General features: G+C 39.4%; 72 protein-coding genes and 2 other annotated features (1 of these 74 running past the window's edge). Of the genes, 71 read left to right on the forward strand and 1 reads right to left on the reverse strand.

Going from position 1 to position 56702, the window contains the following annotated elements; translation table 11 throughout:
• Positions 1–442: 442 nt before the first annotated feature.
• The 71 genes from ACJ2A9_RS20265 to ACJ2A9_RS20615 all read left to right on the forward strand — a co-directional run bounded on the left by ACJ2A9_RS20265 (position 443) and on the right by ACJ2A9_RS20615 (position 56461).
• On the forward strand, positions 443–907 hold the full coding sequence (locus tag ACJ2A9_RS20265; RefSeq protein ID WP_441423515.1) for a CtsR family transcriptional regulator: 465 nt from the start codon (positions 443–445) through the stop codon (positions 905–907).
• A gap of 53 nt (positions 908–960) precedes the next feature.
• A complete protein-coding gene (locus tag ACJ2A9_RS20270; RefSeq protein ID WP_441423516.1) occupies positions 961–1491 on the forward strand; it encodes a UvrB/UvrC motif-containing protein in 531 nt (176 codons plus the stop codon).
• 4 nt (positions 1492–1495) lie between these two features.
• A complete protein-coding gene (locus tag ACJ2A9_RS20275; protein WP_441423517.1) occupies positions 1496–2566 on the forward strand; it encodes a protein arginine kinase in 1071 nt (356 codons plus the stop codon).
• Positions 2567–2590: 24 nt separating this feature from the next.
• Positions 2591–5035 carry an ATP-dependent protease ATP-binding subunit ClpC gene (gene clpC / locus ACJ2A9_RS20280; RefSeq protein WP_441423518.1) on the forward strand — a complete coding sequence of 815 codons (2445 nt, stop codon included), beginning with the start codon at positions 2591–2593 and terminating at the stop codon, positions 5033–5035.
• Positions 5036–5192: 157 nt separating this feature from the next.
• Positions 5193–6575, forward strand: coding sequence for a DNA repair protein RadA (radA, locus tag ACJ2A9_RS20285; RefSeq protein ID WP_441423519.1), 1383 nt, complete (start codon positions 5193–5195; stop codon positions 6573–6575).
• A gap of 3 nt (positions 6576–6578) precedes the next feature.
• The gene (gene disA / locus ACJ2A9_RS20290; RefSeq protein ID WP_441423520.1) at positions 6579–7652 is read left to right on the forward strand and encodes a DNA integrity scanning diadenylate cyclase DisA; all 1074 of its coding nucleotides are present in this window, start codon (positions 6579–6581) and stop codon (positions 7650–7652) included.
• A 262-nt stretch (positions 7653–7914) separates the two neighbouring features.
• Complete coding sequence (locus tag ACJ2A9_RS20295; RefSeq protein ID WP_441423521.1) at positions 7915–9012, forward strand: PIN/TRAM domain-containing protein; 1098 nt, start codon at positions 7915–7917, stop codon at positions 9010–9012.
• 47 nt (positions 9013–9059) lie between these two features.
• Positions 9060–9749 carry a 2-C-methyl-D-erythritol 4-phosphate cytidylyltransferase gene (gene ispD, locus ACJ2A9_RS20300; protein WP_441423522.1) on the forward strand — a complete coding sequence of 230 codons (690 nt, stop codon included), beginning with the start codon at positions 9060–9062 and terminating at the stop codon, positions 9747–9749.
• Positions 9746–10222, forward strand: coding sequence for a 2-C-methyl-D-erythritol 2,4-cyclodiphosphate synthase (gene ispF / locus ACJ2A9_RS20305; RefSeq protein ID WP_441423523.1), 477 nt, complete (start codon positions 9746–9748; stop codon positions 10220–10222). Before ispD ends, ispF begins: the two co-directional genes overlap by 4 nt.
• A gap of 162 nt (positions 10223–10384) precedes the next feature.
• Positions 10385–11845, forward strand: a complete 1461-nt coding sequence (gltX, locus tag ACJ2A9_RS20310; RefSeq protein WP_441423524.1) for a glutamate--tRNA ligase — start codon at positions 10385–10387, stop codon at positions 11843–11845.
• Positions 11846–11849: 4 nt separating this feature from the next.
• Positions 11850–12075: a binding site (T-box leader), on the forward strand.
• Between the two features lie 91 nt (positions 12076–12166).
• Positions 12167–12817 (forward strand): serine O-acetyltransferase, encoded by a 651-nt coding sequence (gene cysE / locus ACJ2A9_RS20315; protein ID WP_441423525.1) that lies wholly within the window; start codon positions 12167–12169, stop codon positions 12815–12817.
• Positions 12814–14211, forward strand: coding sequence for a cysteine--tRNA ligase (cysS, locus tag ACJ2A9_RS20320; RefSeq protein WP_441423526.1), 1398 nt, complete (start codon positions 12814–12816; stop codon positions 14209–14211). The genes cysE and cysS overlap by 4 nt, the downstream gene beginning before the upstream one ends.
• A gap of 8 nt (positions 14212–14219) precedes the next feature.
• Positions 14220–14636 carry a Mini-ribonuclease 3 gene (locus tag ACJ2A9_RS20325; protein ID WP_441423584.1) on the forward strand — a complete coding sequence of 139 codons (417 nt, stop codon included), beginning with the start codon at positions 14220–14222 and terminating at the stop codon, positions 14634–14636.
• A 29-nt stretch (positions 14637–14665) separates the two neighbouring features.
• Complete coding sequence (rlmB, locus tag ACJ2A9_RS20330; RefSeq protein WP_441423585.1) at positions 14666–15397, forward strand: 23S rRNA (guanosine(2251)-2'-O)-methyltransferase RlmB; 732 nt, start codon at positions 14666–14668, stop codon at positions 15395–15397.
• A gap of 1 nt (position 15398) precedes the next feature.
• Positions 15399–15914 (forward strand): NYN domain-containing protein, encoded by a 516-nt coding sequence (locus ACJ2A9_RS20335; RefSeq protein WP_441423527.1) that lies wholly within the window; start codon positions 15399–15401, stop codon positions 15912–15914.
• 74 nt (positions 15915–15988) lie between these two features.
• The gene (gene sigH / locus ACJ2A9_RS20340; RefSeq protein WP_441423528.1) at positions 15989–16639 is read left to right on the forward strand and encodes an RNA polymerase sporulation sigma factor SigH; all 651 of its coding nucleotides are present in this window, start codon (positions 15989–15991) and stop codon (positions 16637–16639) included.
• 288 nt (positions 16640–16927) lie between these two features.
• Complete coding sequence (rpmG, locus tag ACJ2A9_RS20345; RefSeq protein ID WP_441423529.1) at positions 16928–17077, forward strand: 50S ribosomal protein L33; 150 nt, start codon at positions 16928–16930, stop codon at positions 17075–17077.
• 49 nt (positions 17078–17126) lie between these two features.
• Entirely contained in the window at positions 17127–17306 is a 180-nt protein-coding gene (gene secE / locus ACJ2A9_RS20350; protein ID WP_441423530.1) for a preprotein translocase subunit SecE, read from the forward strand.
• Between the two features lie 165 nt (positions 17307–17471).
• Entirely contained in the window at positions 17472–18005 is a 534-nt protein-coding gene (gene nusG, locus ACJ2A9_RS20355; RefSeq protein ID WP_441423531.1) for a transcription termination/antitermination protein NusG, read from the forward strand.
• 161 nt (positions 18006–18166) lie between these two features.
• Complete coding sequence (rplK, locus tag ACJ2A9_RS20360) at positions 18167–18592, forward strand: 50S ribosomal protein L11 (protein ID WP_441423532.1); 426 nt, start codon at positions 18167–18169, stop codon at positions 18590–18592.
• Positions 18593–18672: 80 nt separating this feature from the next.
• Positions 18673–19413, forward strand: coding sequence for a 50S ribosomal protein L1 (gene rplA, locus ACJ2A9_RS20365; protein ID WP_441423533.1), 741 nt, complete (start codon positions 18673–18675; stop codon positions 19411–19413).
• 50 nt (positions 19414–19463) lie between these two features.
• Positions 19464–19590, forward strand: a sequence feature (ribosomal protein L10 leader region).
• Between the two features lie 41 nt (positions 19591–19631).
• Positions 19632–20132, forward strand: coding sequence for a 50S ribosomal protein L10 (gene rplJ, locus ACJ2A9_RS20370; protein ID WP_441423534.1), 501 nt, complete (start codon positions 19632–19634; stop codon positions 20130–20132).
• 50 nt (positions 20133–20182) lie between these two features.
• Complete coding sequence (gene rplL, locus ACJ2A9_RS20375) at positions 20183–20545, forward strand: 50S ribosomal protein L7/L12 (protein WP_441423535.1); 363 nt, start codon at positions 20183–20185, stop codon at positions 20543–20545.
• 101 nt (positions 20546–20646) lie between these two features.
• The gene (locus tag ACJ2A9_RS20380; protein WP_441423536.1) at positions 20647–21252 is read left to right on the forward strand and encodes a class I SAM-dependent methyltransferase; all 606 of its coding nucleotides are present in this window, start codon (positions 20647–20649) and stop codon (positions 21250–21252) included.
• Positions 21253–21605: 353 nt separating this feature from the next.
• Complete coding sequence (gene rpoB / locus ACJ2A9_RS20385) at positions 21606–25145, forward strand: DNA-directed RNA polymerase subunit beta (RefSeq protein WP_441423537.1); 3540 nt, start codon at positions 21606–21608, stop codon at positions 25143–25145.
• 35 nt (positions 25146–25180) lie between these two features.
• Positions 25181–28810, forward strand: coding sequence for a DNA-directed RNA polymerase subunit beta' (gene rpoC, locus ACJ2A9_RS20390; RefSeq protein ID WP_441423538.1), 3630 nt, complete (start codon positions 25181–25183; stop codon positions 28808–28810).
• A gap of 84 nt (positions 28811–28894) precedes the next feature.
• A complete protein-coding gene (locus ACJ2A9_RS20395) occupies positions 28895–29143 on the forward strand; it encodes a 50S ribosomal protein L7ae-like protein (RefSeq protein WP_441423539.1) in 249 nt (82 codons plus the stop codon).
• Between the two features lie 110 nt (positions 29144–29253).
• Positions 29254–29676: a 30S ribosomal protein S12 gene (gene rpsL / locus ACJ2A9_RS20400; RefSeq protein ID WP_441423540.1), complete on the forward strand. Its 423-nt coding sequence runs from the start codon at positions 29254–29256 to the stop codon at positions 29674–29676.
• A 35-nt stretch (positions 29677–29711) separates the two neighbouring features.
• A complete protein-coding gene (gene rpsG, locus ACJ2A9_RS20405; protein WP_441423541.1) occupies positions 29712–30182 on the forward strand; it encodes a 30S ribosomal protein S7 in 471 nt (156 codons plus the stop codon).
• Positions 30183–30323: 141 nt separating this feature from the next.
• Positions 30324–32402: an elongation factor G gene (gene fusA, locus ACJ2A9_RS20410; RefSeq protein WP_441423542.1), complete on the forward strand. Its 2079-nt coding sequence runs from the start codon at positions 30324–30326 to the stop codon at positions 32400–32402.
• A gap of 120 nt (positions 32403–32522) precedes the next feature.
• Positions 32523–33713, forward strand: a complete 1191-nt coding sequence (tuf, locus tag ACJ2A9_RS20415; RefSeq protein ID WP_441423543.1) for an elongation factor Tu — start codon at positions 32523–32525, stop codon at positions 33711–33713.
• Between the two features lie 488 nt (positions 33714–34201).
• On the forward strand, positions 34202–34510 hold the full coding sequence (rpsJ, locus tag ACJ2A9_RS20420) for a 30S ribosomal protein S10 (RefSeq protein WP_441423544.1): 309 nt from the start codon (positions 34202–34204) through the stop codon (positions 34508–34510).
• Between the two features lie 59 nt (positions 34511–34569).
• Positions 34570–35199: a 50S ribosomal protein L3 gene (rplC, locus tag ACJ2A9_RS20425; RefSeq protein WP_441423545.1), complete on the forward strand. Its 630-nt coding sequence runs from the start codon at positions 34570–34572 to the stop codon at positions 35197–35199.
• A gap of 23 nt (positions 35200–35222) precedes the next feature.
• Positions 35223–35846: a 50S ribosomal protein L4 gene (rplD, locus tag ACJ2A9_RS20430; protein ID WP_441423546.1), complete on the forward strand. Its 624-nt coding sequence runs from the start codon at positions 35223–35225 to the stop codon at positions 35844–35846.
• Positions 35846–36133: a 50S ribosomal protein L23 gene (gene rplW, locus ACJ2A9_RS20435; protein ID WP_441423547.1), complete on the forward strand. Its 288-nt coding sequence runs from the start codon at positions 35846–35848 to the stop codon at positions 36131–36133. The genes rplD and rplW overlap by 1 nt, the downstream gene beginning before the upstream one ends.
• Before the next feature lie 26 nt (positions 36134–36159).
• A complete protein-coding gene (rplB, locus tag ACJ2A9_RS20440) occupies positions 36160–36990 on the forward strand; it encodes a 50S ribosomal protein L2 (RefSeq protein WP_441423548.1) in 831 nt (276 codons plus the stop codon).
• A gap of 57 nt (positions 36991–37047) precedes the next feature.
• Positions 37048–37326 (forward strand): 30S ribosomal protein S19, encoded by a 279-nt coding sequence (rpsS, locus tag ACJ2A9_RS20445; protein ID WP_441423549.1) that lies wholly within the window; start codon positions 37048–37050, stop codon positions 37324–37326.
• Positions 37327–37346: 20 nt separating this feature from the next.
• Positions 37347–37688: a 50S ribosomal protein L22 gene (gene rplV / locus ACJ2A9_RS20450; protein ID WP_441423550.1), complete on the forward strand. Its 342-nt coding sequence runs from the start codon at positions 37347–37349 to the stop codon at positions 37686–37688.
• Between the two features lie 3 nt (positions 37689–37691).
• Positions 37692–38351: a 30S ribosomal protein S3 gene (gene rpsC / locus ACJ2A9_RS20455; RefSeq protein WP_441423551.1), complete on the forward strand. Its 660-nt coding sequence runs from the start codon at positions 37692–37694 to the stop codon at positions 38349–38351.
• 2 nt (positions 38352–38353) lie between these two features.
• Positions 38354–38788, forward strand: coding sequence for a 50S ribosomal protein L16 (gene rplP / locus ACJ2A9_RS20460; RefSeq protein WP_441423552.1), 435 nt, complete (start codon positions 38354–38356; stop codon positions 38786–38788).
• Positions 38778–38981: a 50S ribosomal protein L29 gene (rpmC, locus tag ACJ2A9_RS20465; RefSeq protein ID WP_441423553.1), complete on the forward strand. Its 204-nt coding sequence runs from the start codon at positions 38778–38780 to the stop codon at positions 38979–38981. The genes rplP and rpmC overlap by 11 nt, the downstream gene beginning before the upstream one ends.
• A 19-nt stretch (positions 38982–39000) precedes the next feature.
• Positions 39001–39264 carry a 30S ribosomal protein S17 gene (rpsQ, locus tag ACJ2A9_RS20470; protein ID WP_441423554.1) on the forward strand — a complete coding sequence of 88 codons (264 nt, stop codon included), beginning with the start codon at positions 39001–39003 and terminating at the stop codon, positions 39262–39264.
• Positions 39265–39308: 44 nt separating this feature from the next.
• Complete coding sequence (gene rplN / locus ACJ2A9_RS20475; protein WP_441423555.1) at positions 39309–39677, forward strand: 50S ribosomal protein L14; 369 nt, start codon at positions 39309–39311, stop codon at positions 39675–39677.
• 54 nt (positions 39678–39731) lie between these two features.
• The gene (rplX, locus tag ACJ2A9_RS20480) at positions 39732–40043 is read left to right on the forward strand and encodes a 50S ribosomal protein L24 (protein ID WP_441423556.1); all 312 of its coding nucleotides are present in this window, start codon (positions 39732–39734) and stop codon (positions 40041–40043) included.
• Positions 40044–40069: 26 nt separating this feature from the next.
• Positions 40070–40609: a 50S ribosomal protein L5 gene (rplE, locus tag ACJ2A9_RS20485; RefSeq protein ID WP_441423557.1), complete on the forward strand. Its 540-nt coding sequence runs from the start codon at positions 40070–40072 to the stop codon at positions 40607–40609.
• A 31-nt stretch (positions 40610–40640) separates the two neighbouring features.
• Positions 40641–40826, forward strand: a complete 186-nt coding sequence (gene rpsN / locus ACJ2A9_RS20490; protein WP_011064535.1) for a 30S ribosomal protein S14 — start codon at positions 40641–40643, stop codon at positions 40824–40826.
• 29 nt (positions 40827–40855) lie between these two features.
• Complete coding sequence (gene rpsH, locus ACJ2A9_RS20495) at positions 40856–41254, forward strand: 30S ribosomal protein S8 (protein ID WP_441423558.1); 399 nt, start codon at positions 40856–40858, stop codon at positions 41252–41254.
• Positions 41255–41282: 28 nt separating this feature from the next.
• Positions 41283–41819, forward strand: coding sequence for a 50S ribosomal protein L6 (rplF, locus tag ACJ2A9_RS20500; RefSeq protein ID WP_441423559.1), 537 nt, complete (start codon positions 41283–41285; stop codon positions 41817–41819).
• 30 nt (positions 41820–41849) lie between these two features.
• Complete coding sequence (rplR, locus tag ACJ2A9_RS20505) at positions 41850–42212, forward strand: 50S ribosomal protein L18 (RefSeq protein ID WP_441423560.1); 363 nt, start codon at positions 41850–41852, stop codon at positions 42210–42212.
• An 18-nt stretch (positions 42213–42230) separates the two neighbouring features.
• On the forward strand, positions 42231–42731 hold the full coding sequence (rpsE, locus tag ACJ2A9_RS20510) for a 30S ribosomal protein S5 (protein WP_441423586.1): 501 nt from the start codon (positions 42231–42233) through the stop codon (positions 42729–42731).
• 14 nt (positions 42732–42745) lie between these two features.
• Positions 42746–42931 (forward strand): 50S ribosomal protein L30, encoded by a 186-nt coding sequence (gene rpmD, locus ACJ2A9_RS20515; RefSeq protein WP_441423561.1) that lies wholly within the window; start codon positions 42746–42748, stop codon positions 42929–42931.
• A gap of 32 nt (positions 42932–42963) precedes the next feature.
• Positions 42964–43404: a 50S ribosomal protein L15 gene (gene rplO, locus ACJ2A9_RS20520; protein WP_441423562.1), complete on the forward strand. Its 441-nt coding sequence runs from the start codon at positions 42964–42966 to the stop codon at positions 43402–43404.
• A complete protein-coding gene (gene secY, locus ACJ2A9_RS20525; RefSeq protein ID WP_441423563.1) occupies positions 43404–44696 on the forward strand; it encodes a preprotein translocase subunit SecY in 1293 nt (430 codons plus the stop codon). The genes rplO and secY overlap by 1 nt, the downstream gene beginning before the upstream one ends.
• 74 nt (positions 44697–44770) lie before the next feature.
• Positions 44771–45421, forward strand: coding sequence for an adenylate kinase (locus ACJ2A9_RS20530; protein WP_441423564.1), 651 nt, complete (start codon positions 44771–44773; stop codon positions 45419–45421).
• Positions 45421–46167 carry a type I methionyl aminopeptidase gene (gene map / locus ACJ2A9_RS20535; protein WP_441423565.1) on the forward strand — a complete coding sequence of 249 codons (747 nt, stop codon included), beginning with the start codon at positions 45421–45423 and terminating at the stop codon, positions 46165–46167. The genes ACJ2A9_RS20530 and map overlap by 1 nt, the downstream gene beginning before the upstream one ends.
• A gap of 18 nt (positions 46168–46185) precedes the next feature.
• On the forward strand, positions 46186–46488 hold the full coding sequence (locus tag ACJ2A9_RS20540; RefSeq protein WP_441423566.1) for a KOW motif-containing protein: 303 nt from the start codon (positions 46186–46188) through the stop codon (positions 46486–46488).
• A 4-nt stretch (positions 46489–46492) separates the two neighbouring features.
• Positions 46493–46711 (forward strand): translation initiation factor IF-1, encoded by a 219-nt coding sequence (infA, locus tag ACJ2A9_RS20545; RefSeq protein WP_010896341.1) that lies wholly within the window; start codon positions 46493–46495, stop codon positions 46709–46711.
• A gap of 52 nt (positions 46712–46763) precedes the next feature.
• Positions 46764–46877, forward strand: a complete 114-nt coding sequence (rpmJ, locus tag ACJ2A9_RS20550) for a 50S ribosomal protein L36 (RefSeq protein ID WP_142505991.1) — start codon at positions 46764–46766, stop codon at positions 46875–46877.
• A 20-nt stretch (positions 46878–46897) separates the two neighbouring features.
• Positions 46898–47263: a 30S ribosomal protein S13 gene (gene rpsM / locus ACJ2A9_RS20555; protein ID WP_441423567.1), complete on the forward strand. Its 366-nt coding sequence runs from the start codon at positions 46898–46900 to the stop codon at positions 47261–47263.
• Positions 47264–47281: 18 nt separating this feature from the next.
• A complete protein-coding gene (rpsK, locus tag ACJ2A9_RS20560) occupies positions 47282–47677 on the forward strand; it encodes a 30S ribosomal protein S11 (RefSeq protein ID WP_441423568.1) in 396 nt (131 codons plus the stop codon).
• Between the two features lie 203 nt (positions 47678–47880).
• Complete coding sequence (locus tag ACJ2A9_RS20565; RefSeq protein WP_441423569.1) at positions 47881–48825, forward strand: DNA-directed RNA polymerase subunit alpha; 945 nt, start codon at positions 47881–47883, stop codon at positions 48823–48825.
• A gap of 73 nt (positions 48826–48898) precedes the next feature.
• Positions 48899–49261 (forward strand): 50S ribosomal protein L17, encoded by a 363-nt coding sequence (gene rplQ / locus ACJ2A9_RS20570; RefSeq protein WP_441423570.1) that lies wholly within the window; start codon positions 48899–48901, stop codon positions 49259–49261.
• A 228-nt stretch (positions 49262–49489) separates the two neighbouring features.
• On the forward strand, positions 49490–50329 hold the full coding sequence (locus tag ACJ2A9_RS20575) for an energy-coupling factor ABC transporter ATP-binding protein (RefSeq protein ID WP_441423571.1): 840 nt from the start codon (positions 49490–49492) through the stop codon (positions 50327–50329).
• Positions 50305–51171 carry an energy-coupling factor ABC transporter ATP-binding protein gene (locus ACJ2A9_RS20580; protein WP_441423572.1) on the forward strand — a complete coding sequence of 289 codons (867 nt, stop codon included), beginning with the start codon at positions 50305–50307 and terminating at the stop codon, positions 51169–51171. The genes ACJ2A9_RS20575 and ACJ2A9_RS20580 overlap by 25 nt, the downstream gene beginning before the upstream one ends.
• Position 51172: 1 nt before the next feature.
• Positions 51173–51970 (forward strand): energy-coupling factor transporter transmembrane component T family protein, encoded by a 798-nt coding sequence (locus ACJ2A9_RS20585; protein WP_441423573.1) that lies wholly within the window; start codon positions 51173–51175, stop codon positions 51968–51970.
• A gap of 34 nt (positions 51971–52004) precedes the next feature.
• Complete coding sequence (gene truA, locus ACJ2A9_RS20590) at positions 52005–52748, forward strand: tRNA pseudouridine(38-40) synthase TruA (protein ID WP_441423574.1); 744 nt, start codon at positions 52005–52007, stop codon at positions 52746–52748.
• A gap of 150 nt (positions 52749–52898) precedes the next feature.
• Positions 52899–53336: a 50S ribosomal protein L13 gene (gene rplM / locus ACJ2A9_RS20595; protein ID WP_441423575.1), complete on the forward strand. Its 438-nt coding sequence runs from the start codon at positions 52899–52901 to the stop codon at positions 53334–53336.
• Positions 53337–53356: 20 nt separating this feature from the next.
• Positions 53357–53749, forward strand: coding sequence for a 30S ribosomal protein S9 (gene rpsI / locus ACJ2A9_RS20600; protein WP_441423576.1), 393 nt, complete (start codon positions 53357–53359; stop codon positions 53747–53749).
• A gap of 278 nt (positions 53750–54027) precedes the next feature.
• Entirely contained in the window at positions 54028–54465 is a 438-nt protein-coding gene (locus tag ACJ2A9_RS20605) for a DUF2521 family protein (protein ID WP_441423577.1), read from the forward strand.
• A 95-nt stretch (positions 54466–54560) separates the two neighbouring features.
• Complete coding sequence (gene cwlD, locus ACJ2A9_RS20610; RefSeq protein WP_441423578.1) at positions 54561–55274, forward strand: N-acetylmuramoyl-L-alanine amidase CwlD; 714 nt, start codon at positions 54561–54563, stop codon at positions 55272–55274.
• 137 nt (positions 55275–55411) lie between these two features.
• Positions 55412–56461 (forward strand): Mrp/NBP35 family ATP-binding protein, encoded by a 1050-nt coding sequence (locus ACJ2A9_RS20615; RefSeq protein ID WP_441423579.1) that lies wholly within the window; start codon positions 55412–55414, stop codon positions 56459–56461.
• 45 nt (positions 56462–56506) lie between these two features.
• Here the strand turns inward: ACJ2A9_RS20615 and gerD are convergent, their stop codons facing one another.
• Positions 56507–56702, reverse strand: the end of a protein-coding gene (gene gerD / locus ACJ2A9_RS20620; protein WP_441423580.1) for a spore germination lipoprotein GerD. 413 nt of this gene lie beyond the right edge of the window; the window shows 196 of its 609 coding nt (coding positions 414–609); its start codon lies beyond the right edge, outside the window; its stop codon occupies positions 56507–56509.

The raw sequence follows: 56702 nt of genomic DNA on the forward strand, positions 1-56702 counted from the left end.
GAAAAGAAGCACTAATCATAATGATATGATTAGTGCTTTTTTTGTCTATATAAATCTTTAACTAATTAAACTCATACTCATTCGCTTACAGTGCATATGATGTTAACGAGTAGAAATACACACTCCTATAAATTATATTAGGAACTACATAAGCCTACTTTTGACGATCCAATGACATAGAGCATTCATCTTAATGGAAAGAAGGATTTGTTGGGAAGAAGAGAGAATATAAACAAAACTAAAGCTAGAATTAGTACCCTAATTTTATATTGAAATATGACAAGCTGTTTCAAAACGGTAAGATTCAGACGAATGTTAGGGTTATTTCTTTGAGATGTGGCAATAATATTTTTGGGTAGCAAATAGTTGCAAACTCCGCTGAAAAAGATATAATATAGTTAAAGTCAAATATAGTCAAAGTCAAGAGGGGAGTTTATAAATAATGAGAAATATTTCAGATATCATTGAACATTATTTAAAAACGATCCTGACCAAAAGTGATCAAAAATCAGTAGAAATCAAACGTAGTGAATTAGCGGAACGGTTTCAATGTGTTCCCTCACAAATCAACTATGTTATTAGTACAAGGTTTACTATTGAGAAGGGCTATATAGTGGAGAGTAAACGCGGTGGTGGAGGGTACATTCGGATTATTAAAGTACAAGCAAACAACCATGCCCATTTAATTGACCAAATGTTAGAGCTCATTAGCCATCAGGTTAATCAACCAACCTCTGAGAGTTTAATTTTGAGGCTCTATGAGGAAGGAGCGATTACAAAGCGTGAAGCCAATATTATGTTAAGTGTGGTTGACCGAGCGATGTTGAATATTGCTTTGCCACATCGAGATGAGTTACGTGCTAATCTTTTAAAATCAATGCTAACCTCATTAAAATACACCAATTAAATGTATGGCAGCTCATACATGCCACTCACTTTTGAGAGGGAGGACCGACTGTTATGCAATGCCAAGAATGTAATCAAAGACAAGCAACACTGCACTTTACAAAAATTATTAATGGAAAAAAGACAGAATTTCATATATGTGACCAATGTGCTAGAGAGAAGGGTGAATATTTTCCTGGATCGAACAGCTTTTCGATTCATCAATTACTCTCTGGATTATTAAATTTTGAACAGCCAATCTCAAGTCATTCGGCGCAGTCCACTTTTCAAGAATTAATGTGTGAAAAATGCGGGATGAGTTATCGCCAATTTGCGACTGCAGGACGATTTGGCTGCTCAAATTGTTATCAGACGTTTAGTCAAAAACTAGATCCTATTTTAAAACGGGTCCATAGTGGGAATACCGTTCATTCGGGGAAAATCCCCAAACGAATCGGAGGCACGATTCAATTAAAGAAGAAAGTCGAGCAATTAAAGGAACTGATGAAACAACATATTGACCGGGAAGAATTTGAAAAAGCAGCCGAAGTACGAGATCAAATAAGATCATTAGAAACTAAAATACACGATAATAAGGAGGGATGATCTAATGTCACTCCAACGTTTTATCAGTGAGGCTATCAGTCCTTGGATGAAAAAAGAAGGCCCGGATTCAGATATTGTATTAAGCAGTCGTATTCGTTTCGCTCGAAATTTGGAAGATTACCCTTTTCCGCTTGTTTCAAATATGGATGAATCAAAAAAGGTAATTACTTATATTGATGAACAGCTTAATGGGAAAGTCTACGATCACTTTGGTCCTTTTGAATTACTTTATATTGACGAGATTAAAGCCAACCAAAAAAGAGTACTTGTCGAAAAACATCTAATTAGTCCACATTTAGCCGAACAGTCAAAACATGGAGGTGTTTTGTTAAGTGAGGACGAATCTGTAAGTATTATGGTAAATGAAGAAGACCATTTACGAATACAATGTTTATTCCCAGGTTTTCAATTAAACGAAGGTCTTGTTCTAGCTAGTGGTATAGATGATTGGATTGAAGAAAAAGTTACTTATGCCTTTGATGAGAAGAGGGGGTATTTAACTAGTTGTCCGACAAATGTTGGGACTGGTTTACGTGCTTCAGTTATGATGCATTTGCCTGCATTAGTGATCACTCAACAAATGAATCGTATCTTACCAGCAATTAATCAGTTGGGATTAGTTGTACGGGGAATATACGGTGAGGGAAGTGAAGCATTAGGTAATGTGTTTCAAATTTCAAACCAAATTACACTAGGTAAATCAGAAGAAGATATTGTTGAAGATTTGAGAGGTGTTGTGATGCAGCTCGTTCAGCAAGAACGCTCAGCAAGAGAATCTCTTCTACAAACTTCTAAGTTACAACTCGAAGATCGCGTCTATCGCTCATATGGAATATTAGCCTATAGTAGAACGATTGAATCAAAGGAAGCCACCCAACGGCTTTCCGATGTTCGCTTAGGTATCGACTTAAACCTAATCGAAGGAGTGTCAGCGAATATTCTAAATGAACTGATGATCTTAACGCAGCCTGGTTTCTTACAGCAGTTTGCAGGGGAAATATTGGCACCTGAGCAACGAGATGAAAGAAGGGCTGCACTAATTAGAGAAAGAATAAGACTAGAAAATGAAAGCTAATTAATTTTGGAGGTGGAGACTACTATGATGTTTGGAAGATTTACAGAACGCGCACAAAAAGTATTAGCTCTGGCACAAGAGGAAGCAATCCGATTAGGACACAATAATATTGGGACTGAACACGTCTTATTAGGTTTAATTCGAGAAGGGGAAGGCATTGCTGCTAAAGCATTACTTGCTCTAGGATTAGGTCCAGACAAAATCCAAAAAGAAGTAGAGACACTAATTGGAAAAGGACAAGAAGGTTCGAAAACAATTCACTATACGCCTCGAGCAAAAAAGGTGATTGAGCTTTCTATGGATGAAGCTCGTAAGTTAGGGCATTCCTATGTTGGAACTGAGCATATTTTACTTGGTTTAATTCGAGAAGGGGAAGGGGTTGCAGCCCGAGTATTAAATAACCTTGGTGTAAGCTTAAATAAAGCACGCCAACAAGTATTACAATTACTGGGCAGTAACGAAGCGACCGGTTCAAGTCAACAAAGCGGAACAGCAGCTAATGTAAATACGCCAACATTAGATAGTCTAGCACGTGACCTGACAGCCGTTGCTCGTGAAGAGACATTAGACCCTGTAATTGGTCGTTCGAAAGAAATTGAGCGAGTTATTCAAGTATTAAGCCGACGTACAAAGAATAACCCTGTACTAATTGGTGAGCCTGGTGTAGGTAAAACAGCGATAGCTGAAGGATTAGCACAGCAAATTGTAGCGAATGAAGTTCCTGAAACATTACGTGATAAGCGTGTAATGACTCTTGATATGGGTACAGTTGTTGCAGGTACGAAATACCGCGGTGAGTTTGAAGATCGTTTAAAGAAAGTTATGGACGAAATTCGACAAGCAGGAAATGTTATCCTGTTTATTGATGAATTGCATACACTCATTGGAGCAGGTGGTGCAGAAGGGGCAATCGACGCCTCAAACATCTTAAAGCCTTCTCTTGCTAGAGGTGAGTTGCAATGTATTGGAGCGACAACATTAGATGAATACCGTAAATATATTGAAAAAGATGCAGCACTTGAGCGCCGTTTCCAACCGATTAAAGTCGAAGAGCCTACTCTTGACGAATCTGTTCTTATTTTAAAAGGGTTAAGAGACCGTTATGAAGCCCACCATCGTGTAACGATTACAGACGAAGCAATTGAGGAAGCAGTAAAACTATCAGATCGCTATATTTCTGATCGTTTCCTACCGGATAAAGCGATCGATCTCATTGATGAAGCAGCTTCAAAAGTACGTCTTCGCTCATATACGGCACCGCCTAATTTAAAGGAATTAGAACAAAAACTAGAGGAAACAAGAAAAGAAAAAGACGCAGCAGTGCAAAGTCAAGAATTCGAAAAGGCTGCTTCATTACGTGATACAGAGCAGCGTTTAAGAGAAGAACTCGAATTGACTAAGAATGAATGGAAAGAACAGCAAGGTCAAGAAAACACGGAAGTAACAACCGATGATATTGCCCAAGTTGTTGCAAGCTGGACGGGTGTGCCTGTTTCAAAACTGGCTGAAGAAGAAACAGAACGACTGTTACGAATGGAAGAGATTCTACACAACCGTGTTATTGGTCAAGAAGAGGCTGTAAAGGCAATTTCCAAGGCGGTGCGTCGTGCCCGGGCAGGACTCAAAGATCCTAAGCGTCCAATTGGATCATTCATTTTCTTAGGACCTACAGGTGTAGGTAAAACAGAGCTTGCTCGTGCAGTAGCAGAGTCACTATTTGGTGATGAAGATGCGATTATTCGTATCGATATGTCTGAGTATATGGAAAAGCATGCAACGTCTCGATTAGTTGGTTCTCCTCCGGGATATGTAGGTCATGAAGATGGTGGACAGTTAACTGAAAAAGTTCGTCGTAAGCCGTATTCCGTTATTCTTCTAGATGAAATTGAGAAAGCACATCCTGAAGTGTTTAATATTCTCCTTCAAGTGTTAGAGGATGGAAGATTGACTGATTCAAAAGGTAGAACAGTTGACTTTAGAAACACAGCAGTCATTATGACATCAAATGTTGGGGCGAGCACACTTAAGAAAAACAAAACGCTTGGATTTGCTGTTGAAGGCGAAGGCCGTGAATATAAAGATATGAAAGACAAAGTAATGGGAGAACTTAAGCGTAGTTTCCGTCCGGAGTTTTTAAACCGAATTGACGAAATTATCGTCTTCCATTCGCTTGAGAAAGAGCACATTAAAGAAATTGTTACATTAATGGCTGATCAGTTGAAGAAGCGTTTAGCTGAGCAAGGAATTGAGTTTGAATTAACAGATGAAGCAAAAGGAAAAATTGCTGATGAAGGCTTCGACCCAGATTACGGTGCTAGACCGTTAAGAAGAGCATTGCAACGACAAGTAGAGGACCGTTTATCTGAGGAATTATTAAAAGGCAATATTTCTAAAGGACAAAAGGTTATTCTCGATGTGAAAGAGAATGAGTATGTTGTAGAAACGACTTCTGGCGCTGAAACAGTTTAAAAAAAGGAAAAACCGGGGGATATAAGGATGTCTTCCGGTTTTTCTGTAATAAAAGATGGTTAGATTACATATAGAACAGATAAACCGCTTTTCTTTTTGATAATAAAATAAAGGTGAAACAAATATATGTTTGTAATAGAAATGAGTGGGTACTAGTATGGCAAAACGAAAGACAAAGTTTGTTTGCCAAGAGTGCGGCTATGAGTCAATGAAATGGATGGGTAAATGTCCAGGATGTCAAAGCTGGAATTCAATGGTGGAGGAGTTTGTTGAAGCTGCTGCTTCGAAACGAAGTCGCGGCTATGTTACATCGTCATCACCTCAATCAGCAAAACCTCAAGCGATCACAGAGGTTGTAAGTGATGTTGAGGCAAGAATTAATACGACAATTAAAGAATTAAACCGCGTATTAGGTGGGGGGATTGTTCCTGGCTCTCTCGTTCTCGTAGGCGGTGACCCTGGGATAGGAAAATCAACATTGTTACTGCAAGTTTCCGCACAATTAGCAAATAATAAATATAAGGTTCTCTATATTTCAGGCGAAGAATCTGTAAAACAAACGAAATTACGTTCAGATCGATTAGGGATTTCTAGTGATCACTTATATGTCCTTGCTGAAACAGATTTGGAGTTAATCGAGAAGGCAATTGATGAATTAGCACCGACACTTGTCATTATCGATTCGATCCAAACGGTCTATCAAGCAGAAGTGACATCGGCACCGGGGAGTGTTTCTCAAGTTCGTGAGTGTACCGCAGCCTTCATGAAAATAGCGAAAACAAAAGGAGTAGCCATTTTCATTGTAGGTCATGTTACAAAGCAAGGGGCAATTGCCGGACCACGATTACTAGAACATATGGTTGACTCAGTACTCTATTTTGAAGGGGAGAGACATCATACGTTTCGAATCTTACGGGCAGTGAAAAACCGTTTCGGTTCAACAAATGAAATTGGTATTTTTGAAATGAAAGAAAGTGGTCTAGAGGAAGTTGTAAATCCATCAGAAATTTTTTTGGAAGAACGTTCAAAAGGAGTGGCTGGTTCGACTGTTGTGGCGGCAATAGAGGGAACACGGACCGTTCTTGTTGAACTGCAGGCATTAATTTCACCAACAAGTTTCGGTAACCCGCGAAGAATGGCAACGGGTATTGATCATAATCGCGTTTCCTTAATTATGGCGGTGTTAGAGAAACGAGTCGGGTTACTTTTACAAAATCAGGATGCTTACTTGAATGTTGCTGGTGGTGTAAAGCTGGATGAACCAGCCATAGACTTAGCGGTTGCCGTCAGTATTGCCTCAAGCTTCCGGGATCAAATAACGAACCCTACTGATGTTGTCATTGGAGAAGTCGGTTTAACGGGAGAAGTACGGCGTGTATCTCGAATTGAGCAGCGTGTCGTGGAAGCAGCGAAACTAGGATTTGAAAGGGCAATTATACCTACGAAGAATATTGATGGCTGGACTAAGCCTGACGGTATCAAAGTAATAGGTGTAACAACCGTTGAGGAAGCACTAGATGTTTTAGTAGGGAGGCGTTAACAATTGAGTGAGAATAACAAAAATGCTTTTGTAAATGATGTACTAACATTTGTAGCGCCAGGGTCACCTTTACGTGATGGGATTGATAATGTATTGCGTGCAAAAACAGGCGGGTTAATTGTATTAGGATATAATAATGAAATCATGAACTTAGTTGATGGTGGTTTTTTTATTAACTGTCAATTCTCACCGGCCTTTCTATATGAACTAGCAAAAATGGATGGAGCGATTATTTTAAGTGAAGATGGGAAAAGGATATTATATGCGAATACGCAGCTTGTACCAAATACATCGATTGAGTCTTCGGAAACAGGAATTCGACATCGGACGGCGGAACGAGTTGCCAAGCAGACTGGAAATTTAGTCATTGCGATTTCGCAACGGCGAAATGTTATTACCCTCTATCAAGGTGAATATCGTTATTCATTAAAAGATATTGGTGTGATTCTAACAAAAGCAAACCAGGCGATACAAACGCTAGAAAAATACAAATCAGTCTTGGATCAAAGTATTACGAACCTTGGAGCACTTGAGTTTGAAGAGCTTGTCACATTTCAAGAAGTTTCGCAAGTGATTCATCGTGTTGAGATGGTACTAAGAATTAAAACCGAAATTAAAAACTATGTAAACGAGCTAGGCAGTGAAGGACGATTAATTAAAATGCAGATGGAGGAACTTGTTTCTAATATTGAAAAAGAAGCGGTTCTATTAATAAAGGATTATGCCAAGGACAAAGATGTAGACCCATATCACATACTTAAGCAGTTAAAAAAGTTGTCTAATGAAGAGTTATTAGATGATCATATTATTGTGAAACTATTAGGTTATTCAAAAAGTATGAACTTACCGGAAACACCGGTCTGTCCAAGAGGATACCGCATCCTCCATAAAATCCCACGACTTCCGCCAATAATTATTGAAAACTTAATTGAAAAATTTGAAAGTATTACAGAAATCATTGTAGCATCAATTGGAGAATTAGATGATGTAGATGGGATTGGGGAAGCAAGAGCGAAAAAAATTAAAGAAGGTCTGCAAAGAATTCAAGAGCAATTATTTATTGATAGGAACATATGATTACAAAGATTTCCATATTTCTACAGAATAAGATAAACTATTGACGAATGCTAAACAGTAAAGGTATAATTATACTTTTTGATTATTTGACTTTTTTGTGCTATTTTGCTATTTTAAGATAGAAGCTAAGTCCAAATCTTATGTAATAATTAGCATAATTATTATATGTAAAAAGCAAAAAAATGTAATTTTATGTGAAGTTTAGTTTGATAGGTTTCAAAATCAGAGGTTTGTCTATAATAGTAGGAGGAGGTGATTGCGAATGCTGAAAAGGATTGTTCAGCTGTTTTTTATACTAGTTGGAGGAACTCTAGGATATATTTATGTACCTGATCTTATTCGCTTAGTTAATTTTGGTAACCTACCTGATTGGTTTATGGGTTCATATGCAGGAGCAGTTATAGGCGCACTTATATTATTTTTAACGACATTTTGGGTTACTGATTATATTGTTGATTTAATTCGTTTGGTTGAGGAAAAAATTGTAAAGGCACCTGCAACGGATGTTTTATTTGGTACGATGGGACTTATCTTTGGGCTGCTTGTTGCATTTTTGATTGTTCTACCTTTGAATAGAATTGAATTTCCTTTAATTAGCACAGTACTGCCAATCTTTTTGACGTTTGTGTTAGGATATTTAGGATTCCAAGTAGGATTTAAAAAGAGAGATGAATTAATTAACCTTTTCTCCATTTCTAATCGGTTAGGGAAGAAAAAAGAAACTGATGAACCTGTAGTCGAACGACACGGTGTTGAATTAAAGATTCTTGATACAAGTGTTATTATTGACGGACGAATTGCTGATATTTGTCAAACGGGGTTTTTGGAAGGGACGCTTGTAATTCCTGAATTTGTGCTAGAAGAGTTGCAGCATATTGCCGATTCATCAGACGTTTTAAAGCGTAACCGTGGTCGTCGAGGTCTTGATATTTTGAACAAGATCCAAAAAGAACTTTCGATTAAGGTTGAAATTTATGAAGGCGACTTTGAAGAGATTCAAGAAGTAGACAGTAAACTTGTAAAATTAGCAAAAGTTGTAAATGGATTAGTTGTTACAAATGATTTTAATTTAAATAAGGTTTGTGAATTACAAGGAGTACCGGTGTTAAATATTAACGATTTAGCAAATGCGGTGAAACCGATTGTGCTTCCAGGTGAAGAATTAAATGTTCAAGTGATTAAAGACGGTAAGGAATATAATCAAGGTGTTGCTTACCTCGATGATGGAACAATGATTGTTGTTGAAGGCGGCCGTGATTATATTGGGAAACAGATTGATGTCTTAGTGACAAGCGTTTTGCAAACATCCGCTGGAAGAATGATTTTTGCAAAACCTAAATTGTTAGAAAAGGCACTGTGAACAGAACAAACTTATTAGTAATAATTGAATAGGATATGGTGGTAAGAATGGAGTATTCGGTAATTATTCCTGCTGCTGGACAAGGAAAACGAATGGGAGCGGGAAAGAATAAACAATTCATTGAATTACTAGGAAAGCCCGTTATTATTCATACGTTATATGTATTTGAAGCAGATCCATGGTGTAAGGAGATTATTCTTGTTGCAAATGAAAAGGAAATTGAACTTTTTCGTGACCTTATAAAGAAGTATGAGCTTAAAAAAGTGACAAAAATAGTTCCAGGTGGATCCGAACGGCAACATAGTGTCCATAATGGGCTTCAAGCGATAACAAATGAAAATATCGTCTTAATCCATGATGGTGCAAGACCATTTGTAAAGCAACCCCATATTCATCAGTTAACCGAACAGGCTAGCCTTACTGGGGCAGCAATCCTTGCTGTACCGGTAAAAGATACGGTCAAACGTGTCATTGAGTCTTCTGTACAAGAAACGATGGAGCGTTCAAGCTTGTGGGCAGTGCAAACCCCACAAGCTTTTCGTATGTCTGTTATTAAAAAAGCCCATGAACATGCAGAACGACAAGGGTTTATTGGAACTGATGATGCAAGTTTGGTAGAGAGGTTTCATAATGTATCAGTAGTTGAAGGAGATTATTTAAACATTAAATTAACAACAAAGGAAGATCTATTATTTGCAAATGCAATATTAAATAGAGAAGCGGGGGAAAGAGAATGATTCGAGTTGGACAAGGGTTTGATGTTCATCAGTTAGTTGAAGGGAGACCATTAATTGTTGGGGGAGTAACCATTCCTCATGAGAAGGGATTATTAGGGCACTCAGATGCAGATGTTTTATTACATACAGTCGCTGATGCATGCTTAGGTGCGATTGCAGAAGGTGATATCGGAAGACATTTTCCAGATACAGATCCAGAATTCAAAGATGCTGATTCAGCTAAGCTTCTGGAGCATGTATGGAATCTTGTAAAAAGCAAAGGATATCAATTAGGAAATATTGATTGCACAATTATGGCACAGAAGCCGAAAATGGCTCCACATATCCAAGATATGAGAGCAGTAATTGCAAGAATCCTTGAGGCTGAAGTAGACCAAGTGAATGTAAAGGCAACAACGACGGAAAAATTAGGCTTTACAGGTCGTGAAGAAGGAATCGCTTCCCAAGCCGTCGTCTTACTAGTAAAGGAGTAGAGAATTTCTTTGAAGGTCGACAGGGGAAGTTACTTCGCCGACTTCTCTACTAATAATTTTACATTTTACATTATAAATTTTTGTTGAGTCTTGACCATTCCTATCCTGTTGGTGATAGAATAAGAAAAGTTGAGAGAAGATACAATTGGAAGGGTGACATTCATGTCAAAAAATGTAAGAGTTCGTTTTGCGCCTAGTCCAACTGGACATTTACATATCGGTGGTGCAAGATCCGCTTTATTTAATTATTTATTTGCAAGAAATCAAGGTGGAAAATTCATTATTCGAATTGAAGATACAGATCAAGCGCGCAATGTTGAGAATGCAACTGAGAAGCTGATGGATAGTATGAAGTGGCTCGGGATTGACTGGGATGAAAGCATTGATGTTGGCGGAGAGTTCGGGCCGTATAGTTGTATGGAACGTCTTGATATCTATGAGCAACATATTCAAAAGCTATTGGATGAGGGGAAAGCCTATTATTGTTATATGACGGAAGAAGAGTCAGAAGCAGAACGTGAAGCACAAATGTCCCGTGGCGAAACGCCTAAATACAGTGGGCGTGATCGCAACTTAACAGAAGAGCAGCGTGCTGCATACGAAGCAGAAGGACGAAAGCCTGTTGTTCGCCTTCGGGTCCCTGACAGTGGCAGTGTTGTTGTTGATGATGCAATTCGTGGCAAAGTTACCTTTGATATTGAAGCGAATGGGATCGGTGACTTTATTATCGCTCGCCGTGACGGTGTGCCAATGTACAACTTTGCTGTAGTGATTGATGATCATTTAATGGAAATCTCACATGTCATCCGTGGGGAAGAACATTTGTCAAACGCTCCACGTCAAGTACTGCTGTATGAAGCATTCGGATGGGAGACGCCATTATTTGCTCATGCATCACTCATTTTAAATCAAGATCGTCAAAAAATGAGTAAACGTGATGAGTCGATCATGCAATTTGTTGAGCAATACAAAGAACTTGGCTACTTACCTGAAGCGATTGTGAACTTCTTAGCATTACTTGGATGGTCACCGGTAGGCGAAGAAGAGATTTTTACAAAAGAAGAATTGACAGAACAATTTAGTTTGGAACGTGTATCCAAAGCTCCGGCAGTATTTGATACAGACAAACTTGCTTGGATGAATAACCAATATATGAAAAAGGCACCTCTTGAAAAAGTTGTTGAGCTTGCATTGCCTCACCTTGTGAAAGCAGGCAGACTCCCAGCACAATTAACCGCAGAGGATCAGCAGTGGGCAACGAAGGCTGTCGCGCTATTCCAAGATCAAATGCATTATGGTGCTGAAATTGTTGAGCTAACAGAGTTGTTCTTTAAAACAGAAATCGATTATAATGAAGAGGCGAAGGAAGTCTTAAATGGTGATTATGTCTCTGAAGTTCTTAACCAGTTTGCAGCTGAAATTGAGCAGCTTGAAACATTTACAGATGGTGAAGTTAAGGCTGCGATTAAAGCAACACAAAAAGCAACAGGGCAAAAAGGGAAACAATTATTCATGCCAATTCGCGTTGCTACAACTGGTCAGGTGCATGGACCTGATTTACCAAAAGCGATTGAACTATTAGGAAAAGAAGTCGTCCTTACTCGTCTAAAAAAATTAGTTTAATAATGATAAAATGTTGAGAAGGTAAAGTAAAATTGTTTGATTCTTTTTCAGAGAGAACCAACATGGCTGAAAGTGGTTTAAAGAATGCAATTTGAAGTGCGCCTTTGAGTCTCTTATTGAAAATTAGTAGATAAGAGCGGATCTCCTCCGTTAACAGAGTGAAGTGAAGGAACCAATGAAGATATTTTGGTTGCTTAAACAGAGTGGAACCGCGCTAAAGCGTCTCTGTGCCCATCTTGGCACAGAGACGCTTTTTTTGATCGGGTCGCTATGACCATTGTACAGACTAATACGTAAACATAGTAGAAGGTGGGGAGAACCGTGCTTAAAACATTAAAGAACGACATTGATGTTGTATTTGAACAAGATCCTGCAGCGAGAAATCGCTTAGAGGTGATATTTACCTATTCTGGTGTGCATGCAATTTGGGCACATCGAATTGCACACTGGCTATGGAAGAGGAAGATGTATTTTCTTGCCCGACTTCTTTCGCAAATTAGCCGCTTTTTCACTGGTATTGAGATTCATCCCGGTGCAGTGATCGGTCAACGTCTATTTATTGACCATGGTATGGGTGTCGTCATTGGTGAAACGTGTGAAATTGGTGATAATGTCACGATTTATCAAGGAGTGACATTAGGGGGAACAGGGAAAGAGAAAGGAAAGAGACATCCGACAGTTGAAGATAATGTCTTAATTGCATCTGGCGCCAAAGTTCTAGGTTCATTTACGATTGGGAAAAACTCCAAAATTGGCGGAGGATCTGTTGTATTAAGGGAAGTCCCTCCGAATTCCACCGTAGTTGGGATTCCCGGTAGAGTGATTATCCAAGATGGAGTAAAAATTAGTAAAGATTTAGATCACCATAATCTTCCTGATCCTGTCTACGATAAAATAAAGGATTTGGAAGTACAGTTAAAAACGTTACAGAAAGAACTTGAACAGCATAAAAAAGGAGAGACTGTCAAATGACGATACATGTATATAATACGCTAACAAGAAAAAAGGAGAAATTTGTTCCTATCGAAGCTGGGAAATTAAAAATGTATGTATGTGGCCCGACGGTCTACAATTATATTCATATTGGAAATGCAAGACCAGCAATAGTCTTTGATATGATTCGCCGTTATTTTTTATACCGTGGCTATGACGTTCAATATATTTCAAACTTTACGGATGTAGATGATAAATTAATTAAAGCTGCAAAGGAATTAGGGGAAGAAGTGCCGGAGATTGCGGAGCGTTTTATCGAAGCATACTTTGAAGATACATGTGCGCTTGGAGTACAAAAGGCAGATCATCATCCTCGAGTTACCGAGACTATGCCGGAAATTATTGAATTTGTCGAGACATTAATTGAAAAAGGATATGCCTATGAAATTGAAGGAGATGTTTATTTTAAGACGAAAAAATTTGGCGAATACGGAAAGTTATCCGATCAATCGATTGAAGACTTGCAGCTAGGCTCGCGAATTGAAGTCGGTCAAAAAAAGAACGACCCACTTGATTTTGTGCTTTGGAAGGCGGCAAAGCCAGGTGAGATTTCATGGGATAGCCCGTGGGGGAAAGGTCGTCCAGGGTGGCATATCGAATGCTCAGCCATGGTTAAGAAGTATTTAGGTGAAACGATTGATATCCATGCAGGTGGTCAAGATTTGGCATTTCCGCATCATGAAAATGAAATTGCCCAATCGGAAGCATTAACAGGGAAACAAATGGCCAATTATTGGCTGCATAATGGATATATTAACATTGATAACGAAAAAATGTCGAAATCACTTGGGAACTTTGTTTTAGTGCATGACATTATTCAACAACATTCTCCCGAGGCTGTTCGCTTTTTTATGCTGATGGCTCATTATCGTAGCCCAATTAATTTCAATAGAGAACTTATTGAAAGTGCGAAAGCTGGTTTAGACCGAATTAAGACAACGGTATCGAATCTTGAGCACCGTCTCGAAAGCAGTGCAGATTTAGGTGAGGCAGATTACTGGTTCAGCAAAGTCAATGAACTAAAAGAACGCTTTATTCAAGAAATGGACGATGACTTTAACAGTGCCAATGCGATTTCTGTTTTGTTCGATATGGCGAAGTTGGCCAATACGTATTTACGCGAACAAAATACATCAAAGGCAGTATTAGAGACGTTGATTGCGTCATTTAAAGAATTTGCCGACGTACTTGGCATTACAGTGACATCAGAAAAACAACTACTTGATGAAGAAATTGAAGCATTAATTGAAAAAAGAAACGAAGCCAGAAAGAATCGCGATTTTGCCTTAGCAGATCAAATACGTGATCAATTAAAAGAGATGAATATAATCCTAGAAGATACGGCACAAGGAGTACGTTGGAAGAGGGTATAATGAAGATGATGAAACTAACAGAGATGAAGATTGATGCAAAGCAGTTGAATGGACTAACCCTTGCTTATATGGGAGATGCCGTCCTTGAAACGTATGTTCGTTATTACTTAATTGCGAATGGGAAGGTGAAGCCGAACCAATTGCACCGAGAGGCGACGGGTTATGTTTCAGCAAAAGCACAGGCGGCATTTCTCGGCCACCTTTTAGAAAATAGTCTGTTATCCGATGATGAAGTGTCTGTCGTCATGAGGGGCCGAAATGCAAAAAGTGGAACAGTGCCAAAAAATACAGATCTTCATACATATCGCTACAGTACAGCGTTCGAAGCACTTATTGGCTATCATTATTTTTTAAATAAATATGAAAGAATTGATGAAATTATCGCGTTAATGTTCCAATTAAACGATAATAAAGGAAAGGAGTGATCGTGTTGAGTAATAATAGTGAATTTATTATGGGCAAAAATGCGATTCTCGAAGCATTACGTTCTGGTCGGCCGATTAATAAAATTTGGATTGGTGAAGGAACACAAAAAGGACAAATTCACCAAGTCATAGATTTAGCAAAAGAAAACGGAATTCTAATTCAGCATGTTCCTAAAAAGAAGCTTGAACAATTAGTCAGTACGACGAATCACCAAGGGGTAATTGCTTCTGTTGCGGCCTATGAGTATGCAAGTATGGAAGACCTTTTCAGACGAGCGGAAGAACGAGGAGAAGATCCTTTTTTTATCATATTAGATGAAATTGAAGATCCTCATAATTTGGGATCCATTCTTCGTACTGCGGATGCAGCAGGGGCACATGGTGTCATTATTCCAAAAAGGCGCTCTGTCGGATTAACGTCTACAGTAGCTAAAGCATCCACAGGTGCGATTGAATATGTTCCCGTTGTCAGGGTCACCAATTTAGCAAGAACAATCGATGAATTGAAAGAACGAGGGTTATGGTTTGTTGGTACTGATGCCAAAGGAACGCAAGATTACCGAGAATTAAGTTTTGATATGGGAATTGGATTGGTCATCGGCAGTGAAGGAAAGGGAATGAGTCGTTTGGTGAAAGAAAAATGCGACTTCTTAATCCGAATTCCAATGGAAGGGAAAGTCACCTCCTTAAATGCATCAGTAGCAGCGAGCCTATTAATGTATGAAGTGTATCGAAAACGTCATCCATTAGGAACGGATTAGTATGGAGAACATCCTGCTCGTTGATGGGTACAACATTATTGGTGATTGGCCGGAGTTAAAAGCTTTAAAGAATAACCATGATCTAGAAGGAGCGCGCGATCTCTTAATTGAAAAGATGGCTGAGTATCAGGCCTTTACGGGCTGCAAGGTGATTGTTATCTTTGATGCTCACATGGTTTCCGGTGCCGGAAAGAAGTACAAGAATTTCAGAATTGATGTCGTCTACACTCGTGAAAATGAGACAGCTGATGAAAGAATTGAAAAGTTAGTAAGTGAATTAATCAATGTTAAAACCCAAATCACTGTAGCTACTTCTGATTATACCGAACAGTGGGTGATCTTTGGTAAGGGAGCATTACGGAAGTCGGCAAGAGAACTTTTGGTCGAAATGAATAACATTGAGTCGAAAATTGCCAAAACAGTAAAAGCGAAGGTGAACAAAGGAAATTCGACAAAAATTCCGATCTCAACTGAAATTGCCGAAATTTTTGAAAAATGGCGTCGAGAGAAAGGATGAGCGGTTGACGGCTCTCCAACCGTTAAGTATAATGTTTTTATATTCAGACAATCGTAGGGGCGGAGGGATTTAAGGTGAGCATAGACCTCAAGGAGACCAATAATTCTAGTTTTGACCAAATAGAAGATGAAAGCTTGGTGGAATATGTCCGTGAGGGAGATAGTGCTGCTCTTGAATACTTAATTAATAAGTATAAGAACTTTGTGCGTGCTAAAGCGAGATCATACTTTTTGATTGGTGCTGATCATGAAGATATTGTCCAAGAAGGAATGATTGGATTATATAAGGCGATTCGTGACTTCAAGGGGGACAAGCTATCTTCTTTTAAAGCGTTTGCAGAACTTTGTATCACAAGACAAATCATCACAGCGATTAAGACAGCGACGAGACAAAAGCACATTCCATTAAATTCCTATGTTTCACTAGACAAGCCTCTTTACGATGAAGAGTCTGACCGTACACTACTCGATGTGATCTGCGGGACACGAGTCACCGATCCAGAGGAGCTTATTATTAACCAGGAAGAATTTGATGATATAGAAGTGAAGATGGCGGAAATACTAAGTGAACTCGAACGGAAAGTTCTGATGCTGTACTTGGACGGCAGGTCGTACCAAGAAATTTCAGTTGACTTGAATCGCCATGTTAAATCAATCGATAATGCATTACAGCGTGTGAAGAGAAAGCTAGAACGTTATGTGGAAATTAAAGGTGTAAGTCTGTAAAACAGGGGAAACCCTGTTTTTTTGTGGTATACCAATGTTTCAAACGTGACCAATTTGGCAAAACTGATAGAAAAGTTAAGTTTAGACTTGCTTAAGGACTAATCAAGAAGTTTTTTCTTTTGGTGTCTACTTGAAATATCAACCAAGTAACTCTAAACTCTACATTCTAAATTATAAACTATAAACTCCCTACTGCCCCTCTCGCTTTATTGACACTAGAAAAGCGGTGTGATAAAGTTGTCTAGGTATGTTAATATAAGGGTTGTCTAACATTTTGGAGGGAAGGCAATGCGTAATAAGGTTATTCTTGCTTGTGACGAGTGCAAGTCTCGGAATTACTCAACGGAAAAAAACAAACAAAATGTAACAGTTCGCATTGAAATGAAAAAGTTTTGTAAAGCATGCAATGCTCATACCCTTCACAAAGAAACAAAATAACTAGCTTATATAGATTTCGTTAGAATTAAGAAAGCTGGAGGTGGCATTGATGGCAATTGGGAAGTTTTTGCGTGATGTAGTTACCGAGATGAAAAGAGTATCCTGGCCTGGTCGTAAAGAGTTAATTAAATATACTGGTGTTGTACTTACAACGGTAGCTTTTATTGCCGTTTTCTTTGCGGTTGTAGATTTAGGGATTTCTACATTAGTAAGATTTATTTTGGGATAGTGCGATAAGCGTGAGATCAATGGAGGAAAGAAACTTCTGCATATTCTTATGAAGTTGTAGGATATAAGCCGACAGAGAGGTGGCTGTTTTTCCGGATTATTCGATCAATCGAACTTATGATTGTTATCCAAAGAGGAGGGAAGGACAACTTTTGTCCTAATCGACATGGAAAAAAACTGGTATGTTGTTCATACGTATTCTGGATACGAGAACAAAGTAAAGACAAATTTAGAAAAGCGTGTCGAATCAATGGAAATGACCGATAAAATTTTCCGTGTTCTTGTTCCAGTTGAAGAAGAGACTGAAGTGAAGAATGGAAAAAGCAAGTCTGTTGTAAAAAAGGTATTTCCTGGCTATGTCCTAGTAGAGATGGTCATGACTGATGATTCATGGTATGTTGTACGTAATACACCTGGGGTAACCGGGTTTGTCGGATCTGCAGGTGCAGGTTCCAAGCCGACAGCTCTATTACCTGAAGAAGTTGAAAATATCTTGAAACAAATGGGTGTAGAAGAACCGAAAGCTGATATCGACTTTGAATTGAAAGAGTCGGTAAAAGTAAAAGAGGGACCTTTTGCTAACTTCATCGGCACGATTGAAGATATTCAAATTGACAAAAGGAAAATAAAGGTTCATGTCAATATGTTTGGGCGTGAGACCCCGGTAGAATTGGATTTCACACAAGTGGAAAAAATCTAATTTGAAAAAGACTTGATATCATTTTTTAAAAGTGGTAGAATCTTTATGTTTGATAAGAAAGTTATCAAAAACAAATATACCTTATCTACAAATAGAGATTAGGTTGAGTGGGAGGGTCATTGACCCGGTTAACCACATCACGGACTAAGGAGGTGTGTCGCGTGGCTAAAAAGGTAATTAAAATGGTAAAATTACAAATTCCTGCTGGTAAAGCAAACCCAGCACCCCCAGTTGGACCTGCACTAGGACAAGCTGGAGTTAACATTATGGGGTTCTGTAAAGAGTTTAATGCTCGTACTGCTGATCAAGCTGGTCTAATTATTCCGGTTGAAATTACGGTATTCGAAGACCGTTCGTTTACATTTATCACTAAAACTCCACCAGCTGCTGTATTACTAAAGAAAGCAGCTGGTATTGAGTCAGGATCTGGTGAACCAAACCGTAACAAGGTTGCTACAGTTAAGCGTGATAAAGTACGTGAGATTGCAGAAACAAAAATGCCAGACCTAAACGCTGCTACTGTTGAGTCAGCTATGCGTATGGTTGAAGGTACTGCCCGAAGCATGGGTATTGTTATCGAAGACTAATTGTTGAAAGTGTTTTTGTCAGAGGTTGCGAGTAAAGGAGAGTATCCTTACCTAAGTCATTGGGTTCGCAACCTTTATTAGTGGGAGGTTTAACCGTAAAAACCACAATCAAGGAGGAAATGAAATTGGCTAAAAAAGGTAAAAAGTACCAAGAAGCAGTGAAGCTTGTTGACCGCGAAACTGCATATGATGTTACAGAAGCAATTGAACTTGTGAAGAAAACAGCGACTGCATCTTTTGATGAAACAGTTGAAGTTGCAGTACGTTTAGGCGTAGATCCGAAGAAAGCTGACCAACAAATCCGTGGTGCAGTTGTTCTTCCAAACGGAACAGGTAAAACACAACGTGTGCTTGTTTTCGCGAAAGGTGAGAAAGCGAAAGAAGCAGAAGCTGCAGGTGCAGACTACGTTGGAGATGAAGATTACATTAACAAAATCAGCCAAGGTTGGTTTGAGTTTGATGTAGTTGTAGCGACTCCAGATATGATGGGACAAGTTGGTAAGCTTGGTCGTGTATTAGGACCAAAAGGTTTAATGCCAAACCCTAAAACAGGAACAGTTACATTTGAAGTAGAGAAAGCTGTTAACGAAATTAAAGCTGGTAAGATTGAATACCGTGTTGATAAAGCAGGAAACATCCACGCTCCAATCGGTAAAGTTTCTTTTGAAACTGAGAAGTTAGTTGAAAACTTCAAAACAATCATCGAAACACTAGTGAAAGTTAAGCCTGCTGCTGCAAAAGGAACATACATGAAGAATGTTGCTGTTGCATCTACAATGGGCCCTGGTGTTAAGGTAAATGTTGCTAGCGCTACAAAATAATGGCAGTTGACTCTAACTGATATTTTAGATATACTAACCCTTGTGTTAATTAAATAATAATTTTCATACCGTAGACAGTAGGTGCAGGAATGCTTAATTTCCTACCGAGGTTTGTAATAGTTGATCTAATACTATTATGCCTCCATGTCTATGCATGGAGGCTTTTCTTATAGAAGATCGCCTTGCGGTATGGTAGATATATCATAGGAGGTGTAAGGATGAGCGTACGTGAAACAAAACAACAATTAGTAGCTGAAATCGCTGATAAACTTCGTGAAAGTAAATCAACAATCGTTGTTGACTACCGTGGATTAAACGTTGCTGAAGTAACTGAACTTCGTAAACAACTACGTGAAGCAAACATTGATTTCAAAGTTTACAAAAACACAATGACTCGTCGTGCGACTGCAGAGGTTGAACTTACTGAGTTAGACGCAACTTTAGTTGGTCCAACTGCGATTGCATTCAGTAATGATGAAGATGTTGTTGCACCAGCGAAAATTATTAACAATTTCGCTAAAGAACATGATGCTTTAGAAATTAAAGCAGGTGTTATTGAAGGTCGTGTAACATCAGTAGAAGAAGTGAAGGCACTTGCTGAACTACCTTCTCGCGAAGGACTTCTTTCTATGTTGCTTAGCGTTCTTCAAGCTCCAATGCGTAACTTTGCATTGGCTACAAAAGCTGTTGCTGAACAAAAAGAAGAACAAGGTGCTTAATCTTGTCGGAATTTAAAATAAAAGAAACTATTTAATAGGAGGATTTAAAAATGAGTAAAGAGCAAATTATTGAAGCGATTAAAGAAATGTCTGTTTTAGAACTTAACGACTTAGTTAAAGCAATTGAAGAAGAGTTTGGTGTAACTGCTGCTGCTCCTGTAGCTGTAGCTGGTGGAGCTGCTGCTGGTGGCGCTGCTGAGCAAACTGAATTCGACGTAATTCTTGCATCTGCTGGTGGATCTAAGATCAACGTAATCAAAGTTGTTCGTGAAATCACTGGTCTTGGCTTAAAAGAAGCTAAAGCTCTTGTTGATGGCGCTCCTGCTCCAATCAAAGAAGGCGTAGCAAAAGAAGAAGCTGAAGAAATGAAAGCTAAACTTGAAGAAGCTGGAGCTTCTGTAGAAGTTAAGTAATGATACGAAAAAAGCTCGCTATTTAGCGAGCTTTTTTTACTATGCTAGGCTCTATTTTTTGTTATTTACGGATAGTATAAATAGAGTAGGAGGGTAGAATTATGGCAGACCATTATTATTCTGATAAACCAACTGTTCAAAGTGATCAACAAACTTGGACATTTACTTTAAGGGGGGAAACATACCATTTCACTTCGGACAGAGGCGTTTTTTCAAAGAAAGAAGTAGACTTTGGTAGTCGGTTATTAATTGAAACCTTTCAGTTTCCGGAACAAACGGGTGATATTCTCGACGTTGGTTGTGGATATGGACCGATTGGAATAGCTCTAGCTAAAGAGGACTCTAAACGAACAGTTATGATGATTGATGTCAATGAAAGAGCACTCGAATTAGCGAAGGAGAATGCGAAAGCTAATCAAGTGAACAATGTTATGATCCAGAAAAGCAATCTATTTGAACAAGTTCAGAAAAAAGATTTTGCTAGCATACTATCTAATCCACCGATACGCGCCGGGAAAAAAGTTGTTCACCAATTATTCGAAGAGGCTTATCAGCATTTAGCTCTAAATGGTGAACTTTGGATCGTTATTCAAAAGAAACAAGGTGCACCATCGGCAATCGAGAAGTTAAAGTCATTATTTGCTGAAGTAGAAGTTGTTATAAAAGATAAGGGCTATTATATTATTCGATCCGTGAAGAGGGTATAGAAGAACTTAGGATTGAAAAAATTTACTAATTATAAAAAAAGACTTGACAAAGTTGTTGACTGGAAGTGTCTATTGTGATAGCATTATTTAATGCGTATGAATACCATTTTCAGAACGCAACTTTTTTTGTTTGTCAATATACTTTCAGAATTTATGACTTTTAGTGCTATATGTATAAAAAAACAAAAATTGGGCAAACTAATACAATCAATATTGGATAAATTTGAAAATGTGGTTTTTTGATAAAGGAAACCATTTTTTCTTTTGGCTTAAAGAAGGTTCTTCTTTGGTTGGATTAGTATTGAAAAAACTTTGAGATTTTATTAAAACGCTAGATTTGAGGGGTGAATCAGTTGACAGGTCAACTAGTTCAGTATGGACGCCACCGCCAACGTAGAAGTTATGCACGAATCAAAGAGGTATTGGAGCTTCCAAACTTAATTGAGATTCAAACGGCTTCTTATCAATGGTTTCTTGATCAGGGATTAAGAGAAATGTTTCAGGACATCTCTCCAATTCAAGATTTTACAGGGAATTTAGTATTAGAATTTATTGATTACAGTTTAGGTGAGCCTAAATACTCAGTAGAGGAATCGAAAGAACGTGATGTTACATATGCAGCACCATTACGTGTAAAAGTGCGCCTTATTAACAAAGAAACTGGTGAGGTTAAAGAGCAGGAAGTATTTATGGGAGACTTCCCATTAATGACTGAGACAGGTACTTTTGTGATTAATGGAGCAGAACGTGTTATTGTTTCTCAGCTAGTACGCTCTCCAAGTGTATATTATAGTAAAAAGATTGATAAAAACGGGAAGCGAGGATTTACCGCTACCGTTATTCCAAACCGTGGAGCATGGTTAGAACTTGAAACTGATGCGAAAGATATTGTCTATGTTCGTATTGATCGTACAAGGAAAATACCTGTAACGGTTCTTTTACGTGCGTTAGGATTTGGATCTGATCAAGAGATCATTGATCTATTAGGAGAAGATGAATACTTAAGAAACTCCTTAGAGAAAGACAATACAGATGGTACAGAAAAGGCTCTATTAGAAATTTATGAGCGTTTACGTCCAGGCGAGCCGCCTACCGTTGATAACGCAAAAAGTCTCTTAGAATCACGATTCTTTGATCCAAAGCGTTATGACCTTGCTAATGTAGGACGTTATAAAATTAATAAAAAGCTTCATATTAAAAACCGCCTATTCAATCAACGATTAGCTGAAACGCTCATTGATCCGGAAACAGGTGAAGTGTTAGCAGAACAAGGTGCGGTATTAGACCGTAGATTATTAGATAGAATTTTACCTAATTTAGAAAATAACGTCGGATTCCGCCATGTGCGTTTATCAGGAGGCGTCATCGAAGATCAGGATGTAGAATTACAATCAATCTTGATTTATCCTCCTGGAGACCAAGATGAGCAGCCGATAAAGGTTATTTCGAATGGTGTTGTTGATCGAAGCATTAAAAATATTACACCTGCTGATATCATTGCGTCGATTAACTACTTCTTTAATCTTTTACATGGTGTAGGAGATACAGATGATATTGACCATTTAGGAAATCGTCGCTTACGTTCTGTTGGTGAATTGCTGCAAAATCAATTCCGTATTGGTTTATCAAGGATGGAACGTGTCGTTCGTGAAAGAATGTCAATCCAAGATGCAAATACAATTACACCACAAGCGCTTATTAATATCCGCCCTGTTATCGCATCGATTAAAGAGTTCTTTGGAAGTTCGCAGTTATCACAGTTTATGGATCAAACGAACCCATTAGCTGAATTAACGCACAAACGACGTCTATCAGCATTAGGACCTGGTGGTTTAACACGAGAGCGTGCTGGTTTCGAAGTGCGTGACGTTCACTATTCTCACTATGGTCGTATGTGTCCGATTGAAACGCCAGAGGGACCGAACATCGGGTTAATTAACTCACTTTCTACGTATGCAAAAGTAAATGAGTTTGGTTTTATGGAAACGCCATACCGTCGTGTAGATCCTGAAACAGGCAAGGTCACAGCTCAAATCGATTATCTGACTGCAGATGAAGAAGATAATTATGTTGTTGCCCAGGCAAATGCGAAGCTAGCGGATGATGGTTCGTTTATTGATGATAATATTATCGCTCGTTTCCGTGGAGAAAACACAATTGTTCCTCGTGAACGAATTGACTATATGGACGTATCTCCAAAACAGGTTGTTTCTTCAGCGACTGCTTGTATTCCATTCTTAGAAAATGATGACTCAAACCGTGCCTTAATGGGAGCGAACATGCAACGTCAAGCAGTTCCGCTACTTGTACCTGAAGCACCCCTTGTTGGTACTGGAATGGAGCACGTGTCAGCAAAAGACTCTGGTGCAGCTGTTGTCTCTAAGACGAAAGGGATCGTTGAACGTGTAACAGCGCGTGAAATCCTAGTTCGTCGTATTGAAGAAGTTGATGGGAATGAAGTGAAAGGTGATCTTGATCGTTACAATTGTGCGAAGTTTATTCGTTCAAACCAAGGAACAAGTTACAATCAACGCCCTATCGTCAGTGAAGGTGACCGCGTTGAAAAGGGAGAAATCCTAGCGGATGGTCCGTCAATGGAACAAGGGGAAATGGCATTAGGTCGTAACGTCCTTGTAGGCTTCATGACATGGGAAGGTTATAACTATGAAGATGCGATCATCTTAAGTGAACGCCTTGTAAAAGACGATGTCTACACGTCTGTTCATATTGAAGAATACGAGTCAGAGGCTCGTGATACGAAGTTAGGTCCTGAAGAAATTACGCGTGACATTCCGAACGTAGGGGAAGATGCACTACGTAATCTGGATGAGCGTGGAATTATCCGTGTTGGCGCTGAAGTAAAAGATGGAGATATTTTAGTTGGTAAAGTAACACCTAAAGGGGTTACAGAGCTAACGGCGGAAGAGCGTCTCTTACATGCTATCTTCGGTGAGAAGGCTCGTGAAGTACGTGATACGTCACTGCGTACACCTCATGGCGGCGATGGAATTGTCCTTGATGTTAAAGTGTTTAACCGTGAAGACGGCGATGAATTGCCTCCTGGTGTAAACCAATTAGTGCGTGTATATCTTGTTCAGAAACGTAAAATCCATGAAGGGGATAAAATGGCCGGACGTCACGGTAATAAAGGGGTTATCTCCCGTATTATGCCGGAAGAGGATATGCCATTTTTACCAGACGGTACACCGATTGATATCATGTTAAATCCATTAGGGGTTCCATCAAGGATGAATATCGGACAAGTGCTTGAATTACACCTTGGTATGGCTGCTCGTAAACTTGGAATTCATGTTGCATCACCAGTATTTGATGGTGCGCGTGAAGAAGATGTGTGGGATACGCTTGCAGAAGCTGGGATGGCCCGTGACGGAAAAACCATCCTTTATGATGGTCGAACTGGAGAACCATTTGACAACCGTATTTCAGTAGGAATCATGTACATGATTAAGCTAGCACACATGGTTGACGATAAACTTCATGCGAGGTCAACTGGTCCTTACTCACTTGTTACGCAACAACCGCTTGGTGGTAAAGCTCAATTTGGTGGTCAGCGTTTTGGTGAGATGGAGGTATGGGCACTTGAGGCTTATGGTGCAGCGTATACGTTACAAGAGATTCTAACAGTGAAATCAGACGATGTTGTTGGTCGTGTGAAAACATATGAAGCGATTGTAAAAGGTGAAAACGTTCCAGAACCAGGTGTTCCAGAATCATTTAAAGTATTAATTAAAGAGCTTCAAAGTCTAGGTATGGATGTCAAAATGCTCTCAAGTAATGAAGAAGAGATTGAAATGCGTGAACTAGACGATGATGATGAACAAGCGAACGAAAAGTTAAACCTTAATCTTGACACGAATGAATCGAATGCATAAGGGTAGAACCTGAAGATGAAAGGGAGGTAGGCCCCTTGATAGATGTTAATAATTTTGAATATATGAAAATTGGTCTAGCTTCGCCAAACAAAATCCGTTCATGGTCTCGTGGTGAAGTAAAAAAACCAGAAACGATTAACTATCGTACATTAAAGCCTGAAAAGGACGGCTTATTCTGTGAACGTATTTTCGGTCCGACGAAAGACTGGGAATGTCATTGCGGGAAATATAAGCGTGTCCGCTATAAGGGTGTTGTTTGTGACCGTTGTGGTGTTGAAGTGACTCGAGCGAAAGTCCGTCGTGAGCGTATGGGGCATATTGAACTTGCTGCCCCAGTCTCTCACATTTGGTACTTCAAAGGAATACCAAGTCGAATGGGTCTAGTGTTAGATATGTCTCCACGTTCATTAGAGGAAGTGATTTATTTTGCCTCATATGTAGTAACAGAGGCAGGAGATACTCCTCTTGAAACAAAACAATTATTATCGGAAAAAGAATACCGTGCTTATCGTGAAAAGTATGGTCGTTCTTTTACTGCTCAAATGGGAGCAGAAGCGATTAAGAAGTTATTAAGTGATATTGACCTTGATAAAGAGGTAGAAATTTTAAAAGAAGAATTGTTAACTGCACAAGGACAACGACGTACACGTGCTATTAAACGTCTTGAAGTGTTAGAAGCGTTCCGTAATTCTGGTAATGAGCCTTCTTGGATGATTCTTGATGTCCTACCAGTTATTCCACCAGAGCTGCGTCCAATGGTTCAGTTAGATGGTGGAAGATTTGCTACTTCGGATTTAAATGATCTCTATCGTCGAGTTATTAACCGTAATAATCGTTTGAAGCGTCTATTAGACCTTGGTGCTCCAAATATCATTGTTCAAAATGAAAAGAGAATGCTGCAAGAAGCTGTTGATGCCTTAATTGATAATGGTAGACGAGGTCGTCCGGTAACTGGTCCTGGTAATCGTCCGTTAAAGTCTTTATCACATATGTTAAAAGGGAAACAAGGTCGTTTCCGTCAAAACCTTTTGGGTAAACGTGTAGACTACTCTGGTCGTTCGGTTATCGTTGTAGGTCCTCATTTGCAAATGTATCAATGTGGACTTCCGAAAGAAATGGCTTTAGAGCTGTTTAAACCGTTTGTTATGAAAGAGCTTGTGAGTCAAGGATTGGCACACAATATTAAGAGTGCAAAGCGTAAAGTAGAGCGTGTTCAGCCTGAAGTATGGGATGTCCTTGAAGAAGTAATCAGAGAGCACCCTGTACTATTAAACCGTGCCCCTACACTGCACAGATTAGGGATTCAAGCCTTTGAACCTACACTGGTAGAAGGGCGCGCGATTAAGCTTCACCCACTTGTATGTACAGCGTATAATGCTGACTTTGATGGTGACCAAATGGCGGTTCACGTACCTTTATCGGCTGAAGCTCAAGCTGAAGCAAGATTATTAATGCTGGCAGCGCAAAACATTCTTAACCCGAAAGACGGGAAACCGGTTGTTACTCCATCTCAGGATATGGTATTAGGTAACTACTATTTAACGATGGAACGTGAAGGAGCAGTTGGTGAAGGTTCTATTTTCAAAGATACAAATGAAGCGTTAATTGCTTATCAAAATGGTTATGTGCATTTACACACCCGCATTGCCATCCCTGTTGCGTCACTTGGGAAAACAACGTTTACAGAGGAACAGAATACTATGTTGTTATTAACAACGGTAGGGAAGTTAATTTTCAACGAAATTCTTCCTGAGTCATTCCCATATATCAATGAGCCAACAATGACAAACTTACAGCATGAAACACCTGAAAAATACATTGTTCCTAGAGGGACTGATGTGAAGAAGGTGTTTGCTGAGAGTGAAGAGGTTGCGCCATTTAAGAAAGGCTTCCTAGGTAACATTATTGCGGAAGTATTTAAAATCTTTAAGATTACGGAAACATCCAAAATGCTTGACCGCATGAAGGGTCTCGGATTTAAATACTCAACAAAAGCAGGGATTACTGTTGGTGTTGCTGATATTGTTGTATTACCTGAGAAGCAGGAGGTTCTTGCTGAAGCAGAAGCTAAGGTTGAACGAATTGTAAAACAGTTCCGTCGTGGTTTAATCACGGAAGAGGAACGTTATGATCACGTTATTGCGATCTGGAGCTCTGCAAAGGATGTTATTCAAGGCAAGCTAATGAAATCATTAAATAAACGTAACCCGATCTTCATGATGAGTGACTCTGGAGCGCGTGGTAACGCCTCGAACTTTACGCAATTAGCTGGTATGCGTGGTTTAATGGCGAACCCATCTGGACGTATTATTGAATTACCGATCAAATCCAGTTTCCGTGAGGGTCTTACTGTATTAGAGTACTTTATTTCGACACATGGTGCTCGTAAAGGTCTTGCTGATACTGCTCTTAAAACAGCAGACTCAGGTTACTTAACTCGTCGTCTTGTTGATGTTGCTCAAGATGTAATCATCCGTGAAGATGACTGCGGTACCGATCGCGGCTTAGAAGTAGCTGCGATTAAAGAAGGTAATGAAGTTATTGAAAATCTCTACGATCGTCTAGTAGGTCGTGTAGCATTTAAAACGATTAGAGACCTAGATACAGCTGAAGTCATTGTAGCGAAGAATGAATTAATCACTGAGGATCTAGCTCGCGATATCGTTGATAGAGGTATCGAAGAAGTAACAATCCGCTCAGCATTTACGTGTGATACTCGCCATGGTGTGTGTAAGAAATGTTATGGCCGCAACCTTGCAACAGGAAGCGATGTAGAAGTAGGAGAAGCAGTAGGAATTATTGCTGCTCAATCAATCGGTGAGCCAGGTACACAGTTAACGATGCGTACTTTCCATACAGGTGGGGTAGCCGGGGACGATATTACACAGGGTCTTCCGCGTATCCAGGAATTGTTTGAGGCTAGAAACCCCAAAGGGCAAGCTGTTATCTCGGAAATTGACGGAAAAGTCCTAGATGTCCATGAGGTGAATGACAAGAAAGAAATCGTTATTCAAGGCGAGATGGAAAACCGTTCATATCCAATTCCTTATGGCGCTCGTCTAAAAGTGGCGATTGATCAGGAAGTTCGTGCAGGTCAAGAGTTAACAGAAGGTTCGATTGACCCGAAAGAACTGTTGAAAGTCACAGGTGTTCAAGGCGTTCAAGACTATTTACTTCGTGAAGTACAGAAAGTATATCGTATGCAAGGGGTAGAAATCGGTGATAAGCACGTTGAAGTAATGGTTCGTCAAATGCTTCGTAAAATTCGAGTCGTTGATGCAGGGGATACAGATGTCTTACCAGGTTCACTTATCGAAATCCAACACTTTAATGATGCGAATAAAGGTGTCCTTAATAAAGGACAAAATCCGGCAACGGGACGCCCGGTGTTACTTGGTATTACAAAAGCATCGTTGGAGACTGATTCATTCTTATCTGCAGCATCATTCCAAGAAACTACCCGTGTTCTTACAGATGCAGCAATTAAAGGTAAGAGAGATGAATTACTCGGGTTAAAAGAAAATGTTATTATCGGTAAGTTAGTTCCTGCAGGTACTGGAATGACAAGATACCGTAATTTAAGTCTTTCAATGGAAAATGAAGCAGAAGTGCAGCTTGATGACTATTCAGATGTCATTGTAGAAGCAGAAGTTATAAAAGAATAGAAAATAGTATTGACACAGGTGTAACTGAATGATATTATATTTGAGTGCGCGTCCGAGATACCTGTAACTTTGGAGGATGAGATAATGTCTTATGAAAAAGTAACGCAGGCTCAAAGTATAATCGTTGGTACGAAACAAACGATAAAAGCGCTGGACGATGGGATTGTTCAAGAAGTTATTATCGCTGATGATGCAGATCATCGCATAATTCATAAAGTGCTAGTGTTAGCACAAACGAAAGGCATCCCAATAACAAAAGTCGATTCTATGAAAAAGCTTGGGAAAGCATGTGGAATTGACGTAGGAGCCGCAACAGTAGCGATTACAAATTAGTGTGTTTTTGCCAACGGGGAGAGCTCCCCTTGGCAAAAACTTTACTTTTACATTTAAATGAACCACCTGGCTCAGTGGTCTTGAAATGATAGATGGAAGGAGGAAATAAAATGCCTACAATTAATCAGTTAATTCGTCACGGTCGTAAAGCGAAAGTGAAGAAATCAGATTCACCTGCATTAAACAAAGGGTATAACAGCTTTAAGAAGGCGCAAACAAACCAATCTTCACCACAAAAACGTGGTGTATGTACACGTGTTGGTACAATGACACCGAAAAAGCCGAACTCAGCTCTTCGTAAGTATGCGCGTGTTCGTTTAACAAATGGTATTGAGGTTACTGCGTATATTCCAGGTATCGGTCACAACCTTCAAGAGCACAGTGTTGTTCTTATCCGTGGCGGTCGTGTAAAGGACTTACCAGGGGTACGTTACCACATCGTTCGTGGAGCGCTTGATACTGCAGGAGTTCAAAACCGTATGCAAGGTCGTTCTAAGTATGGAACAAAGAGACCTAAAGAAGCTAAAAAATAATAAAACTCGTTTAAATATTGAAAGGAGGGGAAATAATGCCTCGTAAAGGACCAGTTACTCGTCGTGATGTATTACCTGATCCAATTTACAAATCTAAATTGGTTACTCGTTTAATTAACCGTATTATGGTTGATGGAAAACGTGGTGTAGCACAAACGATTTTATATAATGCATTTGATATGGTGAAAGAACGTACTGGGAACGATCCGATGGAAGTGTTTGAACAAGCACTTAAAAACATCATGCCAGTACTAGAAGTTAAAGCTCGTCGTGTTGGGGGAGCAAACTATCAAGTACCGGTTGAAGTAAAACCAGAACGTCGTACAACATTAGGCCTACGTTGGTTAGTTAACTATTCTCGTCTACGTGGTGAGAAAACTATGGAAGAGCGTCTTGCTAACGAAATCATGGATGCTGCTAATAACACTGGAGCATCAGTGAAGAAGCGTGAAGACACTCACCGTATGGCTGAAGCAAACAAAGCGTTCGCACACTACCGTTGGTAGGATGAAATTTATAACTTTTATAGTTATGAAAATGATAATTATAAGCCACAATAAGTCCGATAGACGTTTAGCCGAATAAGCTAAACGTCTTGAGGTATGGCTCAATAAAAAAACTTTCGAAACAGGAAGGAGAAAGATACCATGGCAAGAGAGTTCTCCTTAGAAAAGACTCGTAATATCGGGATCATGGCACACATTGATGCTGGTAAAACAACTTGTACTGAGCGTATTCTTTTCTATACAGGCCGTATCCACAAAATTGGTGAAACACATGAGGGTGCTTCACAAATGGACTGGATGGAACAAGAGCAAGAGCGTGGGATTACAATCACTTCCGCTGCGACAACTGCTCAATGGAAAGGTCACCGTATCAACATCATTGACACACCTGGTCACGTAGACTTTACAGTTGAAGTAGAGCGTTCACTTCGTGTATTAGACGGAGCTGTTGCTGTATTAGATGCGCAGTCTGGTGTAGAACCACAAACGGAAACTGTATGGCGTCAAGCGACTACATACGGTGTACCGCGTGTTGTATTCGTAAACAAAATGGACAAGATGGGTGCCGATTTCTTATATTCTGTTGGGACTATTCGCGAGCGTTTAGGTGCGAATGCACATCCAATTCAATTACCAATTGGTGCGGAAGATGAGTTCAATGGTATTATTGATCTAGTAGAAATGAAAGCATATTTCTACGAGGATGATCTTGGTACTCGTACAGAAGCAAGAGAAATTCCAGAAGAATACAAAGAAAAAGCTGAAGAGCTACATACAAGTCTTGTTGAAGCGGTAGCGGAGCTTGATGAAGAGTTAATGATGAAGTATCTAGAAGGCGAAGATCTAACTATTGATGAAATCAAAGGAGCAATCCGTAAAGGTACTTGTAATGTTGAATTCTATCCAGTACTTTGTGGATCAGCATTTAAAAACAAAGGTGTTCAAATACTGTTAGATGCAGTTCTTGATTACCTGCCAGCTCCTACTGATGTGCCGGATATCAAAGGTATCGTACCTGATACAGAAGAAGAAGTAACTCGTAAATCTGGTGATGATCAGCCATTTGCTGCATTAGCATTTAAAGTTATGACTGACCCGTATGTAGGGAAGTTAACGTTCTTCCGTGTTTATTCTGGTACACTACAATCAGGATCTTACGTGAAAAACTCAACGAAGGACAAGCGTGAGCGTGTAGGTCGTATCCTGCAAATGCATGCTAACTCTCGTGAAGAGATTTCAATTGTATATTCTGGAGATATCGCTGCAGCTGTTGGTCTTAAAGATACAACAACTGGTGATACTTTATGTGATGAAAAGAATCTTGTTATTCTTGAGTCAATGCAATTCCCTGAGCCAGTTATCTCATTATCAGTTGAACCTAAATCAAAGGCTGACCAAGATAAAATGGGTATGGCGTTATCGAAACTTGCTGAAGAAGATCCAACATTCCGTACTGAAACGAATGAGGAAACTGGACAAACGATCATCTCTGGTATGGGTGAACTTCACCTAGATATCATCGTAGATCGTATGCGCCGTGAATTCAAAGTTGAAGCAAATGTTGGTGCGCCTCAAGTAGCTTATCGTGAAACAATTCGTAAAGCGGCTAAGGTTGAAGGTAAATTCGTTCGTCAATCAGGTGGACGTGGACAATATGGACACGTTTGGATTGAATTCGAACCACTTGAAGAAGGATCAGGATTTGTATTTGAAAACAAAGTTGTCGGTGGGGTAGTACCTCGTGAATATATTGGTGCTGTTCAAGCTGGTATCGAAGAGTCAATGCAAAATGGTATGCTTGCTGGATTCCCTCTATTGGATCTTAAAGCAACAATCTTTGACGGATCATACCATGATGTTGACTCGAACGAGATGGCGTTCAAAATCGCTGGTTCAATGGCATTAAAGAATGCAAAGTCACATTGTGATCCTGCACTTCTTGAGCCAATCATGAAGGTAGAAGTTGTAGTTCCAGAAGAGTACATGGGAGATATTATGGGTGACGTAACATCTCGTCGTGGACGTGTAGAAGGAATGGAAGCTCGCGGTAACGCACAAGTTGTTCGTGCAATGGTTCCACTTTCTGAAATGTTCGGATATGCAACTTCATTACGTTCTCGTACACAAGGTCGTGGAACATATTCTATGCACTTTGATCACTACGAAGAATTACCTAAGAGCTTAGCAGAAGAAATTATCAAGAAACAAACTGGACAATAATACGGTTATTATTGTGTAGAAGAAAGTTTTATTGTAAGCTAAGAAAGGTGTTATTTATTAATGAAATATCGCCTTTCTGACCATAAAATTATTTATTGTATTTAAGGGAGGAATTTACTCATGGGAAAAGAAAAATTTGATCGTTCCAAGACACATGCCAATATTGGTACAATTGGACACGTTGACCACGGTAAAACGACATTAACTGCTGCTATCACAACAGTTCTTGCTAAGAAATCAGGTAAAGGTACTGCAATGGCATATGACGCTATCGATGGTGCTCCAGAAGAGCGTGAGCGTGGTATCACAATCTCAACTGCACACGTTGAGTATGAAACTGATGCTCGTCACTATGCGCACGTTGACTGCCCAGGACACGCTGACTACGTTAAAAACATGATCACTGGTGCTGCACAAATGGACGGCGGTATCCTAGTAGTATCTGCTGCTGACGGCCCAATGCCACAAACTCGTGAGCACATCTTACTTTCTCGTCAAGTAGGTGTACCTTACCTAGTAGTATTCATGAACAAATGTGACATGGTAGACGATGAAGAGTTACTTGAATTAGTAGAAATGGAAGTTCGTGACCTTCTTTCTGAATACGACTTCCCTGGAGACGACATTCCTGTAATCAAAGGTTCTGCTCTTAAAGCTCTTGAAGGAGATGCTGCTTGGGAAGAGAAAATCATCGAGCTAATGGATGCTGTTGATAGCTACATCCCAACTCCAGAGCGTCAAACTGACAAGCCATTCATGATGCCAGTAGAGGACGTATTCTCAATCACTGGTCGTGGTACAGTTGCTACTGGACGTGTTGAGCGTGGACAAGTTAAAGTTGGAGACGAAGTTGAAATCCTTGGTTTAGAAGAAGAAGTTAAGAAAACAACTGTAACAGGTGTTGAAATGTTCCGTAAGCTTCTTGACTATGCTGAAGCTGGAGACAACATTGGAGCACTTCTACGTGGTGTATCTCGTGATGACATCCAACGTGGACAAGTACTTATCAAGCCAGGTACTGTTAAAGCTCACACAAAGTTCAAAGCTGAAGTTTACGTTCTTTCAAAAGAAGAAGGTGGACGTCACACTCCATTCTTCTCAAACTACCGTCCTCAGTTCTACTTCCGTACAACTGACGTAACTGGAATCATCCAACTTCCAGAAGGCGTTGAGATGGTAATGCCTGGTGACAACATCGAAATGACTGTAGAACTAATTGCTCCAATCGCTATCGAAGATGGAACAAAGTTCTCTATCCGTGAGGGTGGACGTACAGTTGGAGCAGGCGTTGTTGCTTCAATCACTGAGTAATTAATTTTTTAAAATCACAAACAAGCATCTTGATTTAATCGAGATGCTTGTTTTTTTGTTCAATTCGAAAATAATCAATAGTTGAGAGTTAAAAGTTAGATTTATATAGAAGAAAGTAGATATCAATGGTAGGCTGTTATTCATTTTGATAAGCAGACCCAGCAACATTTGAAATGTATTCTAAGAGTGCTTTTATATATTTGTTATTTTGACCATACTGGTTACAGTATGTATACAATGAAATATATAGAAATTGAAATAGTGACTTGCATTTATGTATAAGGGTCTATATAATAGTAAAAGTGCGACCGACAATAAAAACAAATACTTGTTTTTGAACTAGTTTTATTGTATACTAGTGAATGTTGGTTTTTGACATCGATGATGTGGAAGGTTGCTGACACACCCGGCCCCTTTGCCATGGCGGGGTGAGGAAATTTCCACGGAGTATGTCTATTTTGAAAATGGACGATAAAGGAGGGGCTACAATGGCAAAACAAAAGATTCGCATTCGTTTAAAAGCTTATGATCACAGAATTCTAGATCAGTCTGCAGAAAAGATTGTTGATACAGCGAAAAGATCAGGTGCAAATGTATCTGGACCAATTCCGCTACCGACTGAAAAATCAATTTACACAATCCTTCGTGCGGTACACAAATATAAGGATTCTCGTGAGCAGTTTGAAATGCGCACGCATAAACGTTTAATCGATATTGTTAACCCAACACCACAAACAGTTGATGCGCTTATGCGTTTAGACTTACCATCTGGTGTAGATATCGAAATCAAACTTTAATAATAAAACTTAAATAATGGCAAAAATAATAAATTAAGAATTAATAGGAGGTGTGACTCATGACCAAAGGAATCTTAGGAAAGAAATTAGGGATGACTCAAGTATTTGCTGAAAATGGTGTCGTTATTCCTGTAACAGTAATCGAAGCTGCACCAAACGTTGTATTACAAAAGAAGAGTGTGGAATCAGACGGTTACGAAGCAATCCAATTAGGTTTTGATGACAAAAAAGAATCTCGCCAAAACAAGCCTGAGAAAGGCCACGCTGGAAAAGCAAATGCTACTCCTAAGCGCTACATTAAAGAAGTTCGCGGAGTATCAATGGCGGATTACGAAGTTGGTCAAGAAGTCAAAGTTGACGTATTTAGTGAAGGTGATGTCGTAGACGTTACTGGAATTTCAAAAGGTAAAGGATTCCAAGGTGCGATCAAGCGTCATAACCAATCACGCGGACCAATGTCTCACGGTTCACGTTATCATCGTCGTCCTGGTTCAATGGGACCGGTTGCTCCAAACCGTGTATTCAAAGGTAAAGCATTACCTGGTCGTATGGGTGGAGAACAAATCACTGTACAAAACCTTGAAATCGTAAAAGTTGATACAGAACGCAACTTATTATTAGTAAAAGGAAATGTTCCTGGAGCTAAGAAGAGTTATGTATCTGTTCGTAGTGCGATTAAAGCGAACTAAGATAGAAGAAAGGAGGATCACTCATGCCTAAAGTAACATTATTTAATCAAACTGGCTCACAAGTAGGCGATATTGAATTAAATGATTCAGTGTTCGGAATCGAGCCAAACGAAAGTGTTTTACATGATGCGGTTATCATGCAACAAGCTTCTTTACGTCAAGGAACTCACGATACTAAAGGTCGTTCTGAAGTACGTGGTGGAGGACGTAAACCATGGCGTCAAAAAGGTACAGGACGTGCTCGTCAAGGTACAATCCGTGCGCCACAATGGGTTGGTGGAGGAACTGTATTTGGACCAACACCACGTAGCTACAGCTACAAATTACCTAAGAAAGTTCGTCGTTTAGCAATTAAATCTGCGCTTTCTTCAAAAGTAAGAGCAGAAGAAATTGTTGTGTTAGAGGCTCTAACATTAGAAGCTCCTAAGACAAAAGAAATGGTTAAAATCCTAGCTGATCTTAACATTGATCGCAAAGCACTAGTTGTAACAGCTGATTACAATGATTCAGTTGCTTTATCTGCTCGTAACATCCCTGGAGTAACTTTTGTTACTGCTGATGGTGTTAATGTACTTGATGTATTAAAGCATGATAAATTAGTGATCACTAAAGATGCAGTGCAAAAGGTAGAGGAGGTGCTAGCGTAATGAACGCACGTGACGTAATTAAGCGCCCCGTAATCACAGAACGCTCAACAGACCTAATGGCTGAAAAGAAATACACGTTCGAAGTAGATACACGAGCAAACAAGACAGAAATCAAAGATGCAATCGAAGAAATCTTTGAAGTGAAAGTTGCTAATGTTAATACAATGAACTACAAAGGTAAATTCAAACGTTTCGGTCGTCACACAGGCTATACGAGCAAACGTAAAAAAGCGATTGTCACTCTAACACCAGAGAGTAAAGAATTAGAATTCTTTGAAGGTGTATAAGTTTAAAGAGAAGGAGGGAAACCAAAATGGCGATCAAAAAGTATAAACCGACCAGTGCCGGTCGTCGCGGAATGTCTGTATCAGATTTCGCAGAAATCACTACAGACAAACCAGAAAAATCATTGTTAGCCCCTTTACACAAAAAAGGCGGTCGTAACAATCAAGGTAAATTAACAGTTCGTCACCAAGGTGGTGGACATAAGCGTCAATACCGTGTTATTGACTTCAAACGTAACAAAGATGGCATTCCAGGACGCGTTGCCACGATCGAATATGATCCAAACCGTACAGCTAACATTGCATTAATCAATTATGCTGATGGTGAGAAGCGTTACATCTTAGCACCAAAAGGATTAAAAGTAGGCATGGAAATCATGTCAGGGCCAGAAGCGGATATTAAGGTAGGAAACGCATTACCTCTTACAAATATTCCTGTTGGTACTGTAATCCACAATATTGAGTTAAAGCCAGGACGCGGCGGACAATTAGTTCGTTCTGCTGGAACTGAAGCTCAATTACTTGGTAAAGAAGGACAATATGTATTAGTTCGCTTGAATTCAGGTGAAACTCGTATGATCCTTTCAACTTGCCGTGCTACAATCGGTCAAGTAGGAAACGTTGAACATGAACTAATTAACATTGGTAAAGCAGGTCGCTCACGTTGGTTAGGTAAACGTCCAACAGTTCGTGGTTCTGTAATGAACCCTAATGATCACCCACACGGTGGTGGTGAAGGCCGTTCACCAATCGGACGCAAATCACCAATGTCACCATGGGGTAAACCAACTCTTGGTTACAAAACTCGTAAGAAAAACAAACAATCAGACAAGTACATTGTACGTCGTCGTAAAAAATAACGGGATTGCACTACGGTTCGCAGGAACCGTAGCCCAATCGCGAAGGGAGGTTCATTCATGGGTCGTAGCTTAAAAAAAGGACCTTTTGTCGATGACCACTTGATGAAAAAAGTGGAAGAAATGAACGAGAAGAATGATAAGAAAGTAATTAAAACTTGGTCACGTCGATCAACAATTTTCCCGGAGTTTATCGGACACACTATCGCAGTATACGATGGACGCAAGCACGTTCCTGTTTATATCTCTGAAGATATGGTTGGACATAAGCTTGGGGAGTTCGCTCCGACAAGAACTTATAAAGGCCATGCAGCAGACGATAAGAAAACAAGACGTTAATAAGAGAGGAGGTACTATCAATGCAAGCTAAAGCAGTTGCTAAACAAGTGCGTATTGCTCCTCGTAAGGTTCGCTTAGTTGTAGACTTGATTCGGGGCAAGCAAGTTGGCGAAGCAATCGCAATTCTTCGTCACACACCAAAATCAGCATCTCCAGTTGTTGAGAAGCTATTAAACTCTGCGATCGCAAATGCGGAGCATAATTATGAAATGGAACCAGAAAACTTAGTAATCAGTGAAGTGTTTGTTGATGAAGGCGTAACTTTAAAACGTTTCCGTCCACGTGCGATGGGTCGTGCAAGTCGTATTAACAAGCGCACAAGTCACATTACAATCGTTGTTTCAGAAAAGAAGGAGGGATAAAGCGTGGGTCAAAAAGTTAATCCGATTGGACTTCGTGTCGGAGTTATCCGTGACTGGGAGTCAAAATGGTACGCTGAGAAAGACTATGCAGACCTACTTCACGAAGATATTAAAATTCGTGAGTATGTTGAAAAACGTCTTAAAGATGCATCTGTATCAAAAATTGAAATTGAACGTGCTGCAAATCGCGTAAATATTACTATCTCTACTGCTAAACCGGGTATGGTAATCGGGAAAGGCGGATCTGAAGTAGAAGCATTACGTAAAGCACTAAATAGCCTAACTGGTAAGAGAGTACACATCAATATTTTTGAAATCAAACAAGCTGACATGGATGCGAAATTGGTTGCAGAAAATATTGCTCGTCAATTAGAAAATCGTATTTCATTCCGTCGTGCAATGAAACAAGCGATTCAAAGAACTATGCGTGCAGGCGCAAAAGGTATTAAAACTGAAGTATCTGGCCGTTTAGGTGGCGCAGATATCGCTCGTTCTGAACACTATAGCGAAGGAACAGTTCCACTTCACACATTACGTGCTGATATCGATTACGGAACTGCTGAAGCAGACACTACTTACGGTAAATTAGGCGTTAAGATCTGGATTTATCGTGGTGAAGTCCTTCCAACGAAAGGAACGAAAAAAGAGGAAGGAGGAAAATAATCATGTTATTGCCAAAACGTGTTAAATACCGTCGTGAACACCGTGGAAAAATGCGCGGACGTGCAAAAGGCGGTACAGAAGTTAAGTTTGGTGAATACGGTTTACAAGCTGTTGAAGCATCTTGGATTACAAACCGTCAAATAGAAGCAGCTCGTATTGCGATGACTCGTTATATGAAGCGTGGTGGTAAAGTTTGGATTAAGATTTTCCCATCTAAACCTTACACTGCAAAACCTTTAGAAGTACGTATGGGTTCCGGTAAAGGGGCGCCAGAAGGCTGGGTAGCTGTTGTTAAACCTGGTAAAGTTATGTTTGAAATTGCGGGGGTTTCTGAAGAAGTCGCACGTGAAGCATTACGATTAGCAATGCATAAATTACCTGTAAAATGTAAGTTTGTAAAACGCGAAGAAGTGGGTGGTGACGTAAATGAAAGCTAATGATATTCGTAACTTAACCACTGCTGAAGTAGAGCAAAAAGCAAAGTCACTTAAAGAAGAATTATTCAACCTTCGCTTTCAATTAGCGACTGGACAATTGGATAATCCAGCCCGCATTCGTGAAGTTCGTAAAGCAATCGCTCGTGCTAAAACTGTATTACGTGAGCGTGAGCTAGGGATCAATAACGGATAATTGAGAGGAGGTTTGCACAATGAGTGAACGCAACCAACGTAAAGTATATACTGGACGCGTAGTATCTGACAAAATGGACAAAACCATTACAGTTCTTGTTGAAACTTATAAAAAAGATAAGTTATACGGCAAACGCGTTAAGTATTCTAAGAAAATGAAAGCACATGATGAAAACAACACAGCAAAAGCTGGTGACATCGTAAAGATTATGGAGACTCGTCCATTATCAAAAGATAAGCGTTTCCGATTAGTTGAAGTAGTAGAAGAAGCTGTAATCATCTAATAAAACTAGTTCGGTATTGTTTTTTTGAAGGGAGGTAGGATCGTATGATTCAACAGGAAAGTCGTTTAAAAGTTGCTGATAACTCTGGTGCTCGTGAAGTACTTTGTATCAAAGTATTAGGAGGAACTGGACGTAAAACTGCTAACATTGGTGATGTAATTGTTTGTTCGGTAAAACAAGCTACACCAGGTGGCGTTGTCAAGAAAGGTGACGTTGTAAGAGCGGTAATCGTTCGTACGAAGAGCGGAGCTCGCCGTGCAGACGGATCATATATCAAGTTCGATGAGAATGCAGCAGTAATTATCAAAGACGATAAGAGTCCTCGTGGAACACGTATCTTTGGACCGGTTGCTCGTGAACTTCGTGAGAACCAATTTATGAAAATCGTTTCCCTAGCTCCTGAGGTTCTTTAAGAAACTCGTGGATAAGGAAAGTGAACGATAGCCTTATAAGGAGGAGGTGCGATAATGCACGTAAAAAAAGGTGACACTGTAAAAGTGATCTCTGGTAAAGACAAAGGGAAACAAGGCGTAATTTTAGAGTCTTTTCCTAAAAAAGAGCGAGTACTTGTTGAAGGAGTAAACATGGTTAAGAAACATGCAAAACCTTCACAAGATAACCCGCAAGGCGGCATTTTAAACAAAGAGGCACCAATTCATGCTTCTAACGTTATGCCAATTGATCCTAAAAGTGGCGAGCCAACTCGCGTAGGATATAAAGTTGAGAACGGAAAAAAAGTACGTATTGCTAAGAAGTCTGGCGAAGTATTAGATAAGTAGTCAGGTGACGAAAGGAGGTCAAACGCATGAACCGTTTGAAAGAGAAGTATCAAAATGAGATCGTTTCTTCTCTTGTTGAGAAGTTTAACTACTCTTCAATTATGGCTGTGCCAAAACTTGAAAAAATCGTTATTAACATGGGCGTAGGTGACGCAGTATCTAACGCAAAAGCTTTAGACAAAGCTGTTGAGGAATTAACTGCTATCTCTGGTCAAAAACCAGTAATTACGAAAGCAAAGAAATCTATCGCAGGTTTCAAACTTCGTGAAGGAATGCCTATCGGTGCGAAAGTTACTCTACGTGGAGAGCGCATGTATGAGTTTTTAGATAAATTAGTTTCAATTTCATTACCGCGTGTACGTGACTTCAGAGGTATCTCTAAAAAGTCATTTGACGGCCGTGGAAACTATACATTAGGTGTTAAAGAACAATTGATTTTCCCAGAGATTGATTATGATAAAGTAGACAAAGTTCGTGGTATGGATATCGTTATCGTAACTACAGCAAATACTGATGAAGAATCTCGTGAGTTATTAACTCAAATGGGAATGCCGTTCCAAAAATAATAGGCAAAAAACCTAAGGAGGAGTGAACACTTTGGCGAAAAAATCGATGATTGCTAAACAGAAGCGCCCTCAAAAGTTCAAAGTTCAAGAGTATACTCGCTGCGAACGTTGTGGTCGTCCTCACTCAGTCATACGTAAATTTAAGCTTTGCAGAATTTGTTTCCGCGAGCTTGCATATAAAGGTCAAATACCTGGCGTTAAAAAAGCTAGTTGGTAAGCCCAAGCACGGGAAGGAGGTAAAAACGAATGGTCATGACAGATCCAATTGCAGATATGCTAACTCGTATTCGTAATGCAAATACAGTTCGTCACGAAAAGTTAGAATTACCTGCATCAAATATTAAAAAGCAAGTTGCTGAAATTCTTAAGCGCGAAGGATTCATTCGTGATGTTGAATATATCGAAGACAGCAAACAAGGCATCATCCGTATTTTCTTAAAGTACGGTTCAGATAATGAGCGTGTAATTACAGGATTAAAACGTATTAGTAAACCAGGACTTCGTGTCTATGCAAAAGCTAATGAAGTACCTCGCGTACTTGGTGGATTAGGAATTGCAGTTATTTCTACATCTAGTGGAGTAATTACAGACAAAGAAGCACGTCAACAACAAGTTGGCGGAGAAGTACTAGCATACGTTTGGTAAGATAACGTACAGGAATGGAGGTGTAATCATGTCTCGTATCGGGAAAAAACCAATTGAAATTCCAAGTGGTGTAACAGTAACACTTGATAATAATAATATTACGGTTAAAGGACCTAAAGGTGAATTAACTCGTGAGCTTCACCCGGAAATCGCTGTGAAGATTGAAGAGAACATCATCACAGTTGAACGTCCTTCTGACCAAAAACTTCACCGTGCTTTACACGGAACTACTCGTAGTGTAGTTAGTAACATGGTTGAAGGTGTAACTAAAGGTTATGAGAAAGCTTTAGAACTAATCGGGGTCGGATACCGTGCAACAAAGTCTGGTCAAAAGCTAGTTCTTAACGTAGGTTACTCACACCCAGTAGAAATCGTTCCTGAACAAGGAATCGAAATTGAAGTACCTTCAAACACGAAAGTGATCGTTAAAGGTATTGATAAAGAGCGCGTAGGAGCTATTGCTTCTAATATCCGTGCCGTTCGTTTACCTGAGCCTTACAAAGGAAAAGGTATTCGTTATGAAGGTGAGTATGTGCGTCGTAAAGAGGGTAAAACTGGTAAATAAAGCAAGTTAAACGGAAAGGAGTGACGTTCCATGATTACTAAGTCGAATAGAAATTTGGCTCGTAAGAAAAGACATGCACACGTTCGTCGTACAGTAACTGGCACAGCTGAACGTCCACGCTTAAACGTTTTCCGTTCTTCTAAGCATATCTATGCACAATTAATTGATGATGTTTCAGGTGTAACAATTGCATCAGCATCAAGCTTAGACAAGGAACTTAATTTAGAAAACGGTGGAAATGTAGAAGCAGCTAAAAAAGTTGGCGAATTAGTAGCAAAACGTGCAGTCGAAAAAGGACATGAAACAGTGGTATTTGACCGCGGCGGTTATTTATACCATGGAAGAATTAAAGAATTGGCTGACGCAGCGCGCCAAGCTGGATTACAATTCTAAGGTAAAAAGGAGGGAAAAATAGTGCGAATTGACCCAAATACGCTGGAGCTTGAAGAAAGAGTAGTAGCTGTCAACCGTGTAGCGAAGGTTGTTAAAGGTGGACGTCGTTTCCGTTTTGCTGCATTGGTTGTAGTCGGAGATAAGAACGGACACGTAGGATTCGGAATGGGTAAAGCTCAGGAAGTACCAGAAGCGATCCGTAAAGCGATTGAAGACGCTAAGAAAAATTTAATTACAGTACCTGTTGTTGGTACAACAATTCCACACCAAATAATTGGACGTTTTGGCGCAGGAAACGTACTTTTAAAGCCTGCATCTGAAGGTACAGGGGTTATTGCTGGAGGACCTGTACGTGCGGTGTTAGAACTTGCTGGTGTTGGTGACATTTTATCTAAATCATTAGGTTCAAATAACCCAATTAATATGGTTCGTGCAACTGTTGAAGGTCTTAAGAACCTTAAGCGTGCGGAAGAAGTAGCGAAGTTACGCGGAAAATCTGTTGAAGAACTATTAGGATAAGGGAGGGAAATCAAATGGCTAAATTAGAAATTACCCTCACACGTAGTTTGATTGGTCGTCCAGAAGATCAACGTATCACTGTTAACACATTAGGGTTACGTAAAGTACATCAAACTGTCGTTCAAGAAGATAATGCTGCAATTCGTGGAATGGTGAATAAGGTGTCTCACCTTGTAACTGTGAAAGAAATTGAAGCATAATACACAATAAAATGAATGAGGAGGTGCCAAATATGAAACTTCATGAGTTGAAACCTGCTGAAGGTTCACGTAAAGTGCGTAATCGCGTAGGTCGCGGTATCGGTTCGGGTAACGGTAAAACTGCAGGACGTGGACATAAAGGACAAAACGCTCGTTCAGGTGGTGGGGTTCGTCCAGGTTTTGAAGGTGGTCAAAACCCACTTTACAGACGTTTACCAAAACGTGGTTTTACAAACCCAACACGTAAAGAATACGCAATTGTAAATGTTGAGACATTAAATCGTTTTGACGCAGGGACAGAAGTTACACCAGAATTATTAATTGAAACAGGTGTAGTAAGCAAAGCGAAGGATGGAATTAAGATCCTTGGTAACGGTAAGCTTGAAGCTAAACTTACTGTTAAAGCGAACAAATTCTCTGCATCTGCAGTAGAAGCGATTGAAGCTGCCGGTGGAAAAACTGAGGTGATTTAATGTTCGAGACGATCTCCAATATTATGCGCGTGGGTGATCTAAGACGAAAAGTCATTTTCACCCTACTCATGCTCATAGTATTTCGAATCGGGACTTTTATCCCTGTACCAGGTGCAAATGCTGAAGTATTGCAGTTTCAGGATCAAATGAATGCCTTTGGCTTTTTAAATACATTTGGTGGTGGAGCTTTAGAAAACTTCTCAATCTTTGCAATGGGTATCATGCCATATATCACAGCATCAATTGTAGTTCAATTACTCCAAATGGATGTTGTGCCGAAGTTTGCGGAGTGGGCTAAACAAGGTGAAGCTGGGCGTCGTAAACTAGCGCAAGTTACGCGTTACAGTACAATAGGTTTGGCTTTTGTGCAAGGTATTGGTATGTCTGTAGGCTTTAATCGACTTATGCCAGGTTTAATACCTGACCCAAGCATTGCAAAATATATATTTATTGCTTTAGTTCTTACAGCAGGAACAGCCTTTTTAATGTGGCTTGGTGAACAAATCACAGCTAAAGGTGTAGGTAACGGAATTTCGATTATTATTTTCGGGGGTATTGCTGCGGCAATTCCAAATGGTGTGAACCAGTTGTATGCGACTCAAATTCAAGATGCAGGGGAAGGCCTCTTTTGGGGAATTGTTACTGTTGTCTTACTATTGATTGCGACAATCGGAATTATTGTTGGTGTTATTTTTGTACATCAAGCGCTTCGTAAGATCCCTGTTCAATATGCTAAGCGTCTAGTTGGCAGAAATCCCGTCGGTGGACAATCTACGCATTTACCGTTAAAAGTAAATGCTGCTGGGGTAATACCAGTTATTTTTGCACTAGCAATATTCATATTCCCACCAACAATTGCTGGATTTTTCGGAGATGATAATGCTATAGCTTTATGGGTTGGTCAAGTATTTGATTATACAAATACGATCGGAATGATCATTTATGCATTGCTTATCATTGGGTTTACGTACTTCTATACATTCATTCAAGTAAATCCAGAACAAATGGCCGAAAATCTAAAAAAACAAGGTGGATATGTCCCAGGCATTCGTCCCGGTAAAACAACTCAGGTCTACTTAACGCGCATTTTATATCGTTTAACTTTTGTAGGTGCTCTTTTCTTAGCTGCCATTTCAATTATCCCAGTATTTTTTACTCGGTTAGCAGATTTGCCACCTGCAGTTCAAATCGGTGGTACAGGTTTACTAATTGTTGTTGCTGTAGCATTAGATACAATGAAGCAAATTGAAAGTCAATTGATTAAACGTCATTATAAAGGCTTTATTAAGTAAAGAGGGAATAGGAAAGCTTTTGATTGCTTTCCGTTGCCTCAAGTTGTTAAAATCGGAATGATGGAGGGGATACTATGAATCTTGTATTAATGGGACTTCCTGGTGCTGGTAAAGGTACTCAGGCCGAGAAAATTGTTGAAAAATATGGTGTGCCACATATTTCTACTGGTGATATGTTTCGAGCAGCAATTAAGGATGAAACTGAGTTAGGATTAAAAGCAAAAACATTCATGGACGCGGGAAACCTTGTTCCTGATGAAGTAACAATTGGGATTGTAAGAGAGCGCCTAAGCAAAGATGATTGTGCAAAAGGGTTTTTATTAGATGGATTTCCTCGTACAGTTGCTCAAGCAGATGCTCTTGAAAATATTCTATCTGATTTAGGACGCAAAATTGACTATGTTATCAATGTTGAAGTGCCTAAAGAAGACTTAATGGAACGATTAACTGGCCGTTGGGTATCTCCAACATCTGGTGCGTCATATCATGTAATTTTTAACCCGCCTAAAGTGGAAGGAATTTGTGATAAGGACGGCAGCAAGCTAATTCAGCGTGAAGATGATAAGCCTGAAACGGTTGCACAACGTTTAGAAGTTAACATTAAACAAACGCAGCCACTTATTGATTTTTACACTGAAAAAGGTTATTTAAAAAATGTTGATGGTAAGCAGGATATCAATAAGGTGTTTGAAGATATTGATCAGCTTTTGAAAGGACTTCGTTAATGATTATTTGTAAGACGCCAAGGGAAATTGACATCATGCGGGAAGCTGGTAGGATTGTCGCCCTTACACATCAAGAGTTGAAAGATCACATCAAGCCTGGTATCTCTACAATCGAATTAGATAAAATTGCTGAACAGTTTATACGTAAGCAAGGAGCAATTCCATCTTTTAAAGGCTATAATGGATTTACAGGTAGTATCTGCACTTCAGTAAATGAAGAATTGGTACACGGAATTCCAGGAGAACGGGTACTTAAAGATGGTGATATTATCAGTATTGACATTGGTGCACAATACAATGGTTACCACGGTGACTCAGCATGGACATATGCAGTTGGATCGATTTCAGATGAAACGCAAAAGCTGCTTGATGTTACAGAAGAATCACTATATAAAGGTTTAGCTGAAGCTAAGCCAGGAGAGAGATTATCGAATATCTCCCATGCGATCCAATCTTACGTCGAACCAATGGGATTTTCGATTGTTCGTGAGTATGTTGGACATGGTGTTGGTCAAGATCTTCATGAGGACCCACAAATTCCTCATTACGGACCTCCTGGAAAAGGACCAAGGTTAAAGCCTGGAATGGTACTTGCGATTGAACCAATGGTGAATGCTGGTACACGTTATGTTCGGACATTAGCAGATAATTGGACGGTAGTAACTACTGACGGAAAAATGTGTGCTCATTTTGAACATACTATTGCTATTACGGAGACAGGGTACGAAATTTTAACAAAAGCCTAAGAAAAGGTGATAAATAAAATGAAAGATCCTGAGTCGCTGCCTCAAGTCGGACAATTTGTCCGGGTTTTAAGAGGAAGAGATGCTGGTGAATTAAGTGTTATCGTTCGAATCGAGGATTCACGATTTGTCTACATTGCGGATGGAGATAAACGTAAAGTTGATCGAGCGAAGAAAAAAAACTTACTTCATCTTGAGTTAATTGACTATATATCTCCTGAAGTACAATCGAGTATCCAAGAAACTGGTCGTGTAACAAATGCGAGGTTACGGTATGTAGTTTCTGCCTACCTAACTGAAAATGAACTGAAGGAAGGAGAGTAAATTCATGGCTAAGGAAGATGTAATTGAAGTTGAAGGTACGGTAATTGAACCATTACCGAATGCAATGTTTCGAGTTGAACTTGAAAATGGGCATAAAATTTTAGCACATGTCTCTGGTAAAATTCGTATGCACTTTATACGTATCTTACCTGGTGATAAAGTGACGGTTGAATTGTCTCCATATGATTTAACACGTGGTCGAATCACGTATCGTTATAAATAAGTTAGTCTTTTAATTTTTGACTGTACTCCATCTTACAAGGAGGTAATTAAACATGAAGGTAAGACCATCAGTCAAACCGATTTGCGAAAAGTGTAAAGTTATCCGTCGTAAAGGTACGATCATGGTAATTTGCGAAAACCCTAAACATAAACAAAAACAAGGATAAATAAAGGAGGTGCTCCCATAATGGCACGTATTGCAGGTGTGGATATTCCTCGTGACAAACGCGTGGTTATCTCTCTAACATATGTATACGGTATCGGTAGAACAACTGCTTCTAAGATTCTTGCTGAAGCTGGTGTATCTGAAAATACTCGTGTGCGTGATCTAACAGAAGAGGAACTTGGAAAGATCCGTGAAGCTGTTGAAGCATATACAGTAGAAGGTGACCTTCGTCGTGAGGTTTCACTTAACATTAAACGTCTAATTGAAATTGGTAGTTACCGTGGCATCCGTCATCGTCGTGGTTTACCAGTTCGTGGACAAAACAGTAAAAACAATGCTCGTACACGTAAAGGACCTCGTCGTACAGTAGCAAACAAGAAAAAATAGTAAAGGAGGTTAAATAGAATGGCTAAAGCAAAGACGAATACTCGTTCAAAGCGTCGTCAACGTAAAAATATTGAAGCTGGAATTGCACATATCCGCTCAACTTTTAACAACACAATCGTAACGATCACTGACATGCACGGTAATGCTGTATCTTGGGCTAGCTCAGGTGGATTAGGCTTCAAAGGTTCTCGTAAATCTACTCCATTTGCTGCACAGATGGCTGCTGAAACTGCAGGAAAAGCTGCTATGGAGCACGGTATGAAAACTGTAGAAGTTTCTGTAAAAGGACCTGGTGCTGGTCGTGAAGCGGCAATTCGTTCATTACAAGCTGTTGGACTAGAAGTAAGCATGATTCGTGATGTAACTCCAGTTCCTCATAATGGTTGCCGTCCACCAAAACGTCGTCGAGTATAAAAAAAGAAAAAATAGCTTGTATAGATTTCCTTTAAGTGTCAATAATGTGTAAGAAAGTATTTTTTACCCAACATGAACGGTTCTTACAAGCTATTGACTAATTAGGTTGTACACGGTCGGGAACTGCCTGATGGGGAATTCCGGTAAGACTTCCTGAGTTGTTGTCTTCCGGAGTTTCGACGTTTTGAAGGAGGGTTTGTTTAATGATTGAAATCGAAAAACCAAAAATTGAAACGGTTGAAATCAATGACGATGCTAAATATGGAAAATTTGTTGTAGAGCCACTGGAAAGAGGATATGGGACTACTTTGGGGAACTCTCTTCGTCGTATCCTGTTATCATCGCTTCCTGGTGCTGCAGTTACATCAGTACAAATTGATGGTGTATTGCATGAGTTCTCTACAGTCGAAGGTGTAGTAGAAGACGTAACAACAATCATACTAAATTTAAAACAGTTAGCTCTAAAGATTTATTCAGATGAAGAAAAGACTTTAGAAATAGATGCACAAGGTGAAGGCGTAATTACAGCAGCTGATCTAACACATGATAGTGATGTGGATATTCTGAACCCAGATTTGCACATTGCTACATTATCTAAAGGCGCAAACTTCCATATGCGTTTAACAGCACGTCGCGGCCGTGGATATGTTCCAGCCGATGGAAACAAAAAAGAAGATCAACTAATAGGTGTTCTTCCGATCGATTCCATCTACACACCAGTGTCACGTGTTAATTTCCAAGTGGAAAATACACGTGTAGGACAAGTAACTAACTACGACAAACTAACCCTTGATGTATGGACTGATGGAAGCATTCGACCAGAGGAAGCAGTGTCACTTGGAGCGAAGATTTTAACTGAACACTTAAACATATTTGTTGGGTTAACTGATCAAGCTCAAAATGCAGAAATCATGGTTGAAAAAGAAGAAGACCAGAAAGAAAAAGTTCTTGAAATGACGATTGAAGAACTTGATTTATCTGTTCGCTCTTATAATTGTTTGAAACGTGCCGGTATCAATACGGTGCAAGAATTAACTCATAAGACAGAAGAAGATATGATGAAAGTTCGTAATTTAGGACGTAAATCGTTAGAGGAAGTACAAGAGAAATTAGGTGAGCTTGGACTAGGTCTTCGCAAAGACGAATAGTCCATGCTTCAGTCTGTTTACTTATGTGCACCTCAACTCTTCTGCAGATTTATTTAAAAGGAGGGAAACTGAAATGGCATACGCAAAATTAGGACGTAATAGTGCAGCTCGTAAAGCATTATTCCGTGATTTAGCTACTGATTTAATTATCAACGAAAGAATCCAAACTACTGAAGCAAAGGCGAAGGAGTTACGTTCTATCGTTGAGAAAATGATTACTCTTGGAAAGCGTGGCGATCTACATGCACGTCGTCAAGCTGCAGCTTTTATCCGTCGTGAAGTAGCGGATCAAGAAGCGGGTACTGATGCAATCCAAAAGTTATTCGCTGATATTGCACCACGTTATGAAGACCGTCAAGGCGGATACACTCGTATCCTTAAAATTGGACCTCGTAAAGGTGACGGTGCTCCAATGGTTTTCATCGAATTAGTTTAATAACTTAACGGTTTTTCACAGGGCGAGACAGTAACTTTCAAAGTACTGAGCTATGCCCTTTTTTTATAGAATTTAGAATTTAGAGTTTAGAATTTAGAGTTGTTTGTTAGTAATTCACAGAAGTATTTCAAGTAGTTTACTTCAGTCAAAAAGACCTCGAAGCTGTAACTAAATACTTTACACTCTAAACTCTAAACTTTACACTCTAAACTATAAGAGGGTGATTTTTTGAAGGAGTTAATTAAAGTGGCTAACCTTTCTTTTCAGTATGATGAAGGAGATGAGTGGGCCTTACAGGGAATAAATCTTTCTGTTTATAAAGGGGAGTGGCTGGCTATTGTTGGACATAATGGTTCTGGAAAGTCGACATTAGCAAAGCTTCTCAATGGATTATTGCTTCCGCAGCATGGAAGTGTTGTTGTTGAAGGATTTAGGACAACTGAAATGGATGAGCTTTGGGAAATACGGCGGCGTGTAGGAGTTGTTTTTCAAAATCCAGATAATCAGCTCGTAGCAACAACTGTAAGAGATGATATTGCCTTTGGATTGGAGAACCTTGGCATAGAACGAGAAGAAATGAAGCAGCGTATTCAAGACAGTGTAAGTAAAGTGAATATGGAGGGCTTTTTGGATCATGAACCACATCGATTATCAGGTGGTCAAAAGCAGCGCGTGGCAATTGCAGGGATATTAGCCATGCAACCATCGATCATGATTCTGGATGAAGCGACATCAATGCTTGACCCGATGGGCTGTAAAGAAGTCATCAGTACTGTTGAACGTCTGAATCATGAGGAAGGGATTACGTTATTATCAATTACTCATGATTTGGAAGAAGCCATTCGTGCAGATCGAATCATTGTATTAAACCAAGGTGAAATTGTGAAAGAAGGTAGTCCTGAGGAAGTGTTTCAAAATGGCGAAGAGCTTATAAGGCTTGGGCTTGACTTACCCTTCTCGATTAAATTACGGCAAAAATTACTAGAAAAAGGCATCAATATATCAAATAGCTCTTTAACTCAGGAAGAATTGGTGAATGAACTATGGACATTACATTTGAAAATGTAGAGCACTGTTATATGCAAAAAACGCCATTTGAAAGCTTAGCACTAAAAAATATTAATCTATCAATTTCTTCAGGTTCATTTGTTGCAGTGATTGGCCATACAGGCTCTGGAAAATCGACTCTAGTTCAGCATTTAAATGGTTTATTAAAACCAACGAGCGGCAAAATTACAATTGGGCAATGGTTGATTGAAGCTAATAAAAAAAATAAACAATTAAAACAGCTGCGAAAACATGTAGGTATGGTCTTTCAATATCCGGAGCATCAACTTTTTGACGAAACAGTTGAAAAAGATATCTGTTTTGGTCCAATGAATTTTGGTATCCCAGAGCGAGAGGCAAAGCGAAGAGCTCGAGCACTCTTAGAAACAGTCGGATTACCTGAAACCATTCTCGGAAGGTCGCCCTTTGATCTTAGTGGTGGTCAGATGAGACGTGTGGCAATTGCGAGTGTTCTCGCGGTTGAGCCAAATATACTTATTTTAGATGAGCCAACAGCTGGTCTTGATCCGCAAGGGAGACAAGACATCATGAAGATGTTTTATCACCTGCATAAGGAAAAAGAAATGACAACGATATTAGTGACTCATAGTATGGAGGATGCTGCTACATTCGCTGATGAGATTATCGTGATGGATAAAGGCAGTGTATTTATAAAAGGTGCCCCTAGTGAAGTCTTCAAATCAGCAGACAGGTTACATTCCATTGGTTTAGATGTACCTGAAACGGTTAAGTTTATATTGAAAGTGGAAGAACAATTCGGGTGCAAGCTTCCACATGATGTATTTACAGTCGATCAAGTTGCTGAAGAAATTGATCGGCTATTGATGAAGAAGGGGACGTAGTATGTTTAAAAATATTATTATTGGTCAATACATTCAAGGTAGTTCTCTGATCCACAGGTTTGATGCCCGATCAAAACTAATCGGAGTCTTTATTTTTGTACTAGTCGTCTTTTTGGCAAATAATTGGACAGCCTATAGTATTTTGGGTGCGGTTACAATTATGACTGTTCTTATATCACAAGTTCCACTGCGCTTTATTTATAAAGGATTACGGCCAGTGTTTATTATTATATTGATCACCTTTTTACTTCATCTGTTTATGACCAAGGATGGCCATCTCCTGCTTGAAATTGGCTGGTTCGAAATTTATAGCGGCGGTGTTATTCAAGGAGCATTTATAGCCATGCGCTTATTATTTCTAATCATGATGACATCGCTCTTAACATTAACGACAACACCAATTGATTTAACAGATGGTCTTGAAAGCTTGTTATCCCCTTTTAAGCGCTTTGGTTTACCCGCTCATGAGCTTGCATTAATGATGTCGATTTCATTGCGGTTTATTCCGACGTTATTACAAGAAACAGAGAAGATTATTAAGGCTCAAATGGCAAGAGGAGCTGATTTTGGATCTGGCTCATTAAAGGATCGGGCAAGAGCTTTAGTTCCACTCTTAATACCGCTGTTTATTAATGCCTTTAAAAGAGCTGAAGACTTGGCGTTGGCAATGGAAGCAAGAGGGTACCGCGGTGGGGAAGGAAGAACGAAATTAAGAGAATTACAATGGTCGCATAAAGATTCTCTAATGTTAGTAAGCTTACTATTATTAGCTATCCTACTATTTTTCTTAAGATCATAAATAAAAAACAAAAGTACTTGTAGGTGAGTAATGGATGAAACGATTGAAATGCACGATTGCCTATGATGGTTCAGGATTCTCCGGGTACCAGGTACAACCGCAAAAAAGAACGGTACAAGGAGAGATTGAAGCAAGTTTAAACAAGATCCATAAAGGCAGGCATATTCCTGTTGTTGGTTCAGGCCGAACGGATGCAACCGTTCATGCAGAAGGTCAAGTAATTCACTTTGATACTCCTTTGGACATCCCATGCGAAAATTGGCAAAAAGCATTACGCGCTCTACTGCCGACGGATATCGTTGTAAAAAAAGTAGAAGAAGTATCAAATGAATTTCATGCCAGGTTCAATGTCATAAAAAAGGAATATCGTTATCGTGTATTACGAACTGAACTTCAAGATGTTTTTCGCCGTTCCTATACGTATCACTACCCATCCCCTTTAAATATTGACGACATGCGGGAAGCAGCTGAATACATAGTCGGGACTCATGACTTTACATCATTTTGTTCAGCAAAAACAAGTGTTGATGATAAAACAAGAACAATTTCAGAAATTGAAATTTTAGAAGATAATGATGAGCTTGTTTTTCGTTTTGTAGGGAATGGATTTCTTTATAATATGGTGCGTATTCTCGTAGGAACGCTGTTAGAGGTAGGGATTCATAAAAAAAAATCAGAGGAAATAAAATCTATTTTAGAGGCAAAAAACCGTGATATGGCGGGGAAAACGGCACCTGGACACGGATTATTCTTATGGAAAGTAACATATGACAACTGATCCTAGTGTAACATTGTGTTGACACCGAAAAACAAATGTTATATGATTATTGATGGTATTTCTAAACCCACTAGCCCCGGGTTATGGAATGTTGCAAGAAGACTATGGAATGAAATTATAAATAATGAAAGTGTTAGCAGGAGGGAAAACATGCGTACGACATATATGGCAAAAGCCAACGAAGTTGATCGTAAATGGTATGTGGTAGACGCTGAAGGTCAAACTTTAGGTCGTCTAGCTAGTGAAGTTGCTTCGATCCTTCGTGGAAAAAATAAACCGACATTTACTCCACACGTGGATACAGGAGATTTCGTAATTGTTATTAATGCAGAGAAAATTCATTTAACAGGTAAAAAACTTACTGATAAAGTTTACTACCGTCACAGCAATCACCCAGGTGGTTTAAAGCAAACAACTGCTGGGGAAATGCTTGCTAAGCGTCCGGACAGAATGATTGAGTTAGCAGTTAAAGGTATGCTACCAAAAAATACTCTTGGCCGCGCTCAAGGTATGAAGTTACATGTATATGCTGGTAGTGAGCATCCACACCAAGCACAAAAACCAGAAGTTTATGAACTTCGTGGATAATTAATAAGGAGGGTTTTACTTTGGCACAAGTACAATATTATGGTACTGGTCGTCGTAAGCACTCTGTTGCTCGTGTACGTTTAGTTCCTGGTGATGGACGTATCGTGATCAACGGACGTGATTTAGATGAGTACTTCGGATTAGAAACATTAAAATTAATCGTTAAACAACCACTAGTAGAAACTGAAACAGAAGGTAAATATGATGTTTTAGTTAATGTTGATGGTGGTGGCTATACAGGACAAGCAGGAGCAATCCGTCATGGTGTTTCTCGTGCGCTTCTTGAAGCAGATCCTGAATACCGTGCAGTACTTAAGCGTGCAGGTTTCTTAACGCGTGATGCTCGTATGAAAGAACGTAAGAAATACGGTCTTAAAGCAGCACGTCGTGCACCTCAGTTCTCAAAACGTTAATATCATTACGTTTCAAGGCTCTCAAGCAACTTTGCTTGGGGGTCTTTTTTGTGAAATCAAGTTGTAGATTGTGGGTAAAAAGTATACTTTTGTACATATTGAAGATTTTCGCATTTTGCCATCATCTATTTTTGTTCTATCTCAAAATATGAATTGGTTAATCGTACAGACATTTCCATGGAATGATAGGGCCTCTTTTGTTTGACACTAAGATAAATTTAATTCATAACTCAATAAGATAAGATATATAACAAATACAGACAAAAGGAGGCGAGAGAATGACTGTCATTACAACCTTCTTTGATAAACAGCGTAAGAAACAATGGATGTTTGAACGAAAGGTGTTACGGAAATTATCGTTAGTTGCGATCAGAAATAAAACAAGAGAACATTTTGAAAGCCTATTCTCACCGCAGTTAACGAATCATCCATTCATTGAAGACTTTTGTATTGATTTGGCTATTGATGCTTATTTAGTTGGTGCTGAGTATAGTCGTTTTGGTTATTATGGTGAAGCAATTGGAAAAGTGAAAAGAAGAAGTTCTCAAAAAATAAAGGATATTACGGACAAATTGACTGAATTCCTAAGTTTATACTGTGATGAAAATGATCTAATCATGGAATCAATATCTAGCGCCTGTGAGACATTTATTATACATTGGTGGGAGCAAGGATTTAAAGAAGGAGAAATGAGGTACCGCATGCGGCTCCACTAATTAAAATAAATCATTAATTTATTTTTGTACAGCCTTCACATAATTTCCCTCTTGTCCAAATATACATATATGGATGATTAGTAGGAGGGAGTATCATGAAAAAATGGGTGAAAGGCGGCGCTTTTTCCTTAGGGGTTGTACTCTTATTATTTATTATCCAATATCAGTTTACAAATGATGACTCTTGGGAATCATGGAATTTGCCTTTATCAGGAAAAGTCATTATTCTTGATCCAGGTCATGGCGGTCCTGATGGAGGAGCGGTTTCAAAAAATGGTTTGTTAGAGAAAGATGTAGCTTTAGACATAACTTTAAAGTTAAGGGATTATTTGCAAGAATCGGGTGCTCTAGTCTTGATGACCCGTGAAGAAGATCAAGATTTGGCAGATCCCGACTTAAAAGGGATTCGAAAAAGAAAAATTCAAGATTTAAAAAGACGCGTTCAACTAGTCAATGAAGCTGGTGGTGATATGTTTGTAAGCGTACATCTCAATGCCATTCCATCACCAAAGTGGAGAGGAGCGCAAACTTTTTATAATCGTGCTCTTGATGATAATCAGCGGTTATCAAAATTTATACAAGAAGAGATTCGGCGAAATTTAGAAAATACGACTCGTGAGGCAAAACCGATCGGAAGTGTTTATTTACTTAAACAAGCAGAAATTCCGGGTGCATTAGTCGAGGTTGGTTTTTTATCAAATGTAGCAGAGGCTGAGCTTCTAAATACTGAGAAATATCAAGAGAAGATAGCAGCATCAATATATCAAGGAATATTACGGTATTATACGAATGAATCAGATCCCTCTTAGTGAGGGACCTGATTTAACTTATTCAAATGCATGTCATACCCCAGTAAAAGTTTATTGTGACTTTTGCAACAGAAACCTTTCATAAGTTATGCTATACTTAGTAAGGAGTCGAATACATATAAGGATGGTGTTTTAGGTTGTTAACTCAAGAACAAGTTCTCGATGCACTAAAACAAATTAAGGAACCAAATTTAAATAAAGGTATTGTTGATATTGATGCAATCCGTGAAATTAAAATTAAAGGAGATAATGTAAGCCTAAAAATAGCTCTCGTGCAAACAGGTACAGCAGAACAGATGCAAGTTCAGCAGGAAATTGTTAATGCTGTTAAAGCGGCTGGTGCTGATTCAGTAGGCTTACGTTTTGAAGAGCTAACACCAGAAGAGGTTGCTAAGCATGGCGGACAAAGGAAAGAAGATGTTGGTGTAGCATCATTATTATCACAAGGTGATAAAGTAACGTTTATTGCTGTAACGAGTGGTAAAGGCGGTGTAGGTAAATCAACAGTTTCTGTAAATATTGCGACTACTCTAGCACGTTTAGGCAAGCGTGTTGGGATTATTGACGCTGATATATATGGCTTTAGTGTACCAGACATGATGGGAATTGAAGAACGTCCAAAGGTAAAAGGTGAACGTATATATCCAGTTGAACGTTTTGGTGTGAAAGTCATTTCCATGGGATTCTTTGTAGAAGATAATGCACCAATTATTTGGCGTGGGCCGATGTTAGGAAAAATGCTAAATAACTTCTTCAGCGAAGTAGAGTGGGGTGAATTAGATTATATCATCCTGGACTTACCACCTGGAACTGGAGATGTAGCTTTGGATATTCATACAATGTTACCGCACAGTAAAGAAATTTTAGTAACAACACCACATGCCACAGCGGCATTTGTAGCGGCTCGTGCTGGTACAATGGCAATCAAAACAAACCATGAAATTCTTGGTGTAGTTGAAAACATGTCTTACTTTGAAAGTAAGCTGACTGGAGAGAAGGAATATGTGTTTGGACAAGGCGGAGGAGAGCGTCTTGCACAAGAGCTTAAAACTGAACTTCTTGGTCAAATACCATTAGGACAGCCAGAAGTTAAGAAAAACGATTTCGCTCCATCAATTTACGAAGAAAATCATCCAATTGGTCAAATATACCGCCAAATTGCAGAAAGAATTATCGAAAAAAATTGATAAGGAAAAAAGTTCCTCAATTGAGGAACTTTTTTTTGAGAAGATTTACGCGCTGCCGCCACCTTCTCCTTCACTGCCACCGCCACCGCTTTTTTCTTCTTTTTCCATTTGCTCTTTAGTCACTTTAGCTAATATTTCATTTACCTGGGCTTTAAAATAAGGACTTTCAAAAGCCTCTGACATGACATTCATCATCTGTTGACGATATTCTTTACTTTTTAATAGATCTAAAACCGTTTTC

Source organism: Anaerobacillus sp. MEB173, from assembly GCF_052119505.1.
Lineage (GTDB): Bacteria > Bacillota > Bacilli > Bacillales > JBJMAU01 > JBJMAU01.

Excerpts from the sequence above, each read along its gene's own strand:
- ACJ2A9_RS20530 (WP_441423564.1), top strand. The coding sequence starts at position 44,771 with ATGAATCTTGTATTAATGGGACTTCCTGGTGCTGGTAAAGGTACTCAG.
- ACJ2A9_RS20275 (WP_441423517.1), top strand. The coding sequence starts at position 1,496 with ATGTCACTCCAACGTTTTATCAGTGAGGCTATCAGTCCTTGGATGAAA.
- ACJ2A9_RS20325 (WP_441423584.1), top strand. The coding sequence starts at position 14,220 with ATGAAACTAACAGAGATGAAGATTGATGCAAAGCAGTTGAATGGACTA.
- rplO (WP_441423562.1), top strand. The coding sequence starts at position 42,964 with ATGAAACTTCATGAGTTGAAACCTGCTGAAGGTTCACGTAAAGTGCGT.
- rpsG (WP_441423541.1), top strand. The coding sequence starts at position 29,712 with ATGCCTCGTAAAGGACCAGTTACTCGTCGTGATGTATTACCTGATCCA.
- rplC (WP_441423545.1), top strand. The coding sequence starts at position 34,570 with ATGACCAAAGGAATCTTAGGAAAGAAATTAGGGATGACTCAAGTATTT.
- ACJ2A9_RS20540 (WP_441423566.1), top strand. The coding sequence starts at position 46,186 with ATGAAAGATCCTGAGTCGCTGCCTCAAGTCGGACAATTTGTCCGGGTT.
- tuf (WP_441423543.1), top strand. The coding sequence starts at position 32,523 with ATGGGAAAAGAAAAATTTGATCGTTCCAAGACACATGCCAATATTGGT.
- ACJ2A9_RS20605 (WP_441423577.1), top strand. The coding sequence starts at position 54,028 with ATGACTGTCATTACAACCTTCTTTGATAAACAGCGTAAGAAACAATGG.
- ispF (WP_441423523.1), top strand. The coding sequence starts at position 9,746 with ATGATTCGAGTTGGACAAGGGTTTGATGTTCATCAGTTAGTTGAAGGG.
- ACJ2A9_RS20580 (WP_441423572.1), top strand. The coding sequence starts at position 50,305 with ATGGACATTACATTTGAAAATGTAGAGCACTGTTATATGCAAAAAACG.
- infA (WP_010896341.1), top strand. The coding sequence starts at position 46,493 with ATGGCTAAGGAAGATGTAATTGAAGTTGAAGGTACGGTAATTGAACCA.
- ispD (WP_441423522.1), top strand. The coding sequence starts at position 9,060 with ATGGAGTATTCGGTAATTATTCCTGCTGCTGGACAAGGAAAACGAATG.
- rpmG (WP_441423529.1), top strand. The coding sequence starts at position 16,928 with ATGCGTAATAAGGTTATTCTTGCTTGTGACGAGTGCAAGTCTCGGAAT.
- rpsK (WP_441423568.1), top strand. The coding sequence starts at position 47,282 with ATGGCTAAAGCAAAGACGAATACTCGTTCAAAGCGTCGTCAACGTAAA.
- rplX (WP_441423556.1), top strand. The coding sequence starts at position 39,732 with ATGCACGTAAAAAAAGGTGACACTGTAAAAGTGATCTCTGGTAAAGAC.
- rpsS (WP_441423549.1), top strand. The coding sequence starts at position 37,048 with ATGGGTCGTAGCTTAAAAAAAGGACCTTTTGTCGATGACCACTTGATG.
- cwlD (WP_441423578.1), top strand. The coding sequence starts at position 54,561 with ATGAAAAAATGGGTGAAAGGCGGCGCTTTTTCCTTAGGGGTTGTACTC.
- rplP (WP_441423552.1), top strand. The coding sequence starts at position 38,354 with ATGTTATTGCCAAAACGTGTTAAATACCGTCGTGAACACCGTGGAAAA.
- rpmJ (WP_142505991.1), top strand. The coding sequence starts at position 46,764 with ATGAAGGTAAGACCATCAGTCAAACCGATTTGCGAAAAGTGTAAAGTT.
- rplW (WP_441423547.1), top strand. The coding sequence starts at position 35,846 with ATGAACGCACGTGACGTAATTAAGCGCCCCGTAATCACAGAACGCTCA.
- nusG (WP_441423531.1), top strand. The coding sequence starts at position 17,472 with ATGGAAAAAAACTGGTATGTTGTTCATACGTATTCTGGATACGAGAAC.
- rpmC (WP_441423553.1), top strand. The coding sequence starts at position 38,778 with ATGAAAGCTAATGATATTCGTAACTTAACCACTGCTGAAGTAGAGCAA.
- rplQ (WP_441423570.1), top strand. The coding sequence starts at position 48,899 with ATGGCATACGCAAAATTAGGACGTAATAGTGCAGCTCGTAAAGCATTA.
- ACJ2A9_RS20335 (WP_441423527.1), top strand. The coding sequence starts at position 15,399 with ATGGAGAACATCCTGCTCGTTGATGGGTACAACATTATTGGTGATTGG.
- rplB (WP_441423548.1), top strand. The coding sequence starts at position 36,160 with ATGGCGATCAAAAAGTATAAACCGACCAGTGCCGGTCGTCGCGGAATG.
- ACJ2A9_RS20270 (WP_441423516.1), top strand. The coding sequence starts at position 961 with ATGCAATGCCAAGAATGTAATCAAAGACAAGCAACACTGCACTTTACA.
- rplJ (WP_441423534.1), top strand. The coding sequence starts at position 19,632 with ATGAGCGTACGTGAAACAAAACAACAATTAGTAGCTGAAATCGCTGAT.
- rpsJ (WP_441423544.1), top strand. The coding sequence starts at position 34,202 with ATGGCAAAACAAAAGATTCGCATTCGTTTAAAAGCTTATGATCACAGA.
- ACJ2A9_RS20295 (WP_441423521.1), top strand. The coding sequence starts at position 7,915 with ATGCTGAAAAGGATTGTTCAGCTGTTTTTTATACTAGTTGGAGGAACT.
- ACJ2A9_RS20395 (WP_441423539.1), top strand. The coding sequence starts at position 28,895 with ATGTCTTATGAAAAAGTAACGCAGGCTCAAAGTATAATCGTTGGTACG.
- rpmD (WP_441423561.1), top strand. The coding sequence starts at position 42,746 with ATGGCTAAATTAGAAATTACCCTCACACGTAGTTTGATTGGTCGTCCA.
- rplL (WP_441423535.1), top strand. The coding sequence starts at position 20,183 with ATGAGTAAAGAGCAAATTATTGAAGCGATTAAAGAAATGTCTGTTTTA.
- secY (WP_441423563.1), top strand. The coding sequence starts at position 43,404 with ATGTTCGAGACGATCTCCAATATTATGCGCGTGGGTGATCTAAGACGA.
- rplE (WP_441423557.1), top strand. The coding sequence starts at position 40,070 with ATGAACCGTTTGAAAGAGAAGTATCAAAATGAGATCGTTTCTTCTCTT.
- rplV (WP_441423550.1), top strand. The coding sequence starts at position 37,347 with ATGCAAGCTAAAGCAGTTGCTAAACAAGTGCGTATTGCTCCTCGTAAG.
- rplR (WP_441423560.1), top strand. The coding sequence starts at position 41,850 with ATGATTACTAAGTCGAATAGAAATTTGGCTCGTAAGAAAAGACATGCA.
- rlmB (WP_441423585.1), top strand. The coding sequence starts at position 14,666 with ATGGGCAAAAATGCGATTCTCGAAGCATTACGTTCTGGTCGGCCGATT.
- rplF (WP_441423559.1), top strand. The coding sequence starts at position 41,283 with ATGTCTCGTATCGGGAAAAAACCAATTGAAATTCCAAGTGGTGTAACA.
- ACJ2A9_RS20585 (WP_441423573.1), top strand. The coding sequence starts at position 51,173 with ATGTTTAAAAATATTATTATTGGTCAATACATTCAAGGTAGTTCTCTG.
- rpsQ (WP_441423554.1), top strand. The coding sequence starts at position 39,001 with ATGAGTGAACGCAACCAACGTAAAGTATATACTGGACGCGTAGTATCT.
- rpsL (WP_441423540.1), top strand. The coding sequence starts at position 29,254 with ATGCCTACAATTAATCAGTTAATTCGTCACGGTCGTAAAGCGAAAGTG.
- clpC (WP_441423518.1), top strand. The coding sequence starts at position 2,591 with ATGATGTTTGGAAGATTTACAGAACGCGCACAAAAAGTATTAGCTCTG.
- rplD (WP_441423546.1), top strand. The coding sequence starts at position 35,223 with ATGCCTAAAGTAACATTATTTAATCAAACTGGCTCACAAGTAGGCGAT.
- gltX (WP_441423524.1), top strand. The coding sequence starts at position 10,385 with ATGTCAAAAAATGTAAGAGTTCGTTTTGCGCCTAGTCCAACTGGACAT.
- truA (WP_441423574.1), top strand. The coding sequence starts at position 52,005 with ATGAAACGATTGAAATGCACGATTGCCTATGATGGTTCAGGATTCTCC.
- rpsH (WP_441423558.1), top strand. The coding sequence starts at position 40,856 with ATGGTCATGACAGATCCAATTGCAGATATGCTAACTCGTATTCGTAAT.
- radA (WP_441423519.1), top strand. The coding sequence starts at position 5,193 with ATGGCAAAACGAAAGACAAAGTTTGTTTGCCAAGAGTGCGGCTATGAG.
- rplN (WP_441423555.1), top strand. The coding sequence starts at position 39,309 with ATGATTCAACAGGAAAGTCGTTTAAAAGTTGCTGATAACTCTGGTGCT.
- map (WP_441423565.1), top strand. The coding sequence starts at position 45,421 with ATGATTATTTGTAAGACGCCAAGGGAAATTGACATCATGCGGGAAGCT.
- ACJ2A9_RS20380 (WP_441423536.1), top strand. The coding sequence starts at position 20,647 with ATGGCAGACCATTATTATTCTGATAAACCAACTGTTCAAAGTGATCAA.
- cysS (WP_441423526.1), top strand. The coding sequence starts at position 12,814 with ATGACGATACATGTATATAATACGCTAACAAGAAAAAAGGAGAAATTT.
- rplM (WP_441423575.1), top strand. The coding sequence starts at position 52,899 with ATGCGTACGACATATATGGCAAAAGCCAACGAAGTTGATCGTAAATGG.
- ACJ2A9_RS20265 (WP_441423515.1), top strand. The coding sequence starts at position 443 with ATGAGAAATATTTCAGATATCATTGAACATTATTTAAAAACGATCCTG.
- secE (WP_441423530.1), top strand. The coding sequence starts at position 17,127 with ATGGCAATTGGGAAGTTTTTGCGTGATGTAGTTACCGAGATGAAAAGA.
- rpsM (WP_441423567.1), top strand. The coding sequence starts at position 46,898 with ATGGCACGTATTGCAGGTGTGGATATTCCTCGTGACAAACGCGTGGTT.
- ACJ2A9_RS20565 (WP_441423569.1), top strand. The coding sequence starts at position 47,881 with ATGATTGAAATCGAAAAACCAAAAATTGAAACGGTTGAAATCAATGAC.
- fusA (WP_441423542.1), top strand. The coding sequence starts at position 30,324 with ATGGCAAGAGAGTTCTCCTTAGAAAAGACTCGTAATATCGGGATCATG.